This is a genomic window from Mycobacterium sp. E3339 (assembly GCF_001666915.1).
In the GTDB taxonomy this organism is placed as follows: domain Bacteria; phylum Actinomycetota; class Actinomycetes; order Mycobacteriales; family Mycobacteriaceae; genus Mycobacterium.
In genome coordinates this window covers 1-51,972 of the sequence record NZ_LZIZ01000038.1, presented here as the reverse complement: position 1 = coordinate 51,972, position 51,972 = coordinate 1, and the positions used below count along the sequence as shown (strand labels likewise).

Annotated in this window: 45 protein-coding genes and 1 pseudogene; 20 read left to right on the top strand and 26 right to left on the bottom strand. The window is 69.5% G+C overall.

The features are described from left to right. Positions 1 to 165: 165 nt before the first annotated feature. The 4 genes from A5702_RS03170 to A5702_RS03155 form a co-directional block, all read right to left on the bottom strand. Positions 166 to 1,611, bottom strand: a complete 1,446-nt coding sequence (locus tag A5702_RS03170) for a lipase maturation factor family protein (RefSeq protein WP_068218185.1) — start codon at positions 1,609 to 1,611, stop codon at positions 166 to 168. A 126-nt stretch (positions 1,612 to 1,737) separates the two neighbouring features. Further along, the gene (locus A5702_RS03165) at positions 1,738 to 5,961 is read right to left on the bottom strand and encodes an alpha-(1->3)-arabinofuranosyltransferase (protein WP_231964978.1); all 4,224 of its coding nucleotides are present in this window, start codon (positions 5,959 to 5,961) and stop codon (positions 1,738 to 1,740) included. 64 nt (positions 5,962 to 6,025) lie between these two features. Beyond that, positions 6,026 to 6,199 (bottom strand): DUF2613 domain-containing protein, encoded by a 174-nt coding sequence (locus A5702_RS03160; protein WP_065443914.1) that lies wholly within the window; start codon positions 6,197 to 6,199, stop codon positions 6,026 to 6,028. Between the two features lie 82 nt (positions 6,200 to 6,281). Then, positions 6,282 to 6,491 carry a DUF2613 family protein gene (locus tag A5702_RS03155; protein WP_068218182.1) on the bottom strand — a complete coding sequence of 70 codons (210 nt, stop codon included), beginning with the start codon at positions 6,489 to 6,491 and terminating at the stop codon, positions 6,282 to 6,284. A 125-nt stretch (positions 6,492 to 6,616) separates the two neighbouring features. Between A5702_RS03155 and A5702_RS03150 the strand changes: the two genes are divergently transcribed. The 3 genes from A5702_RS03150 (at position 6,617) to A5702_RS03140 (ending at position 9,761) form a co-directional block, all read left to right on the top strand. Further along, positions 6,617 to 7,753 (top strand): glycoside hydrolase family 3 N-terminal domain-containing protein, encoded by a 1,137-nt coding sequence (locus A5702_RS03150; protein WP_068218179.1) that lies wholly within the window; start codon positions 6,617 to 6,619, stop codon positions 7,751 to 7,753. Positions 7,754 to 7,840: 87 nt separating this feature from the next. After that, entirely contained in the window at positions 7,841 to 8,494 is a 654-nt protein-coding gene (locus tag A5702_RS03145) for a TetR/AcrR family transcriptional regulator (RefSeq protein ID WP_055402826.1), read from the top strand. A gap of 16 nt (positions 8,495 to 8,510) precedes the next feature. Beyond that, positions 8,511 to 9,761: a chloride channel protein gene (locus A5702_RS03140; RefSeq protein ID WP_068218176.1), complete on the top strand. Its 1,251-nt coding sequence runs from the start codon at positions 8,511 to 8,513 to the stop codon at positions 9,759 to 9,761. Between the two features lie 10 nt (positions 9,762 to 9,771). Here the strand turns inward: A5702_RS03140 and A5702_RS03135 are convergent, their stop codons facing one another. Both A5702_RS03135 and A5702_RS03130 read right to left on the bottom strand, forming a co-directional pair. Continuing rightward, entirely contained in the window at positions 9,772 to 10,614 is an 843-nt protein-coding gene (locus tag A5702_RS03135; RefSeq protein WP_068218173.1) for a MaoC/PaaZ C-terminal domain-containing protein, read from the bottom strand. A 15-nt stretch (positions 10,615 to 10,629) separates the two neighbouring features. Next, the gene (locus A5702_RS03130) at positions 10,630 to 11,994 is read right to left on the bottom strand and encodes a 3-oxoacyl-ACP reductase (protein WP_055402832.1); all 1,365 of its coding nucleotides are present in this window, start codon (positions 11,992 to 11,994) and stop codon (positions 10,630 to 10,632) included. Positions 11,995 to 12,138: 144 nt separating this feature from the next. Between A5702_RS03130 and A5702_RS03125 the strand changes: the two genes are divergently transcribed. After that, positions 12,139 to 13,485, top strand: a complete 1,347-nt coding sequence (locus A5702_RS03125; protein WP_055402834.1) for an acetyl-CoA C-acetyltransferase — start codon at positions 12,139 to 12,141, stop codon at positions 13,483 to 13,485. 266 nt (positions 13,486 to 13,751) lie between these two features. Here A5702_RS03125 and A5702_RS03120 read toward each other — a convergent pair whose 3' ends face one another. After that, a complete protein-coding gene (locus A5702_RS03120) occupies positions 13,752 to 15,587 on the bottom strand; it encodes an acyl-CoA dehydrogenase (RefSeq protein WP_055402836.1) in 1,836 nt (611 codons plus the stop codon). A gap of 202 nt (positions 15,588 to 15,789) precedes the next feature. Here A5702_RS03120 and A5702_RS03115 point away from each other — a divergent pair, with 202 nt between their 5' ends. Both A5702_RS03115 and A5702_RS03110 read left to right on the top strand, forming a co-directional pair. Further along, entirely contained in the window at positions 15,790 to 16,815 is a 1,026-nt protein-coding gene (locus A5702_RS03115; protein ID WP_067816983.1) for an isopenicillin N synthase family oxygenase, read from the top strand. Between the two features lie 6 nt (positions 16,816 to 16,821). Beyond that, positions 16,822 to 17,310: a flavin reductase family protein gene (locus A5702_RS03110; RefSeq protein ID WP_068218170.1), complete on the top strand. Its 489-nt coding sequence runs from the start codon at positions 16,822 to 16,824 to the stop codon at positions 17,308 to 17,310. A gap of 6 nt (positions 17,311 to 17,316) precedes the next feature. On the opposite strand, the gene A5702_RS26605 is transcribed toward A5702_RS03110, so the two are convergent. The 5 genes from A5702_RS26605 to A5702_RS03090 form a co-directional block, all read right to left on the bottom strand. After that, the gene (locus A5702_RS26605) at positions 17,317 to 17,472 is read right to left on the bottom strand and encodes a hypothetical protein (RefSeq protein ID WP_197281207.1); all 156 of its coding nucleotides are present in this window, start codon (positions 17,470 to 17,472) and stop codon (positions 17,317 to 17,319) included. A gap of 72 nt (positions 17,473 to 17,544) precedes the next feature. Continuing rightward, the gene (locus A5702_RS03105) at positions 17,545 to 18,291 is read right to left on the bottom strand and encodes a succinate dehydrogenase/fumarate reductase iron-sulfur subunit (RefSeq protein ID WP_068218167.1); all 747 of its coding nucleotides are present in this window, start codon (positions 18,289 to 18,291) and stop codon (positions 17,545 to 17,547) included. After that, positions 18,291 to 20,207, bottom strand: coding sequence for a fumarate reductase/succinate dehydrogenase flavoprotein subunit (locus tag A5702_RS03100; RefSeq protein WP_067816987.1), 1,917 nt, complete (start codon positions 20,205 to 20,207; stop codon positions 18,291 to 18,293). Before A5702_RS03100 ends, A5702_RS03105 begins: the two co-directional genes overlap by 1 nt. A 44-nt stretch (positions 20,208 to 20,251) precedes the next feature. Continuing rightward, positions 20,252 to 21,079 (bottom strand): hypothetical protein, encoded by an 828-nt coding sequence (locus A5702_RS03095; protein WP_055402846.1) that lies wholly within the window; start codon positions 21,077 to 21,079, stop codon positions 20,252 to 20,254. Positions 21,080 to 21,167: 88 nt separating this feature from the next. Next, positions 21,168 to 21,464 (bottom strand): hypothetical protein, encoded by a 297-nt coding sequence (locus A5702_RS03090; RefSeq protein ID WP_055402848.1) that lies wholly within the window; start codon positions 21,462 to 21,464, stop codon positions 21,168 to 21,170. Positions 21,465 to 21,556: 92 nt separating this feature from the next. Between A5702_RS03090 and A5702_RS03085 the strand changes: the two genes are divergently transcribed. Beyond that, entirely contained in the window at positions 21,557 to 22,315 is a 759-nt protein-coding gene (locus tag A5702_RS03085; RefSeq protein ID WP_068218163.1) for an isocitrate lyase/phosphoenolpyruvate mutase family protein, read from the top strand. A 71-nt stretch (positions 22,316 to 22,386) separates the two neighbouring features. Here the strand turns inward: A5702_RS03085 and A5702_RS03080 are convergent, their stop codons facing one another. Beyond that, complete coding sequence (locus A5702_RS03080) at positions 22,387 to 22,827, bottom strand: Hsp20 family protein (RefSeq protein ID WP_068218160.1); 441 nt, start codon at positions 22,825 to 22,827, stop codon at positions 22,387 to 22,389. Positions 22,828 to 23,054: 227 nt separating this feature from the next. Between A5702_RS03080 and nirB the strand changes: the two genes are divergently transcribed. After that, positions 23,055 to 25,634, top strand: a complete 2,580-nt coding sequence (gene nirB / locus A5702_RS03075; protein WP_082955924.1) for a nitrite reductase large subunit NirB — start codon at positions 23,055 to 23,057, stop codon at positions 25,632 to 25,634. Continuing rightward, the gene (gene nirD / locus A5702_RS03070) at positions 25,631 to 25,987 is read left to right on the top strand and encodes a nitrite reductase small subunit NirD (protein ID WP_068218153.1); all 357 of its coding nucleotides are present in this window, start codon (positions 25,631 to 25,633) and stop codon (positions 25,985 to 25,987) included. The genes nirB and nirD overlap by 4 nt, the downstream gene beginning before the upstream one ends. Here nirD and A5702_RS03065 read toward each other — a convergent pair. The 8 genes from A5702_RS03065 to A5702_RS03030 all read right to left on the bottom strand — a co-directional run bounded on the left by A5702_RS03065 (position 25,984) and on the right by A5702_RS03030 (position 33,549). Then, positions 25,984 to 26,436 (bottom strand): hypothetical protein, encoded by a 453-nt coding sequence (locus A5702_RS03065; RefSeq protein WP_055402859.1) that lies wholly within the window; start codon positions 26,434 to 26,436, stop codon positions 25,984 to 25,986. The two genes, nirD and A5702_RS03065, sit on opposite strands and share 4 nt — an antisense overlap. A 73-nt stretch (positions 26,437 to 26,509) precedes the next feature. Beyond that, entirely contained in the window at positions 26,510 to 27,286 is a 777-nt protein-coding gene (locus tag A5702_RS03060) for a sirohydrochlorin chelatase (protein WP_068218150.1), read from the bottom strand. Further along, positions 27,277 to 28,428 (bottom strand): uroporphyrinogen-III synthase, encoded by a 1,152-nt coding sequence (locus tag A5702_RS03055; RefSeq protein WP_068218148.1) that lies wholly within the window; start codon positions 28,426 to 28,428, stop codon positions 27,277 to 27,279. Before A5702_RS03055 ends, A5702_RS03060 begins: the two co-directional genes overlap by 10 nt. 77 nt (positions 28,429 to 28,505) lie before the next feature. Further along, positions 28,506 to 29,894: an MFS transporter gene (locus tag A5702_RS03050; RefSeq protein ID WP_068218145.1), complete on the bottom strand. Its 1,389-nt coding sequence runs from the start codon at positions 29,892 to 29,894 to the stop codon at positions 28,506 to 28,508. Positions 29,895 to 30,190: 296 nt separating this feature from the next. Next, a complete protein-coding gene (locus A5702_RS03045) occupies positions 30,191 to 31,108 on the bottom strand; it encodes a 5-oxoprolinase/urea amidolyase family protein (protein WP_068218197.1) in 918 nt (305 codons plus the stop codon). Between the two features lie 14 nt (positions 31,109 to 31,122). Further along, positions 31,123 to 31,797 (bottom strand): allophanate hydrolase subunit 1, encoded by a 675-nt coding sequence (locus A5702_RS03040; protein ID WP_055402868.1) that lies wholly within the window; start codon positions 31,795 to 31,797, stop codon positions 31,123 to 31,125. A 111-nt stretch (positions 31,798 to 31,908) separates the two neighbouring features. After that, entirely contained in the window at positions 31,909 to 32,907 is a 999-nt protein-coding gene (locus tag A5702_RS03035; protein ID WP_068218142.1) for an ABC transporter substrate-binding protein, read from the bottom strand. A 57-nt stretch (positions 32,908 to 32,964) separates the two neighbouring features. Continuing rightward, positions 32,965 to 33,549, bottom strand: coding sequence for a TetR family transcriptional regulator (locus tag A5702_RS03030; RefSeq protein WP_055402874.1), 585 nt, complete (start codon positions 33,547 to 33,549; stop codon positions 32,965 to 32,967). A 136-nt stretch (positions 33,550 to 33,685) separates the two neighbouring features. Here A5702_RS03030 and A5702_RS03025 point away from each other — a divergent pair, with 136 nt between their 5' ends. Next, positions 33,686 to 35,095, top strand: coding sequence for an MFS transporter (locus A5702_RS03025; protein WP_068218137.1), 1,410 nt, complete (start codon positions 33,686 to 33,688; stop codon positions 35,093 to 35,095). A 7-nt stretch (positions 35,096 to 35,102) separates the two neighbouring features. Here the strand turns inward: A5702_RS03025 and A5702_RS03020 are convergent, their stop codons facing one another. After that, the gene (locus tag A5702_RS03020) at positions 35,103 to 36,353 is read right to left on the bottom strand and encodes a DNA polymerase domain-containing protein (RefSeq protein ID WP_369817856.1); all 1,251 of its coding nucleotides are present in this window, start codon (positions 36,351 to 36,353) and stop codon (positions 35,103 to 35,105) included. 59 nt (positions 36,354 to 36,412) lie between these two features. Here A5702_RS03020 and fadD2 point away from each other — a divergent pair, with 59 nt between their 5' ends. Beyond that, positions 36,413 to 38,092: a long-chain-fatty-acid--CoA ligase FadD2 gene (gene fadD2 / locus A5702_RS03015; protein ID WP_068218191.1), complete on the top strand. Its 1,680-nt coding sequence runs from the start codon at positions 36,413 to 36,415 to the stop codon at positions 38,090 to 38,092. 9 nt (positions 38,093 to 38,101) lie between these two features. On the opposite strand, the gene A5702_RS03010 is transcribed toward fadD2, so the two are convergent. After that, the gene (locus A5702_RS03010) at positions 38,102 to 38,467 is read right to left on the bottom strand and encodes a hypothetical protein (protein WP_055402878.1); all 366 of its coding nucleotides are present in this window, start codon (positions 38,465 to 38,467) and stop codon (positions 38,102 to 38,104) included. Between the two features lie 487 nt (positions 38,468 to 38,954). On the opposite strand from A5702_RS03010, the gene A5702_RS26125 reads away from it, so the two are divergent. Then, complete coding sequence (locus A5702_RS26125; protein ID WP_156669465.1) at positions 38,955 to 39,242, top strand: hypothetical protein; 288 nt, start codon at positions 38,955 to 38,957, stop codon at positions 39,240 to 39,242. 142 nt (positions 39,243 to 39,384) lie between these two features. Here the strand turns inward: A5702_RS26125 and A5702_RS03005 are convergent, their stop codons facing one another. Both A5702_RS03005 and A5702_RS03000 read right to left on the bottom strand, forming a co-directional pair. After that, complete coding sequence (locus tag A5702_RS03005; protein ID WP_068218134.1) at positions 39,385 to 41,595, bottom strand: acyl-CoA dehydrogenase; 2,211 nt, start codon at positions 41,593 to 41,595, stop codon at positions 39,385 to 39,387. A gap of 101 nt (positions 41,596 to 41,696) precedes the next feature. Next, positions 41,697 to 42,830: an alpha/beta hydrolase gene (locus A5702_RS03000; protein WP_068218131.1), complete on the bottom strand. Its 1,134-nt coding sequence runs from the start codon at positions 42,828 to 42,830 to the stop codon at positions 41,697 to 41,699. A 112-nt stretch (positions 42,831 to 42,942) separates the two neighbouring features. On the opposite strand from A5702_RS03000, the gene A5702_RS02995 reads away from it, so the two are divergent. The 4 genes from A5702_RS02995 to A5702_RS02980 all read left to right on the top strand — a co-directional run bounded on the left by A5702_RS02995 (position 42,943) and on the right by A5702_RS02980 (position 47,159). Continuing rightward, positions 42,943 to 43,524, top strand: coding sequence for a VOC family protein (locus tag A5702_RS02995; protein ID WP_068218188.1), 582 nt, complete (start codon positions 42,943 to 42,945; stop codon positions 43,522 to 43,524). Continuing rightward, a complete protein-coding gene (locus A5702_RS02990; RefSeq protein WP_067817035.1) occupies positions 43,524 to 44,072 on the top strand; it encodes a hypothetical protein in 549 nt (182 codons plus the stop codon). Before A5702_RS02995 ends, A5702_RS02990 begins: the two co-directional genes overlap by 1 nt. A gap of 301 nt (positions 44,073 to 44,373) precedes the next feature. Then, positions 44,374 to 45,810, top strand: coding sequence for a condensation domain-containing protein (locus tag A5702_RS02985; RefSeq protein WP_068218129.1), 1,437 nt, complete (start codon positions 44,374 to 44,376; stop codon positions 45,808 to 45,810). A gap of 2 nt (positions 45,811 to 45,812) precedes the next feature. Further along, positions 45,813 to 47,159: a hypothetical protein gene (locus tag A5702_RS02980; RefSeq protein WP_068218126.1), complete on the top strand. Its 1,347-nt coding sequence runs from the start codon at positions 45,813 to 45,815 to the stop codon at positions 47,157 to 47,159. A gap of 9 nt (positions 47,160 to 47,168) precedes the next feature. Here A5702_RS02980 and A5702_RS02975 read toward each other — a convergent pair whose 3' ends face one another. Beyond that, positions 47,169 to 47,837 carry a TetR/AcrR family transcriptional regulator gene (locus tag A5702_RS02975; protein WP_055405565.1) on the bottom strand — a complete coding sequence of 223 codons (669 nt, stop codon included), beginning with the start codon at positions 47,835 to 47,837 and terminating at the stop codon, positions 47,169 to 47,171. Between the two features lie 82 nt (positions 47,838 to 47,919). On the opposite strand from A5702_RS02975, the gene A5702_RS02970 reads away from it, so the two are divergent. From A5702_RS02970 to A5702_RS02955, 4 genes and pseudogenes are all read left to right on the top strand, one after another. Then, the gene (locus A5702_RS02970) at positions 47,920 to 48,831 is read left to right on the top strand and encodes an oxygenase MpaB family protein (RefSeq protein WP_068218124.1); all 912 of its coding nucleotides are present in this window, start codon (positions 47,920 to 47,922) and stop codon (positions 48,829 to 48,831) included. A gap of 95 nt (positions 48,832 to 48,926) precedes the next feature. Then, a pseudogene (locus A5702_RS02965) lies at positions 48,927 to 50,523 on the top strand (PPE family protein). A 10-nt stretch (positions 50,524 to 50,533) separates the two neighbouring features. Then, positions 50,534 to 51,439 carry a class I SAM-dependent methyltransferase gene (locus tag A5702_RS02960; protein WP_068218123.1) on the top strand — a complete coding sequence of 302 codons (906 nt, stop codon included), beginning with the start codon at positions 50,534 to 50,536 and terminating at the stop codon, positions 51,437 to 51,439. Between the two features lie 180 nt (positions 51,440 to 51,619). Then, on the top strand, positions 51,620 to 51,972 hold a 353-nt coding region (locus A5702_RS02955; RefSeq protein ID WP_156669464.1), incomplete at its 3' end, for a PPE domain-containing protein.

Sequence of the window (51,972 nt, the reverse complement as noted above, 5' to 3'; positions counted from 1 at the left end):
TGGAACTTGACGACGACGACGCCACCGACGGCGACCAAGACCCCGTTGACCGAGACCCAAACGCCGACGACCGCGGCCGCCCCCGCACCAACACCTTCCACCACCCCGAAAGACTCCTCCACGACGGCGACGGCGGCGCCGACAATGACGACGACGCCGCATAGCTCAGCCTTGCCGTGACGTCGCCGCCGGCAACGCCATCGGCCGGACGTACCCGCCGATCAGCGTCCGATGCCACCAGGCCCGGTCACGGCGCAGCTCGGCGGGTGTGGTGAATCGATACTCGTAGAGCAGCGCACGCACGTACCGCGGCGGCGCATCGGGAAATGGGTTGCGCCGCAACAGGCGCAGCGTGGGCCGATCGTTGCGCAGCAGCCGCTGCAGGAACGGCGTCAACCACGGCTGCGCGTATCCCGGCGAGATGGCGGCGAACCACATCAGCCAGTCCAAGCGCAGGTGATAGGGCGCCCACTGTCGCGGGAGCCGGCGCACGGCGCCGGGCTTGCCCTTGAATTCGTATTCCTTCCACACCGTCTGGTTCGTCAGGTGGGCTTCGTCGGTGCCTTCGATCACCACCTCGCGGCGGACGCGACCGATGCTGCCGAACGCGCCATAGGTGTTCACCAGATGAAAAGAGTTGAACGACGCGTTCATTCGCTGCCGCGAGGACAACATGTTGCGCACCGGCCAGTAGCTCATGAACAGCACCGCAGCCGCGAACGCGACCACTAGGGCCGCGAACCACACCGGTGTAGCCGAAAACACCGGACGATCGAGCCGGCCGACCACCGCGGACGCCGAGGAATCGTCGATCGCGCTGCACGCCAACAGGATCGTGACCCAGTTGAGCCAGGCGAAGTTGCCCGACGCCACCAGCCATAGCTGGGTGATGACGATGATCGCCGCGGCGACGCTGGCCACCGGTTGCGGCGCGAACAACCCGAACGGCACGATCAACTGCGAGAAATGGTTGCCCGCCACCTCAATTCGATGCAGCGGCTTGGGCAAATGGTGGAAGAACCAGCTCAACGGGCCGGGCATCGGCTGCGTTTCGTGGTGGTAGTACAGGCAGGTCAGGTCGCGCCAGCACGGGTCGCCCCGCATCTTGATCAGCCCCGCACCGAACTCGACCCGGAACAACAGCAACCGGACCATCCACAACGTCAACAGCGGCGGCGCCACTTGGTGATTGCCCAGAAAGATCATCAGGAAGCCGGTCTCCAGCAGCAGCGACTCCCACCCGAACGCATACCAGCTCTGCCCGACGTTGACGATGGAAAGGTAGAGCACCCACAGCGTCAGCCAGAGCAGCATCGCCGCCCACAGCGGCACCGCGTCGGCCGCACCGCCGACGATGGCCGCCGACAGCGCCGCGCCGAACCAGGACAACCCGGAGAACAGCCGATCCGAGTAGCGCAGGTGAAACAGGCTGGGGGTCCGCCAGAACGACTGCCCGGCCAGGAACCGCGGGATGGGCTGCATCCCGTGTTCCCCGATGAGCGCCCGGAATTGGGCCGCGGCCGCGACGAACGCGAGCAGGTAGACCACCGCGACGCCCCGCTCGAGCACCTCTGTGCCGAGCCAATATTCGGGTGCGGAAAACCAGCCCATGGCCGTAACTCCTCGGACGGTGGCGGTCACACAGACCCGCATATCCAGTGAATCAGCCGGTAAACGGCTAGCCAAGCCCCCGAGGCTATTCGGCGCCCGACCGCTCGGGCATCGTCACCGCGGGAGTCAATGCCGCGGTTCCTCCTCCGTCCGCTCCGCGGACGGCATCGTCACCGCGGACGCGGCGAGCACCGCAAGCGAAATCAACGCCAGCAGCTGAACATTCGCCGAATGGCCCGCGTACCCGTCAACCGATCGCCACGGATGCCGCGACAGCACGGCCCCGGCGAGAATCAGCCCGCCCGCGCTGAGCACCATCGCGGCCCGGTCGGGGCCCCGGCGCCGCAGTGCATACCGCAGGCCCAGGGCGGCGCCGATCACCGCGACCCCGGCCACGCCCGCGATCACCGCCCCGCACGCCAGCACCGCGACCGCCGCCGACGGTCCGGGCCGCCACGGTGACGCGGGCACGCCGTCGACCCCCGTGCGACGCGTGCGCCACAGCGCGAGCATGGCCAACAGCGGCAGCAGGGCCAGCCCCACCGCCAGGCCCGCCCGGTACGGCGCGTTGGACGGGAACGTCAGCGTGATGGTGCCGGGGTCGCCCGGGGGCACCACCCAGCCCTGCTGCCAGCCGTTGACGGCCACCGGCGTCAGCCGCGCGCCGGTGCCGGTGCGCGCCACCCAACCGGGGTTGATGCTTTCGGGGATGACCAGCACCCGCGACGTGGGCGACGGGGGCGCCTGCACCTCGCGACGATCCGGGCCCCACGCCCGCCACACCGGGGCCGCGGCGACGGCGGGGGCGCCGGCGTCGGCGGCCGGCGAGGACAGGTCGGCGCCGTCGACGACGAACTGGGCGCCCGGGCTGATCAACAGCTCCTGCTGGCCCGCCGGCAGCGTGATCGGATCGCGGTCGCACGCCTGCGCGGCGACGGGTTCGTCGTCGAGCAGGGCGCCCACGGTGGTGCGAATCGATGTGTGCACGAAGCGGCCCGCGACCGCGATGACCGGGCCGTGGTCGCAGTCGACCGTGATCTCGCGGGCCCGATTGCGGGCGGCGTCGGCGGGCGCGATCGGGTTGCCGTCGGCGCCCAGGGCCGCCACCTCGGCCAGCCCCGGCGGCTTGAGCTGGTCGAAGCCCAACGCGTTGCGGTCGATGACGTCTTCCCAGTCCAGCAGGCTGACGGTGACGCTGTCGGTCACCCGCGGAGTGAGCGAAAGAACCTGCGCCGCACCGGGTTTCAACGCGCGCACCTGCGGGCCGTCGCCCAGGTTGACCGCCACCATCGTCGGGTGGGCGGGCAGCGCGGAGGCGCCGGGCACCAGGCGCAGCCCGGTGACCTGGGTCGGTCGCGGCAGGCTGAGCGTCAACGTGGGCGGCGTCTTGTGCTGCACCACGCGCTGCGGCGCCGTCCACGCGGTGGCCGGGTCGCCGTCGGTCGCCGCATACGCCGAGCCCAGCACGTCCACCAGGTCAACGTCGCCGCGCGCCCGGGTGGTGTTCGGCTCGGCGATCAGGTCGGCGAGCTTGGGCCCCTGCCGTGGCCGCACCCACACCAGCGGGGTCACCGACATCGGCGCGGGAACGGTCAGCGTCCGGCTGAGGTTGACCGGCTCCTCCGGGGCCAAGGCGATGGGGGCGCAGCGCACACCGTCGGGCGCCCGCGCGCAGCCCGGCCTGCCGAGCAGCTCGGAGCCCAGGTTCCAGCCCGCGATCGCCGAGCCGGGCGGCGGCCCGGGCACCCGCACGGTGTGCCGCAGTTCGACCGGGTGGGCGAATCCCGACGCGTCGTACTGGGTGATCGACAGGTCGGTGATCCCGAATTGCACGCCGGGGGAACCGTCGTCGGTGCCCGCGGCGGTGATCCGCACCCACGGCGTCTCGCCGTAGGGCAGCGCGGAGGCGAGCGGCTTGCCCGGCTCGTCGAACCGCAGGGTCGTGCTGCCGGTCGCGGTTTCGATCAGGATGCGGCGGACCTGCGCGCCGACGGCGGTCGCGCTTGGCGTGAGGGTGATCGCCGCGTTGGTCAGCGGGTGGTCGAAGTCGACCTGCAGCCACTGGCCGACGGCGGACTGCAGCGAGTTGGACACCCACGCGGTCGCCGGGTCGCCGTCGATGGCGGCGACGGACGAGGTGGCCGGCGCGACGTCGGGCATCGCGGTGGAGTCCGACGACGAGCTGGACACGGTGACCCGCCCGCCGCTCCAGGCGCCGACGACCGGGTCGGCCCCGGGGACCGGATAGTCGGGCACGCGGTTATAGGTATGCCGCGCGTCACCCGGGGCCCGGATGGCCGACGAGTGGTGGTCCACCCGGCCGTAGTCGGTTTCGCGGGCCACCGGGGTGTCGGTGACGGTCACCGCAGGCACCGGCAGGCCGGCGCCGCGCGCGTCGGCGCTCATCAGCACCGGCCCCAGCGGCGGCCGGCCCTCGAGCCGGCGCCGCTCGTCGAGGCGCAGCAGCACCTCCGGTCCGCCGTCGACGCGGGGCAGCCGGTCGACGTCGGCGAAGTACGGCGCGCCCGAACCGCCGGTGACCCGATACACCTCGACCGCCGGGTAGCGCGGGCGCAGCCCGCTGTCGGCGACGAACCCCGCCAGGGTCCCGGGGCCCACCGGCGCGCCGAACTGCGCCACCTTCTGCAGCCCCGGCGACCCGTCGATGGCGCGGTGCACCAGGATGGGGCGCGCCGACCGCGACGTATCCGGGTCCAGGTCGTTGCGCAGCACCACATACGAAATGCCTTGGCGCGCAAGGGTATCGGCGAGACCGGGCGAGGGGCGCCCGGCGGCGAACAGGCGTTGCACCGAATCGAGCGCCCGGATGGTTTGCGGCGGGGTCAACGGGATGGAGTCGCGCACCCCCCACGGGCTGCCGCCGAGCACCTGCAACGGCTCGTCGTGGCTGGTGCCCCACACCTGCGTCGCGAACGGCGCCCCCGGGACGACCAACACCCGGCCCGGGGCCGGCGTCCCGGTGTTGTGCCGGTCGAGCCAGTCGGCGGTCTCCTGCCAGTACCGGGGTATGGCGCTGAAAGTGCCCGGCGGGGTCAGCCGGCCGGTCCACGCCAGCGAGGTGCTCACCATCAGCGCCGTCAGCACCACGATCGCGACCGCCACCCGCCGGTCGCGCTCGGGGTGGGCGAACGCGCGCAACCACCCGGGCCGCCGCCCGGGCAGTGGCACCCGGCCCAGCAGCTGGGCCACCCCCAACGCGATCGGGATCCGCACCACCGAGCCCAGCTTGTGCACGTTGCGCAGCGGCGCGCCCCCGGCGTCCAGGAACACCTGCACGGCGTGCGCCACCGGCGAACCCAGCCCGCCGCTGTAGCCGGCGGCCATCAACACCACGCCGGCCAACAGCATCGTCACCAACCGCCCGCGGGCCGGCATCCTCGCGCCGGCCAGCCCCGCCAGCCCGGCCGCCGCGACCAGGCAGGTCGCCAGCACGGCCGCCGAACCGGTCACCAGCGGCGCGCCGGCGGTGGCGGTCGGCGCCACGTACGGGGTCCAGCTGTCGGTGCCGCGCAAGATCTCGGTGAGCGACGACCATTGCGTTGTCACACCGGAGGATTCGATGAAATCGAGGAAGGGCGGGCTGATGGCCCGCAGCATCAGCAGCGCCACCACCCACCACAGCGCCGCCAGCGCCAGCGCCAGCAGCCACCACCCGGTGTAGCGCCACCACAACCGGTTCGGCCGGTGGCAGGCCCACCAGATGACCGCGGGCAGGCAACCGGCCAGCGTGGCGATCGCGTTGACCGCGCCCATCAACGCCACGGCCAGGCCGGCCTGCGCCGCGAGCGCCCGCACCGACCGGTTGGCCGTGGCGCGCAGGGCCAGGATCGTGGGCAGCAACACCCAGGGCGCCAGCATCATCGGAAGCGTTTCCGACGAGATCGAGCCCAGCGTGGTCAGCACCCGCGGCGACAGCGCGAACGCGACGGCCCCGATCACCCGCGAGGCGGGGCTGCCGATGCCCAGCGCCTCGGCGACCCGCAACAGCCCCCAGAAGCCGACCGTGAGCAGCAGCGCCCACCACAGCCGCTGGGTCACCCAGCCCGGCACCGCGAGCAGATGGCCGACGGCGAAGAAGGTGCCGTGCGGGAACAGGTACCCGTAGGCCTGGTTCTGCGCCTGCCCGAACGGCAGCTCGCTGTTCCACAGGTTGGTGGCCCGGGCCAGGAAGCGCAGCGGGTTGGCGGTCAGGTCGAGTTTGGTGTCCGGGGAGACCCGGCCGGGGGATTGGGCGAACGTCAACGCGCAGGCGATCGCCCCGACCAACCACAGCCAGCGGCGCGACACGGGCGCGGCCGGCGACGACGAAGCCGGCGCGCCGGCCTCCAATTCCGCCGCTGAGTCTGACGGCGGCGACCCGCTACACCCGGCTGCGCCGCGCTTGCGATCGCCGCTAGCTACGGTTGCCGTACTCGACCCGGTTGAGCACTGACGACTGCGGATCGCCCCCGGGGAGTGGCGGTTTCGTGTCCTGCTGCACCATCAAGGTGATCCCGAAAATCGCTGCCGCGCCGAGCAACAGACCGACCACCACGCTCGCGGCGGCGGGCGCAATGATCCGGTTCATCAACGGCTCCTCTATGGCATCTGGGAAAACGGCGGCTTAGCGCCAACCTAGCAGAAGCGCCCTCGGCGTCCCGAGCCGCTCGTCAGGGCAGACAGTGCCCGTGAAAACACCGGTCGCCGTATTGCACCTGGTGTGGCCCGAGCGGGATCAGCGCGGCCGGACCGGCCCGCACCGGGACCGCACCGTGGTCGGCGACGGCCAGCGTGACGCCGACGGTCGTCGCGACGCCGACCGACAGACCCACCGCGATGCTGGCCGCCGCGGCCAGGGCGAAACCGGTCTTCGCTGGCATCTTGCCCCCTAGCCCCGCTGGCACCAGCCCAGGAGTGCCCCCGCACCCGAAGAAGAAAACCCCCGACGAAACCTCGTCGCTCCCCAGATCCAGAGGCCCGGATAGCGCCATGAAAGCATGGCCCGATGTCATTTTCGCGCACCCTGGCCGTGCTCGCCTTCGTGTCGGCTTTGGTGGCGGGCTGCGCTCACCACACCGGCCACCCGCCCGGCCCGTCGTCGACCTCGGTCAGCAAGCCGGCGGCCGCCCCACCGGCGTGCGGTGACGTCACGACGCTCCCTGTCCGCGACAAGCTGGCCCAACTGTTGATGGTGGGCGTGAAAAACGCCGACGACGCCCGGTCGGTGGTCGACGGCTACCACGTCGGTGGCCTTTTCATCGGCAGCTGGACGGACCTGTCGATCTTCAAGGGCCCGCTGGCCGACATCGCGGCGAAGGCCGGGCCGCTTCCGCTGGCGGTCAGCGTCGACGAGGAGGGCGGCCGGGTATCGCGGTTGCGGGCGTTGATCGGCTCGGCCCCCTCGCCCCGGGAGCTGGCGCAGACCCAGACCGTCGCCCAGGTCCACGACCTGGCGGCCGAGCGCGGCAAGAAGATGCACGACCTGGGCATCACCATCGACTTCGCCCCCGTCGTCGACGTCACCGATTCCAGCACCGGCGTCATCGGGGACCGCTCGTTCGGTGGCGATCCCAACACGGTCACCGCCTACGCCGGGGCGTACGCGCAGGGCCTGCGGGACGCCGGCCTGCTGCCGGTGCTCAAGCACTTCCCCGGCCACGGGCACGGCTCGGGCGACTCGCACACCGGCGGGGTGGTGACGCCGCCGCTGAGCGACCTGCAGAACGTCGACCTGGTGCCCTACCGGACGCTGGTGACCGCGGCCCCGGTCGCGGTGATGCTGGGTCACCTGCAGGTGCCCGGGCTGACCGGCGACGACCCGGCCAGCCTGAGCGCCGCCGCGGTGCGGTTGCTGCGCGACGGGGTCGGTTACGGCGCCCCGCCCTTCAACGGCCCGGTGTTCACCGACGACCTGTCCAGCATGGGCGCCATCTCGGACCGCTACGGCGTCGCCGAGGCGGTGCTGCGCACCCTGCAGGCCGGCACCGACGTCGCGCTCTGGGTCACCACCGACGAGGTGCCCGCGGTCCTGGACCGCCTGCAGAAGGCGGTCGCCGCCGGCGAGCTGCCCGCGCCGCGGGTCGACGAGGCGCTCGGGCGGGTGGCGGCGATGAAGGGCCGCAGCCCCGCCTGCGGCCACTAAGCGGGTCACCGCCATTGGCACTAGCCGTGTGCGGGACCCCGCCGTTGCTTACCCTGGAGTCAGATAGACGGGCTAGAGAGGCAAGCGATGGCCGGTGGCACCAAGCGGTTACCGCGCGCTGTCCGCGAACAGCAGATGCTCGACGCCGCGGTGCAGATGTTTTCGGTCAACGGCTACCACGAGACGTCGATGGACGCCATCGCCGCCGAGGCGCAGATCTCCAAGCCGATGCTGTACCTGTACTACGGCTCCAAGGAAGACCTGTTCGGCGCCTGCCTGAACCGGGAGATGGGCCGGTTCATCGATGCGGTCCGCGCCGACATCGACTTCACCCAAAGCCCGAAAGACCTGCTGCGCAACACCATCGTGGCGTTCATGCGCTACATCGACGCCAACCGGGCGTCGTGGATCGTGATGTACACGCAGGCCACCAGCTCGCAGGCGTTCGCCCACATGGTGCGTGAGGGACGCGAAAAGATCATCGAGCTGGTCGCGGGGCTGGTGCGGGCCGGCAGTCGCACCCCACGCACCGACCGCGAGCACGAGATGATGGCCGTGGCGCTGGTGGGCGCCGGCGAGGCCACCGCCAACCAGCTCAGCATCGGTGACATCGACGCCGACGAGGCAGCCGAGCTGATGATCAACCTGTTCTGGCATGGGCTCCGGGGCGCCCCGGAGGAGCGGGAGGCCGCCGTCGCGGCCCGGCCCGAGCAGGGCGGGCCCGGCGCCGCCGGCCGCTAGCCCCTACATTCGTCATGTGGCTCGACCGCCCGCGCGCCCAAACGTCGACTTCTTCTGCGCCGTAGTCATCGTCGGGTTGCTGGCCGGGGCCGCCGGGTTGGCGACGACGTACGTGCTGCGCTTCGTCCAGCACGTCACGTATCACTACACCTTCGGCGCGCTGCTCGCCGGCGTCGCCGCCAGCAGCCCGGTGCGCCGCGCCCTGGGGCCGATGATCGGCGGTGCGTTGGCCGCGATCGGGTGGTGGCTGTTGCGGAGCAGGACCGACGTGCCGCCGCTGGCGGAAACCATTGAACGCCGCGAGCGGATACCTCGGCTGGCCTGGAGCGTCGACGCCATGCTGCAGGTGCTGCTCGTCGGTTCCGGGGCGTCCCTCGGGCGGGAGGGCGCCCCGCGCCAATTCGCCGCGGCCCTGGGCGATTTCGGGACCGGTTGGCTCAAGCGGCTCTCGCCATCCGATCGCGAGGTGCTGCTGGCCTGCGCGGCAGGCGCCGGGCTGGGCGCCGTCTACGCCGTCCCGCTGGCCGGCGCGCTGTTCTCGGTGCGGATCCTGCTCAACACCTGGCGTCCGCGGGCGGTGGGCGCGGCGTTCATCACCTCGAGCCTGGCGGTCGCCGTCGGCTCGGCGGTCACCCGCGACGAGCCCAACCTGCAGTGGCCGGTGGGCGAGTCGACCTACCTGCTGACCGCGCACGGGCTGCTGCTGGCGCCGCTGACCCTCGCGGTGGGGCTGGCCTTCAGCCGGTTGATGGCGGCGGCCCGGCCGGCCACGCCGATGCGGAACTGGGTGCTGGTCCCCGCGCTCGCGGGCGCCGGCCTGGTGATGGGCATCTGCTCGCATTGGTGGCCCGAGTTGCCCGGCAACGGCCGAAGCATCCTGACGGTCAGCCTGGCCAGCGGCATGACGCTGGTATCGGCGCTGGCCATCTTGGCCCTCAAACCGTTGCTGACTGCGTTGTTCCTGCGTGCCGGCGGCGCCGGCGGCATGCTGACGCCCTCGCTGGCCACCGGCGCGGCCGCCGGTGCGGCGCTGGTGCTGACGATCAACTGGGCGGCCGGCACCCACTTGCACGTGCCGGCGGTGTCGTTGGCGGGGGCGGCCGGGGTGCTCGCGGTCACCCAGGGCTCACCGATCTGGGCGGCGATCTTCGTCTGGGAACTCGCCCGGCCGCCGGCGTGGTTGTTTCTGCTGTTCCTGCTGACGGCGACCAGCGCCCACGGCCTGAAAGTCCTGGCCAAGGGCCGCGGCCCGACACATTCCGGCTAGTGCCCCAGCACTAAACCGCCCGGACCGTGCCGGTCAGGTACGGGTAACCCTTGGCGATGTTGCGCAGCGAAATGTCCCAGCCGTCATGGCTTTCGTCGATGTAGAGCCCCGCGGTGCCGGGCAACACCAGCGGCTTGCCGAACTTCACCGAGTACTTCACGGCATCCGGCAACCGCGCCTCGATGTTGGCCAATACCGCTGCGGCGCTGAACATTCCGTGCGCGATGACGGTGGGGAAGCCGAACAGCTTGGCGGCGATCGGGTTGGTGTGGATCGGGTTGTGATCCCCGCCGACGGCGGCGTAACGCCGGATCAGGCCGGGGCTGACGCGCACGACGGTGCTCGGCGGGGGCAGCTTCGGTTGCTTCTGCGGCGGCGGCTTGGGCTCGTCGGACAGGCTGGTGCGTTGCTGGTGCAGGAAGGTGGTCACCTGGCGCCAGGCGGTGTCGTTGCCGACGCTCACCTCGGTCACCAGGTCGACCAGCAGGCCTTTGCGGTGCTCGCGCAGGTTCTCCGCGTGCACCTGCACGCCGACGGTGTCGGTGACCGCGATCGGCCGGTATTGCGTGATGTGGTTTTCGACGTGCACCGAACCCATTGCGGCGAAAGGAAAGTCGAACCCGGTCACCAGCGACATCATCGTCGGGAAGGTCAGCGCGAACGGGTACGTGAGCGGCACGTTGTTGCCGTACCGCAGGCCGGTTACGGCCGCGTACTCGGCCACGTTCGTCTGGTCGATGGGTAGTTCATCGATCTCCACGGTGCGCGTGGGCAGCTGGTTCCCGCGGGGCACCACCGGCAGTGCCCCGGCCGCCGCGCGCAGCATGTTCTTCAGGCCGCTTGGCTGGTTCATCGGGTTCTCCTCGACCTAGGCGCCCAGCATGGCCTGGCCGCAGACGCGAATGACGTTGCCCGTCACCGCGTTTGACGCCGGGCTGGCGAAGTAGGCGATGGCCTCCGCGACGTCCACGGGTTGCCCGCCCTGCAGCAGCGAGTTCATCCGGCGGCCCACCTCGCGGGTGGCCAACGGAATGGCGGCCGTCATCTGCGTCTCGATGAAACCGGGTGCGACCGCGTTGATCGTGATGCCCTTGCCGTACAGCTCCGGCGCCAGCGCCTGGGTGAGGCCGATCATCCCGGCCTTGGTGGTCGCGTAGTTGGTCTGCCCGCGGTTGCCCGCGATGCCGGCCATCGAGGACAACCCGATCACCCGGCCGCCTTCGCCGATGCTGCCGTTGCCCACCAGGCCTTCGGTAAGCCGCAGTGGCGCAAGCAGATTGACGGCCAGGACCGCGTCCCAGCGGGCGTCGTCCATGTTGGCCAGCAGCTTGTCGCGGGTGATGCCGGCGTTGTTGACCAGGACGTCGGCGCGTCCGCCGTGGTGCTCGCGCAGGTGCTCGGTGATCTTGTCGACGGCGTCGTCCGCGGTGACGTCGAGCCACAGCGCGGTGCCGCCGACGCGGCTGGCCGTCTCGGCCAGCGTCTCGGCGGCCGACTCGACGTCGATCGCGACCACGCGGGCGCCGTCGCGGGCGAACACCTCCGCGATGGTCGCGCCGATGCCGCGCGCCGCGCCGGTCACGATCGCGACCTTGCCGTCGAGCGGCCGGTCCCAGTCGGCCGGCGGGGTGGAGTCGGCCTCACCGACGTAGAAGACCTGGCCGTCGACGTAGGCGGACTTGGCCGACAGGATGAACCGCATGGTCGATTCCAGGCCCGTCGCGGCGGGCTTGGCGTCGGGCGACACGTACACCAGCGCCACCGTGGCGCCATTGCGCAGCTCCTTGCCCAGCGAGCGGGTGAATCCCTCCAGCGCGCGCTGAGCGATCCGCTCGTACGGGCTGGCGGCGGCGTCGGGCGTGGTGCCGACCACCGCGACCCGCGCGGAATGGCCCAGGTTGCGCAGCAGGGGCGTGAAGAACTCGTAGAGCCCCCGCAGCCCCTCCGGGGTGGTGATGCCGGTGGCGTCGAAGACCAGGCCGCCGAACTGGTCGGCCCAGCGGCCACCGAGGTTGTCGCCCACCAGGTCGTAGTCCTTGGCCAGGGCGGCGCGCAGCGGTTCGACCACCCGGCCCTCACCGCCGATCAGCAGCGCCCCGGCCAGGGGCGGATCGCCGGGGGAGTAGCGGCGCAGCGTCTCGGGTTGCGGGACCCCGAGCTGCTTGGCGAGAAACGATCCAGGACCGGAATTGACGATCTGAGAGAACAGATCGGAGGACACCTTGGGAGCCACCGGAGCTACCTTCCATATTCTTTCGAAGTCGGGGTATGCCTACCGCACAACCGTATCGAGGACGAACTTACTTCAGAGTAAGAACAGTGGGTAGTATGGCCCAGACGGGCGACCCCAAACCGATAGACCCCAGATAACACGGAGATGACAGTGGCCCCTGCAAGTTCCGAGGCAAGCAACCAGCGCAGTTCGCAGCGGCGGCGAGTCGCCGTCCTGGGCGGCAACCGGATCCCGTTCGCCCGGTCCGACGGCGCCTACGCCGAGGCGTCTAATCAGGACATGCTCACCGCGGCGCTCGGCGGGCTGGTTGACCGCTTCGGGCTGGCGGGCGAGCGGCTGGGCGCGGTGGTCGGCGGCGCCGTGCTCAAGCACAGCCGGGACTTCAACCTCACGCGCGAATGTGTGCTGGGCTCCGAGCTGTCGTCGTACACCCCGGCGTTCGACCTGCAGCAGGCCTGCGGCACCGGCCTGCAGGCGGCCATCGCCGCGGCCGACGGCATCGCGGCCGGGCGCTACGAGGTGGCGGCCGCCGGCGGCGTGGACACCACCTCCGACCCGCCGATCGCCCTGGGCGACAACCTGCGCCGCACCCTGCTCAAGCTGCGCCGGTCCAAGTCCAACGTCGAGCGGCTGAGGCTGGTCGGCACGCTGCCCGCCAACGTCGGGATCCAGATCCCGGTCAACAGCGAGCCGCGCACCGGGCTGTCCATGGGCGAGCACCAGGCGATCACCGCCAAGGAGATGGGCATCAAGCGCGTCGACCAGGACGAGCTGGCCGCCGCCAGCCACCGCAACATGGCCGCCGCCTACGACCGGGGCTTCTTCGACGACCTGGTCACCCCGTTCCTCGGGCTGTACCGCGACGACAACCTGCGCCCGGACTCGTCGGCGGAGAAGCTGGCCAAGCTCAAGCCGGTGTTCGGCGTGAAGAACGGCGACGCGACGATGACGGCGGGCAACTCGACCCCGCTGACCGATGGCGCCTCGGTTGCGCTGCTGGCCAGCGAGGACTGGGCGAGCGCGCATTCGGTCACGCCGCTGGCCTTCCTGGTGGACGCGGAGACCGCGGCCGTCGACTACGTCAACGGCCGCGACGGCCTGCTGATGGCGCCCACCTACGCCGTACCGCGGTTGCTGGCCCGCAACGGGCTGAGCCTGCAGGACTTCGATTTTTACGAGATCCACGAGGCCTTCGCCTCGGTGGTCCTGGCGCACCTGCAGGCCTGGGAGTCGGAGGACTACTGCAAGGAGCGGCTGGGCCTCGACGCGGCGCTGGGGTCGATCGACCGGTCCAAGCTGAACGTCAACGGCTCCTCGCTGGCCGCCGGCCACCCCTTCGCCGCCACCGGCGGGCGGATCCTGGCCCAGGCGGCCAAGCAACTCGCCCAGAAGAAGGCGGAGCAGAAGGGTGGCGCCGGCAAGCCGTTGCGGGCCCTGGTCTCCATCTGCGCCGCCGGCGGCCAGGGTGTGGCCGCGCTTCTGGAGGCCTGACCGACCGCTTCATGAAATCCGTCACACCGGGTTAGCGATCGGGGCTGCGGGGTACCCGTAAGCGCGGATGACCCCGTGTTGTGGTCTGACCCCCCGACCCCGACGGCAATACGGGGCATCCCTGGAACGACCGCCGGTCAGCGCGGACGGGCGTACGAAAATGGCCGCCGCTGGAGTGAGGGGATCCAGCGGCGGCCTTTTTGTGTCGGTGTCGGGACAAGCGAAAGCCCCGCTTCCTTCGGGAAGCGGGGCTTTTGCTTTGCCGGTCAGAAGGCGGCTTCGTCGAGCTCCATGATGTCGTTGTCCAGCGTCTCGATCACCTCGCGGGTGCTGGCCAGCAACGGCAGGAAGTTCTTCGCGAAGAACGAGGCCACCGCGACCTTGCCCTCGTAGAAGGACCGCTCTTCGCCGCTGGCGCCGGCATCCAGCGCCTGCACGGCGACGGCCGCCTGGCGCTGCAGCAACCAGCCGATGACCAGGTCGCCGACGCTCATCAGGAAGCGCACCGAGCCCAGACCCACCTTGTAGAGGCTGGTCACGTCCTCCTGCGCGGCCATCAGGTAGCCGGTCAGCGTGGCCGCCATGGCCTGGACGTCGGCCAGGGCCTTGGCCAGCAGCTCGCGCTCGGACTTGAGCCGGCCGTTGCCGGACTCGCTGTCCACGAACTTCTGGATCTCGCCCGACACGTGGGCCAGCGCCACACCCTTGTCGCGGACGATCTTGCGGAAGAAGAAGTCCTGCGCCTGGATGGCCGTGGTGCCCTCGTAGAGGGAGTCGATCTTGGCGTCCCGGATGTACTGCTCGATCGGGTAGTCCTGCAGGAAGCCGGACCCACCGAAGGTCTGCAGGCTCTCGGTGAGCTTGGCGTAGGCCTGCTCGGAGCCGACGCCCTTGACCACCGGCAGCATCAGGTCGTTGACCTTGACGGCGAGCTCGGCGTCCACGCCGTGCACCGCCTGCGCCACCGCCGCGTCCTGGTAGGTCGCGGTGTAGAGGTACAGCGCGCGCAAACCCTCGGCGTAGGCCTTCTGGGTCATCAGCGACCGGCGCACGTCGGGGTGGTGCGTGATGGTCACCCGCGGCGCGGTCTTGTCGGTCATCTGCGTCATGTCGGCGCCCTGCACGCGGGACTTGGCGTACTCCAGCGCGTTCAGGTAGCCGGTCGACAGGGTCGCGATGGCCTTGGTGCCGACCATCATGCGGGCCTGCTCGATGACCTCGAACATCTGCGCGATGCCGTTGTGCACCTCGCCGACCAGCCAGCCCTTGGCGGGCACGTCGTGCTGGCCGAAGGACAGCTCACACGTGGCCGAAACCTTCAGGCCCATCTTGTGCTCGACGTTGGTCACGAAGACGCCGTTGCGCTCGCCCAGCTCGCCGGTCTCGAAGTCGAACAGGAACTTGGGCACGAAGAACAGCGACAGGCCCTTGGTGCCCGGGCCCGCGCCCTCGGGGCGCGCCAGCACCAGGTGGAAGATGTTCTCGAACAGGTCGCCGGAGTCGGCCGAGGTGATGAATCGCTTCACGCCCTCGATGTGCCACGAGCCGTCGTCCTGCTTGATCGCCTTGGTCCGCCCGGCGCCGACGTCGGAACCGGCGTCCGGCTCGGTGAGCACCATGGTGGAGCCCCATCCGCGCTCGGCGCAGATCACGGCCCACTTCTTCTGCTCCTCGGTGCCGAGGTGGTACAGGATGTTGGCGAAGCCGGCGCCGCCGCCGTACATCCACACGGCCGGGTTGGCGCCGAGCAGGTGCTCGTGCAGCGCCCACACCAGCGCGCGGGGCATCGGCATGCCGCCGAGGACCTCGTCGATACCGACCTTGTCCCAGCCGGCCTCGGTAACCGCGCGAACCGACTTCTTGAAGGCCTCCGGCAGCGTCACCGAGTGGGTCTTCGGGTCGAAGACCGGCGGGTTGCGGTCACCCTCCACGAACGACTCGGCGATGGGCCCCTCGGCCAGCCGGCTGATCTCGGTCAACATTTCGCGGGCGGTGTCGACATCCAGATCGCTGTAGTCGCCGGCGCCCAAAGCCTGCTCAACGCCCAAGACCTCGAACAGGTTGAATACCTGGTCACGGACGTTGCTCTTGTAGTGGCTCACTACGGTTTCCTCCTCGTTGAGAATGCCACTCGTGGTTGGGTACTACTTCTAAGTTACCCACCAGTAACACCGATAAAATAACGCTCTCGACAACTTCAACGCAAGTCAATGTGAGCTAAATTTCACTGTCTAAGTAACCAACCGGTTGGGAAGCCCGACCGGAGCCTCTGACCTGCGCCGATAACGAAACGGATCTCAAACTATGGGATGCATCACCACCCTGCCGGTGGTGGATCTGCGCACGTCGGAGGCCCAGCTGCGGCGGGGGTTGCGCGAGGCCGCGCACGAGGTGGGCTTCTTCTACCTGACCGGCCATGCCGTGCCCGACGAGCTGTCGGCCCGCGTGCTGGCGGCGGCCCGCCGGCTGTTCGAGCTGCCCGCGGCCGACAAGGAGGCGGTGGCCATGGTGCGCAGCCCGCACTTTCGTGGCTACACCCGGATGGGCGGCGAGCTGACCCGCGGCCGAGTGGACTGGCGCGAGCAGATCGACATCGGACCCGAGCGCGCCCCGATCGCGGCGCCCGGCAAGCCCGACTACCTGTGGCTGCAGGGGCCCAACCAGTGGCCGGACGCGTTGCCCGAGCTGCCGGGCATCATCGCCGAGTGGGACGCCGCGCTGTCCGCCGTCGCCCGCACCCTGCTTCGGCACTGGGCGGCCTCGCTGGGCAGCCCGGGCGACGTCTTCGACGCCGCCTTCGCCGAAACGCCCGCCACGCTGATCAAGATCGTGCGCTATCCGCGCAGCGCCGCCTCGTCGCAGGGCGTGGGCCCGCACAAGGACTCCGGGGTGCTGACACTGCTGCTGGCCGAGCCGGGCAGCCGCGGCCTGCAGGTGCGCAGGCCCGATACCGGGGAGTGGGTCGACGTGCCGCCCCTGGACGGCGCATTCGTCGTCAACATCGGCGAACTGCTCGAGGTGGCGACCGGCGGCTACCTGCGGGCCACCGAGCACCGGGTGAACCTGGACGGGCAGCCGGCCGACCGCATCTCGGTGCCGTATTTCTTCAACCCGCGGCTGGACGCCCAGATCCCCGTGCTGACGTTGCCGCCCGAGCTGCGGGCACGCGCCCGCCGGGTGACCGATCCCGCCGACCCGATCTTCTCCGTCTACGGACGCAACGCGTGGAAGAGCCGGTTGCGCGCGCACCCCGATGTGGCTTCGGCGCACGGACATTCGGCGGGTAGGGTCGGGGACGAGAATCCCGTTCTCGGCTCAAGGGGCGAATGAATTCCGGTGAACGCGCACACGAACCTGACACCGTCCACACTTCGTGAGGCCTTCGGCCACTTCCCGTCCGGGGTGGTCGCCATCGCCGCCGAAGTCCAGGGCACCCGGGAAGGCCTGGCGGCCAGCACCTTCGTTCCGGTCTCCCTGGAGCCGCCGCTCGTGTCGTTCTGCGTCCAGAACACGTCGATGACCTGGCCCAAGCTCAAAGACCTGCCCATGCTGGGCATCAGCGTGCTCGGCGAGGCACACGACGCGGCCGCGCGCGCCCTGGCCGCCAAGACCGGCGACAGGTTCGCGGGCCTGGAAACGGAATCCCGGGAGAGCGGCGCGGTGTTCATCAAGGGCACCGGCCTGTGGCTGGAAAGCGCTATCGAACAGTTGATTCCGGCCGGCGATCACACCATCGTGGTGCTTCGGGTCAAGGAAGTGACCATCGACGCCGACGTGGCGCCGATCGTGTTCCACCGCAGCACGTTCCGGCGCCTCGGCGCCTGACCGCGGCTACGGGCGCCGGCTGAGTTCCGCCCGGAAGCCCGCTATCCGTTGCTCGATTTCCGCGGCGTCGTCGTGACGGCCGTCCTTGTGCGCGAGATCGGCGCGGACGGACAGCTCGCGGATGGCGGTTCGAATTTCGTTGACGCTGGTGGTTTCTCGCATATCTCCCACGCTGCCTTTCGGAGTTTGGGTTGCTATGCGGGTACCCGGCGCACCGGAAGGGCTAACGCCAGGTCAGCGGCGGAACAGCTTGTCGCCCAGCCACACCACCGGGTCGTACTTGCGGTCGGCGACCCGCTCTTTCATCGGGATCAGCGCGTTGTCGGTGATCTTGATGTTCTCCGGGCAGACCTCGGTGCAGCACTTGGTGATGTTGCAGTAGCCCAGGCCGTGTTCCTCCTGAGCCTGGTTGCGCCGGTCCAGCGTGTCCAGCGGATGCATCTCGAGCTCGGCGATCCGCATCAAGAAGCGCGGGCCGGCGAACGCCTTCTTGTTCTCCTCGTGGTCGCGGACCACGTGGCACACGTTCTGGCACAGGAAGCACTCGATGCACTTGCGGAACTCCTGCGAGCGCTGCACGTCGGCCTGCGCCATCCGGTACTCGCCCGGCTGCAGGTCCTTCGGCGGCGCGAACGCGGGGATCTCGCGCGCCTTCTCGTAGTTGAACGAGACGTCGGTGACCAGGTCGCGGATCACCGGGAAGGTCCGCAGCGGCGTCACCGTCACCACCTCGTCCTCGGCGAACGTGGACATCCGGGTCATGCACAGCAACCGCGGCACCCCGTTGATCTCCGCCGAGCACGAGCCGCACTTGCCCGCCTTACAGTTCCACCGCACCGCCAGGTCGGGCGTCTGGGTCTGTTGCAGGCGGTGGATGATGTCGAGCACCACCTCGCCCTCGTTGACCTCAACCGTGAAGTCCTGCAGCGCGCCGCTGGCATCGTCACCGCGCCACACACGCATGGTCGCGTTGTAGGTCATTAGCCTCTCCGTCCTGGATGCTCGGCCAGCTCGTCGTCGGTGTAGTACTTCTCCAGCTCGGAGATCTCGAAGAGCTCCAGCAGATCCGGTCGCATCGGCACCTGGTCCTTGCGGGTGATGCTGATGTCGGGAATCACCTCGTCGCCCCCGGCGGCCTGGCACACCAGCAGCACCTTGCGCCAGCCCGAGTCCATCGCGGGGTGGTCGTCGCGGGTGTGCCCGCCGCGGCTTTCGGTGCGCTCCAGCGCGGCCTTGGCGACGCACTCGCTGACCAGCAGCATGTTGCGCAGATCGATGGCCAGGTTCCAGCCGGGGTTGTACTGGCGGCCGCCGTCGACGTGCATGTTCTTGAACCGCTCGCGAAGCTTGTCGAGCCGCGCGAGGGCCTCGGAGACCTCGTCGGCCTTGCGGATGATGCCCACCAGGTCGTTCATCGACTGCTGCAGCTCGAGCTGCAGCGTGTAGGGGTTCTCCGCCGGCGCGCCGTCGGCCGGTCCTTCGAAGGGGGACAGCGCCCTCTTCGCCGCGGTCTCGACGGCGTCGGCCGAGATGGTCGGACGGCTGCTCAGCGCCCGCACGTAGTCGGCCGCGCCCAGGCCGGCCCGCCGGCCGAAGACCAACAGGTCCGACAGCGAGTTGCCGCCCAGCCGGTTGGAGCCGTGCATGCCCCCGGAGCACTCGCCCGCGGCGAACAGGCCCGGGACCGTCGCGGCGCCGGTGTCGGCGTCCACCTCGACGCCGCCCATCACGTAGTGACAGGTGGGACCGACTTCCATCGGCTCCTTGGTGATGTCGACCCCGGCCAGCTCCTTGAACTGGTGGTACATCGACGGCAGCCGCCGCTTGATCTCTTCGGGCGTCAGCCGGGACGCGATGTCGAGGTACACCCCGCCGTGCGGGGTGCCCCGGCCGGCCTTGACCTCCGAGTTGATCGCGCGCGCGACCTCGTCGCGCGGCAGCAGGTCCGGGGTGCGACGGGCCGAGTCGTTGTCCTTGAGCCACTGGTCGGCCTCTTGCGCGGTTTCGGCGTACTGGCCCTTGAACACCGGCGGGATGTAGTCGAACATGAAGCGCTTGTCGTCGGAGTTCTTCAGCACCCCGCCGTCGCCGCGAACGCCCTCGGTGACGAGGATCCCCTTCACACTCGGCGGCCACACCATGCCGGTCGGGTGGAACTGCACGAACTCCATGTTGATCAGCGACGCGCCCGCCCGCAGGGCCAGCGCGTGCCCGTCGCCGGTGTACTCCCAGGAGTTCGAGGTGACCTTGAACGACTTGCCGATGCCGCCGGTGGCCAGCACCACGGCCGGCGCCTCGAACAGGACGAAGTTGCCGCTCTCGCGCCAGTAACCGAACGCCCCGGCGATCGCGTCGCCGTCCTTGATCAGCTCGGTGATGGTGCATTCCGCGAACACCCGGATGCGCGCCTCGTAGTCGCCGAGTTCGGCGTAGTCCTCCTGCTGCAGCGAAACGATCTTCTGCTGCATGGTGCGGATCAGCTCGAGGCCGGTGCGGTCACCGACGTGCGCCAGCCGCGGGTAGGTGTGCCCGCCGAAGTTGCGCTGGCTGATCTTGCCGTCCTTGAGGCGATCGAACAGTGCGCCATAGGTTTCCAGCTCCCAGACGCGGTCCGGGGCCTCCTTGGCGTGCAGCTCGGCCATCCGCCAGTTGTTCAGGAACTTCCCACCACGCATCGTGTCGCCGAAGTGGGTCTTCCAGTTGTCTTTCGGGTTGGTGTTGCCCATCGACGCCGCGCAGCCGCCCTCGGCCATGACCGTGTGGGCCTTGCCGAACAGCGACTTGCACACCACCGCGACCTTGAGGCCGCGTTCCCGCGCCTCGATGACCGCACGCAGCCCCGCGCCGCCGGCACCGATGACGACTACGTCGTAGGCATGCCGTTCGACCTCAACCATGGAAACCCTCGCTAGCTACGTCTGATTGTTCTTCGAATCGCTTTTCAGCCAACAAATCTCAGGTCAGGAATCGTGTTGCTGGCCACCAGCGCGATGTAGAAATCGGTGAGCATCAGGGTGCCCAGCGTGATCCAGGCGTACATCTTGTGCCGGGTGTTGATGTTGCTGACCTGGGTCCAGATCCAGTACCGCACAGGGTGCTTGGAGAAGTGCTTGAGCCGCCCGCCCGTCACGTGCCGGCAGGAATGGCACGACAGCGTGTAGATCCACAGCATGATGACGTTGCCCACCATGATCAGGTTGCCCAACCCGAACCCGAAGCCGTGCGGGCCGGAGTCGGAGTGGAAACCGATGATCGCGTCGTAGGTGTTGATCACCGAGATGATGCCGGCGATGTAGAAGAAGTACCGGTGGCTGTTCTGGATGATCAGCGGGAACCGGGTCTCGCCGGTGTAGTGGACCCGTGGTTCGGCGACGGCGCAGGCGCTGGGCGACTGCCACACCGTGCGGTAGTAGGCGCCGCGGTAGTAGTAGCAGGTGAGCCGGAACAGCAGCAGGAACGGCAGCGTCAGCGCCGCGTACGGCAACCACCACACGTCGGGCAGGATCTGGGGCCAGAAGTCGCCGGCCTCGCCGCAGGCCTTGCTCACGCAGGGCGAGTAGAAGGGCGTGAGGTAGTGGTACTTAGGAACGAAGAAGTAATCCTGCTGGAACGCGCGCGCGGTCGCGTAGATCAGGAACGCGGCGAAGCCCAAATCGATCCGCAGCGGCGACATCCACCACCGGTCGGTGCGTAGGGTCCGTTGCGGGATGCGGGCGCGCGTGGGTGAAAAGACACCTGACGCAGGACGGTTCGCCGTGGGTGCGCTCATCTAGTGTTCCTCTTCGAACGGGCTGTTGGTCGAAGGGTACACAGAGAGGACCCCCTCATTTCCGGGGGGCTTGGGTTATTCGAGGTTGTCAGGACCGGTTGTGACCCCCGACACCCTCGTCGTCGACATCGCGCCAGAATTCGCTGTCGTACTGGGTGTCGGGAATGACGATCTTCTCGCCGGACTGCTGCACGGTGGCGCGCGCCAGGTCCAACTCCGCTATGTCGGTGTCGAGCATTTCGACGTCGGAGATGATCCGGTCGGCGTCGATGACGATGCGCCGCATCGCCGGGCTGTCGCCGTAGCGACTCTTCAGGGAGCCCACGCACCGCCGCAGGCCGCCGATGAGGTCGTGAAGTTCGGCGAGTTCAGTCGCGGTGCTCAACGGATCTCCTACTTAGTTTTCAGGGGCAGACGGTGTTGCGGATCACAGTACGCCCCCGATAGTAGCCACCGCGGCGGCCTAATGTCGGACGCATGACAGGCCACACCGCCGCCGACCGCGCCACCGCGCTACTCGCCCTGCACCGCCCGGGCGACCCGGTGATCCTGCCGACGGTGTGGGATGCCTGGTCGGCCCGCCTCGCCACCGGCGCCGGCTTCGCCGCGCTCACCGTGGGCAGCCACCCGCTGGCCGATTCCATCGGCAAGCCGGACGGCGAGGGCATGTCGTTCGACGACGTGCTGGCCCGGGTCGCTCAGATCACCGCCGCGGTCGGCGTTCCGGTGTCGGTGGACATCGAATCCGGGTACGGGCTCGCGGCCGAGCGGCTGATCGAGGGATTGTTGAGCGTGGGCGCGGTGGGGCTCAACGTCGAGGACACCGTCCACTCGGAGGGGAAGCGCCTGCGATCCGCCGGCGAGCACGCCGAATTGGTCGGTGCGCTGCGGTCGGCCGCCGACGCGGCCGGGGTGCATGTCGTGATCAACGCACGGACCGATCTGTTCCTGCGCCAGGACGGCGACCCGGCGGATCGCGTCGAGCGCGCGGTGGACCGGTTGGCGCTGGCGGCGGCCGCGGGGGCCGACGTGCTGTACCCGGTGGGCCGCCACGACCCGGAGACGTTGCGGCGCTTGGCCGCAGAGCTGCCGCTTCCGGTCAACGCGATCGCGCTGCCCGACCAGGACGACCCGGCGTCGTTCGGGCCGCTGGGTGTCGCCAGGATCAGCTTCGCCCCGTTCTTGCAGGCGGCGCTGGCCTCCCGGGCCAACGAGTTGCTGGCCCGCTGGGCCTAGCCCTGCGGAAACCATTGTGGGACAGGCGAATCCGGCGGGGTCGGTGACCCCGCCGGTTCGTTGCCCACCTATTACTTGGTGATCGCGATCCGCTGCGGCTGGTTTCCGGCGTACGCGCCGGTGACCCGCACGGTCAGCACCCCGGCGTCGTAGGAGGCCGTGATGGCTTCCCCGGTGACGTGGGCGGGCAGGGCGAACGATCGGCGGAATGATCCGTACCGGACCTCACGCAGGGTGCGTCCGTCCTTCTCGTCGGCGTGCTCGTCCCGGCGTTCGCCGTGGATGACGAGTCGGCCGCGGTCGACCTCGACGTTGACGTCCTTGTCGACGTCAACACCCGGCAGTTCGACGCGTACGACCGCGTCCTCGCCGTCCTTGACGACCTCCGCGGCGGGGTTGAATCCGCTGGTCACCGGCTTGTTCCAGTCCGATGCGGCGGCGGGGCCGAAGAAGTCGCGCAGCCACCGGTCGGTGTCCCAGGCCGGTCGCGACCACAGTGCGAGGTTACTCATGGCGATCTCCTTGTACTTCCTTGAGCTTTGTTGTGGATCTGCTGTGTCCGGCGCCCTTCCGGCCGGCTATAGGTTCAAACATGAGTCGACCACGCTAAAGTTCCACCTAGGCGTTCGCCGTGGGCGAACGAATATTCACAGGGCTCCCTGTGAGTTGTGAGATCCTCGTCATAGGACCGTCACATTGGGCGAAATCGCGGTAATTTCCGGCCGCTAACCTCAAACCCATGGCTGCAGACGGGATTTCGCGTGCGCACTGTGCGGGCCGTCACATCGTCGTAGTCGGGCACGGCATGGTGGGGCACCGGTTTGTCGAGGCGCTCAGGGCGCGCGACACCGAGGGATCTTGGCGCATAACGGTTTTCGCCGAGGAGGCCGACGCGGCTTACGACCGGGTGGGGCTGACCTCGTACACCGAGAGCTGGGATCGCAAGCTGCTGGCGCTGCCGGGCAACGACTACGCGGGTGACGAGCGGGTGCGGTTGGTCTTGAACACCCGCGTCACCGAGATCGACCGGGAAGCGAAGTCGGTGCTGACGGCCGACGGGCAGCGGCACGGTTACGACGCGCTGGTGCTGGCCACCGGTTCCTACGCGTTCGTTCCGCCGGTGCCCGGCCACGAGCTGGCCGCGTGCCACGTCTATCGCACCCTCGACGACCTCGACGCCATCCGGGCCGACGCCCAGCGCACCGTGGCGGCCGGCCGTACCCCGGCGGGCGTGGTCATCGGCGGTGGGCTGCTGGGGCTGGAAGCCGCTAATGCATTGCGCCAGTTCGGTTTACAAACGCACGTCGTCGAGATGATGCCGCGGCTGATGGCCCAACAGATCGACGAGGGTGGCGGCGCGCTGCTGGCCAAGATGATCGGCGACCTGGGCATCGAGGTGCACGTGGGCACGGGCACCGAGTCGATCGAGGCGATCGACCACTCGGACGGGGTGTCGTCGGTGCGGGTGCGGCTGAGCGACGGCGAGGTCGTCGACGCCGGGCTGGTCATCTTCGCGGCCGGCATCCGCCCGCGCGACGAGCTGGCCCGTCAGGCCGGCCTGGCGCTCGCCGAGCGCGGCGGTGTGCTCACCGACTTAGCTTGCCGCACAAGCGATCCCGACATCTATGCGATCGGTGAGGTCGCCGCGATCGGTGGCCGCTGCTACGGCCTGGTGGGGCCCGGTTACACCTCTGCCGAGGTGGTGGCCGACCGGTTGTTGGACGGCGCCGCGGAATTCGGCGAGGCGGACCTGTCGACCAAGCTGAAGCTGCTCGGTGTCGACGTCGCCAGCTTCGGCGACGCGATGGGGGTGACCGAGAACTGCCTCGAGGTCGCCATCAACGACGCGGTCAAGCGAACCTACGCCAAGCTGGTGCTCTCCGACGACGCCAAGACCCTGCTGGGCGGCGTCCTGGTGGGCGATGCCTCGTCGTACGGGGTGTTGCGGCCGATGGTCGGCAGCGAGCTGCCGGAGGATCCGCTCGCGCTGATCGCCCCCGTTTCCGGCGACGCGCCGGCGCTGGGAATCGGGGCGCTGCCGGACAACGCGCAGATCTGTTCGTGCAACAACGTGACCAAGGGCGACCTGAAGTGCGCGATCGCCGACGGCTGCGCCGACGTCCCGTCGCTGAAGTCGTGCACGGCGGCCGGCACGTCGTGCGGTTCGTGCGTGCCCCTGCTCAAGCAGCTGCTGGAGGCCGAGGGCGTCGAACAGTCCAAGGCGCTGTGCGAGCACTTCAGCCAGTCGCGCGCGGAGCTGTTCGAGATCATCTCGGCCACCGAGATCCGCACCTTCTCCGGCCTGCTGGAGCGCTTCGGCCGCGGAAAGGGTTGCGACATCTGCAAACCCGTGGTCGCCTCCATCCTGGCCTCCACCGGTTCGGAGCACATTCTCTCCGGCGAGCAGGCCTCGCTGCAGGACTCCAACGACCACTTCCTGGCCAACATCCAGAAGAACGGCAGCTACTCCGTGGTGCCGCGGGTCCCCGGTGGTGACATCAAGCCGGAGCACCTGATCCTGATCGGGCAGATCGCCCAGGACTTCGGCCTCTACACCAAGATCACCGGCGGCCAGCGCATCGACATGTTCGGCGCCCGGGTGGACCAGCTGCCGGAGATCTGGCGTCGGCTGGTCGACGGCGGGATGGAATCCGGCCACGCCTACGGCAAGGCGCTGCGCACGGTCAAGAGCTGCGTCGGCACCGACTGGTGCCGCTACGGTCAGCAGGATTCGGTGCAGCTGGCCATCGACCTGGAGCTGCGCTACCGGGGCCTGCGGGCGCCGCACAAGATCAAGATGGGCGTTTCGGGTTGCGCCCGGGAGTGTGCGGAGGCGCGGTCCAAGGACGTCGGCGTCATCGCCACCGAAAAGGGTTGGAACCTCTACGTCGGCGGCAACGGCGGCATGACGCCCAAGCACGCGCAGTTGTTGGCCAGCGACCTGGACACCGAGACGCTGGTGCGCTACGTCGATCGGTTCGTCATGTACTACATCCGCACCGCGGACCGGCTGCAGCGCACGGCGCCGTGGGTCGATTCCCTCGAGGGCGGCCTCGACCACGTGCGGGAGGTCGTGTGCGAGGACTCGCTGGGGCTGGCCGCGGAATTCGAGGCCGCCATGGAGCGGCACGTGCAGAACTACAAGTGTGAATGGAAGGGCGTGCTCGACGACCCGGACAAGTTGTCGCGGTTCGTCTCGTTCGTCAACGCCCCGGACGAAATCGATTCCACCGTGGAATTCACCGAACACGCGGGGCGCAAAATCCCTGTGTCCATTGGCATGCCGAAGATCCGTACGGGAGCTGGAGATCAATCATGACACTTCTCAACGACATTGCGGTGTGGACGACGGCCTGCGAGTACGACCGTCTCATCCCGGGCCGGGGCGTCGGCGTGCTGCTCGACGACGGCTCCCAGGCGGCGTTGTTCCGGCTGGACGACGGCTCGGTGTGCGCGGTGGGCAACGTCGACCCGTTCTCCGGCGCGGCGGTGCTGTCGCGCGGGATCGTGGGCGACCGCGGGGGCCGGGTGGCGGTGCAATCGCCGATCCTCAAGCAGGCCTTCTCGTTGGAAGACGGTTCCTGCATGGACGATCCGAACTTCTCGGTGCCGGTGTACCCGGCGCGCGTCACCGCCGACGGATTCGTTCAGGTCGGCCGCTTCGCCGCCTAGCGGGTGATGTCGCCGACGAGATAGCGCTGCATCGTCGGGCCGATGGCGTCGACGATCGCGTCGACGGACATCGAGTGCAGCGGCTCGGAGCGGATGCCGTAGCGCATGATGCCGAGGCCGACCAGTTGCGAGGCGCACAGCGACGCCCGGGTGGCGGCCTTGTCGGCGCCGAGCACCTTGAGCAGCGGGCCGAAAACCGGTCCGATGAACATGGATTGCACGGTTTCGGCGGTCTTGGCCATCCCGGTGGAAGCGATCGCGCTCGCGGCGAAGGGGCCGCCGCCCGCGGCGTCCCAGGTGGTGATCAGCATGCGCAGCGTCTGCCGGCCCACCTGGTTGGCCCCGCCGGTGACGATCCGGTCGATGAATTCCGGTGTGCCGAACGGCAACCGCAGCATCTTGGCGACCGGGTCAAGGAGCCCACGCGACGGCTCTTCGCGACGGGGCATGCTGCCAGGATCGTCGGAATCCGACCAAAGATCAAGCGCCGCCGGTCGTCGGCGCGCCTTCGCGTCAACGCAGTCAGGCCGCCGAATTCGGCCGCAAGGCCCGGCCGTGGACCAAGCGCTGCGCGCTCGATCGGCGCGACGCGTGCCGCGCGGTGGGGGCCAGGACCGGCGGCATGGCCCGGCGGAAACGATTGGCGATCAGCCGCGCCAGGCCGGGATGGGTGCCCAGCGGACGGCTGACCAGATCGGCGCCGCAGGCGTGCAGCCGCTCCTGGAACAGGCCGTCGGCCAGCAGGTAGGAGGCCACCACCACGCGCGCGTCGCCGCGCGCCCGGTGCCTGGCCTGGTCCACCGCCTCGGGCAGCCGCGGGCCGCCGGTGGCGGCGAAAGCGAGGCTCACCCGTGACCCGGTGAGCGCGGACACCAGCGTCGCGGTGGTGTGCAGATCGGCGCGCGCCTGGGGGTCCGACGTGCCCGCCGCGGCGAGGATCACCGAATCACCCGGTCGCCAACCGCATTTGACCAACTGGTCGCCGACGATCCGGGCGATCTGACCGCTCGGGCCGAGCGCCGGCGTGACGATGACCTCGGGGTGCCCGCTCTGCTCGACGTGGGCCGGCAGGTCGGCGCGGACGTGGTAGCCGCGCGACAGAAACGCCGGCAGCACGATGGCGGGCCGGCCCGTCGCCCGCACCCGGGACAGCACCTCGCCGGGCGTGGGGCCCAACACGTCGACGAACGCGACTTCTACCGGTCGGCTGGTCAACGAACTCGCTTGCGCGGCAAGCTCTTCGAGTTGTCGCACACCCTCGGGCCGGCGGGTGCCGTGCGCGACCAGGATCAGCGCCATGCCGCGTCCACCCGTTGTTCGGTGGCCAGCCGGTAGCCCCGCTTGACCACGGTTGCGACGATGTTCTTGTCGCCCAATGCCGTTCGCAGCCGCAGCACGGCGGTGTCGACGGCGTGTGGGTCGTTGCTGTTGCCGGGCAGCGCCCGCAGCAGGTCACCGCGCGCCACAACGTCGCCCGGGCGTTTCGCCAACTCGCGCAATATCCCCATGCCGGACGGCGAGAGCACCTTGATCGAGCCGTCCACCAGCACGCACGTGCCTCGGATGTCGACCGTGTGACCGGCCGCCCGCACGGTGCACGAACCGAGCAGCGGCAGCTCCTCGGCGACGTGACGGGCCAAGGCGCCCAACCGCATTCGTTCGGGCGATGAGGTCGGCACACCCTTCCGGATCAGCGGCTTGGACGTCACGGGGCCGACGCACATCGCGTGCACGTCGCTGCGCAGCGCCCCCAGCAGCTGGTCTTCGACGTCGAGCTCACGGCTGCGCTCCAGCACCGCCGCGGCCGCGGGCGCCGAGGTGAAGGTGACGGCGTCGAACTGCCGCCCCGCGATCCCCATCACGAGCTGATCGAACGTGCCGCCCAACGGCGTTGGCTTCCACCGATACACCCGGACGGGCACCACTTCGGCGCCGGCCAGGCGCAATCCGCCCAGGAATTCGGGGAAGGGGTCCCACGCGTCGGCGGCGCCGTGCAGCTGGACGGCCACCCGCTGCCCGGCCACGCCCGAGCGGAGCAGGTATTCCAGCACCTCCTGCGAGGACTCCGATTCCGGCGACCACTCCTCGTGCAGGCCGGCGGCGCGCAGCGCGCCGGTCGCCTTGGGGCCGCGCGAGACGATCCGGGCGGACGACAGTGCGTTGAGCAGCGGGCTGACCAGCCCCCACCCCTCGGCCGCGGCCAGCCAGCCGCGAAACCCTATGCCGGTGTGCGCGACCAGGATGTCGGGGGGCTCGGCGATCAACGCCTCGGTGTTACGGTGCAGTTCGTCGTCGTCGGGCAGCGCGATCATGTTGATCGCGGGCGCGCTGCACACCTCGGCACCCTGGCGGCTGAGCAGCGCGCAGAGCTCCTCGGAGCGCCGACTCGAGGTCACCGCGATGCGGTAACCGGTCAGCGGCGGGGAGTCGGGCTGGCCCATATTTCCTGTGTATGCCTGTCAGATTTCGGTCTCGTTACCTGGCAATTGCTTGCGCATTGCCCACCGTGAGGCCACGCTCACACCCGGGCCAGCGCGGCGGCCGTGTCACCGTGAGCCACGGCGGGCAGCCGCGGGCGCCGCACGTACACCGCCCAGGTGACGATCGCGGAGACGACATAGGAGGCCAGGAACGCCCAGTACGCCGACGTCCCGGTCCCGGTGGCCAGGTAGGACTGGCGCAGCGCGAGGTTGATGCCCACGCCGCCGAGGGCGCCGACCGCGGAGCAGACACCGATCAACGACCCGGACCTCGCGCGCGCCCAGTGCCGCCGCTGCGCCTCGCTCATCTCCAGGGCGCGGCTGCGCACCTCGTAGACCGAGGGGATCAGCTTGAACACCGAACCGTTGCCCATCCCGGACAGGATGAACAGCACCATGAAGCCGGCGACGTAACCGGCCACGCTGGTCGAGTGCGCCGCGCGATCGTCGAAAGTGCTGATGCCGACCAGTAATCCGGCGCCCAGGGTCATGCCGGCGAGCACGGCGAGCGTGACCCGGCTGCCGCCCTTGCGGTCGGCCAGCCGGCCACCGTAGATCCGGGCCAGTGAGCCTAGCAGTGGGCCGAGGAAGGCCACCTGCGCGGCGTGCAGGGCGGCATGCCTGGCGCTTTCGCCGTGGGCGAGGAAGTTGACCTGCATCACCTGACCGAAGGCGAAGGAAAACCCGATCCAGGAGCCGAACGTGCAGATGTAGAGCAGGGAGATGACGTAGGTGTCGCGCTCGAACAGGATCGAGCGCATCGTGTTCAGCTCGGTGCCGTGGCCGACGTTGTCCATGAACAGCGCGGCCGCGACGCCCACCACGGCGAGCGCCAGCAGATACACCGCACACACCCAGTACGGCGCCTCGTGCCCGGCCGTGGCGAGCACCAACAACGCGACCAGTTGGATCACCGCCACCCCGAGGTTGCCCACGCCGGCGTTGACGGCCAGCGCCGAGCCCTTGAGCCGCTGCGGGTAGAAGACGTTCACGTTGGCGAGCGAGGCCGCGTAGTTGCCGCCGCCCAGGCCGGTCAGCGCGGCGCAGACCACGAAGGGCCACAGCGGCAGCCCGGGATTGGCCAACAACACGATGGTGCCCGCCGTCGGAATCAACAGCACGAAGGCCGAGAAGACGGTCCAGTTGCGGCCGCCGAAGGCGGCGATGCCCAGGGTGTAGGGGATCCGGGCCAGGCCACCGACCAGCGTGGCGACTGCGCCCAGCAGCAGCTTGTCGCCGGCGGACAAACCGTAGACGTGCGCCGGCATGAACAGCGCCATGACCGGCCACAGCGTCCAGACCGAAAAGGCGACGTGGTCGCCGGCGATGGTGCACAGCAGGTTGCGGCGGGCGATCTTCTTGTCACCGGCCTCCCAAGCCCCCGTGTCCTCCGGATTCCAGTCCGCGATGCTGTGATTGCGGGCCATCCGATAGTCACCTTTCGTCGACCGCGCTGGGGTGCATGAATTCGACTGCGCGCGTTGGGAACTGGTCTGCATGCGGGCGCGCCGAACGAAGAGGCATGCCCCGCGGTGTATTTCGATGCTCACATTCGGACCGGGGACGGGTCAACTCAAACGGGCGAAAATCGGCTGTTAGTTGATTACCAGTTATCTGGTAAGTCCCTGTAGACCGAACATGGTGAAATCACGTCCCGATCAACGTGATTCGACCCCGGATCCGCAACTGCGTGTGAGCTGGACTACATGCCCTCGGGCGAGGCCTACGAGAACGGCCAGTCCGCGGCGCCGGACTGCGCATGGGCGCCCACCAAAATCCTCGGGCGGGACCAGTGCAGGCGCACCGACTGCCCGGGACGCACCTGGGCGATTTTGTCGATGTCCTCGTCGATCACCACACCCACCACGGGGTAGCCGCCGGTGACGGGATGGTCGGGTCCCAGGATGACCGGTAAGCCGTTGGGCGGCACCTGAATTGCGCCGCGGGTGGCACCCTCGCTGGGCAGCTGCCGGTCCGGGTAGCAGTACTGCAGCGGGCGGCCGAGCAGTCGCATCCCCACCCGGTCGCTGCGATCGGACGCCACCCAATCGTTGTGCACCAACAGATCGGGGTCGACGAACCAATCGTCACGCGGGCCGGGCACCACCGCCAGCTCGACCACGCTGCCGGTGATCGCGGCCACCGGGGCCTGGTCCAGTTCGGGGTAGTCCGGGGTGTGCTCCCCGACGGGGAGCCGATCTCCGGCCCGCAGCGGCGCCGGGCCGATGGCGGACATCACGTCGTAGCTGCGCGAGCCCAGCACCGGCTGCACGCCGATACCGCCCCGCACCGCCAGGTAGGTTCGCAGCCCGGCGCGGGGCGTGCCCAGGGTGATCACCTGGCCGTCGCGGACATGCTGAATGCTGTTGGTGCCGAACTTGATTCCGTCGACGGTCGGGTCGGTGTCGGCCCCGGTGACCGCGACGTCGATGCCCCCGCCGCGGACCCGGGCCGCGAAACCGCCGAAGGTCACCTCGACGGTGGCGCGGTCGGTGGGGTTGGCCACCAGCCGGTTGGCCAGTTGATGGGCGCGGCGGTCGGCGGCCCCGGACCGGCTCACGCCGAGGTGGGCGAGCCCGGGCCGGCCCAGGTCCTGGACGAGGGCGAGCGGTCCGGTGCGAAGGATCTCGAGGGTTATCACGGCGATCTCCTTGCTCAGACGGCCCGGAATTGAACCCACATGCCCTGCGTCAGCAGCGCGGGGTCGGGCCGCTCGATGTCCCACAGGACGGCGTCGGTGCGGCCGATCAGTTGCCAGCCGCCGGGCGACCTACGCGGGTAGACCGCGCTGAATTCGCCGGCCAGTCCCACCGAGCCGGCGGGCACCGCGGTGCGCGGCTCCGAACGGCGCGGCACCCGCAGGCGCGCGTCACCGTCGACCAGATACGCGAAACCCGGGGCGAACCCGCTGAATCCGACCCGCCACAACGAACCGGTGTGGGCGTCGATCACCTGCGCGGTGGTCAGCCCGGTGACCTCGGCGACCTCGGCGAGATCCGGGCCGTCGTAGACCACGTCGATGACGACGTCGGCGCGCCGATCCGGCTGGGGGGCGTCCCCGGCGGCCACCCGCATCTTGCGCAGCCGCTGACGGATCACGCCTTGGCGCCGCGGGGAGTCCAGCTTCACCAGAACCGTCCGGGCGGCCGGGACGATGTCGACGACGCCCGGCAACGCCGCCTCGCGCAACTGCGCCGCCCACGCCAATACCTCGGCGGTGCTGCCGCATTGCAGCAGCAGCGCGCTGTCGCCGAAGTCCAGAACCGTGTTGCCGACCAGTTCCGTCGGCAGTCCCTTGGACACGTTGTCGGTAAGGTCGGTCACGCTCATACTCGACGGTAACCTCCCCATCGCGGGGCGGGCGAGGGGCGAGCGAGGGATTTTCGAACACTGCCAGAGGTGCCTTAGCAAACGTTCAAACGCCACTGGCGCTCAGGCGATCTAACCGAGGATTTTGTAGATCAGCGGCGGCAGTTGATCGGCGACCAGTTGGTAGCTCAGGGGCGAGGAAAAGGCGATCGCGCCGGCCTGCTCCTTGGTGGTGAAGATGTGCCGGTACTGCGCGGTGGCCTGTGCCGCCGCCACGTCGGGGTCGGCGAGCAACGCCTTCTGGTCGTCCGGGCTCTCGGTCGTCCAGATGATCACATCGGCGGAATCGAGCACCGCCTTGACGTGATCGCGCGGGATGACGGCGCGGTGGTCGGTGCCGAAAGGCCTGATGCTGTCGGCGATCACGAGACCCATCTGGTTGAGGAAGTCCGTGCGCCAGCCGGCCATGGTCGCGACGACGGTGCCCTGCCACAGCGTGCCCTCCATCAGCAACGCCTTCTTGCCCGTCCAGACCGGGTGTTCCTTGCCGACCGCGGTGAACTTCTGGTCGACGGCGGCGATCTGCGACTTCATCTGGTCGGCCTGGAATACCGCCTGGCCGATGGTGGTGGCCTGCTCCTTCCAGGGTTCGAAGAAGGCGTCGCCGTCCGACTGCGGCACGGTCGGGGCGATCGCGGACAGCTTCTTGTAGGTGTCGGCGTCCACCCCCGCGTTGACGGCGACGATCAGGTCCGGTTTGAGGCCGGCGATCTGGTCGACCGGGATCCCGTTGTCGAGGTTGAGCACCACCGGCTGCGCGCCGCCGAGCTTGGGCTGGGCCCACGGCCACACCGCGAACGGTTGATCGCCGAACCAGTTGGTCACCGCGATCGGCACCACCCCGACCGCGAGCAGGTCGTCCTGCTCGGTATAGCCGGCGCTGACCACGCGCTTGGGCGGTTCCTTGATGACGGTCTGGCCGAAGAGGTGGTTGATCGTCACGGCTTTGCCACCGGAGGTGTCCGAGGGCGGTTTGCCCGACGAGCACGCGGCCGTCGCGCCGGTGACCCCGGCGACCGCCGCAGCCCCCGCGAGCTGCAAGAATCCCCGTCGATTCCAACCGTGGCGCATCGCGTGAGATTAGCGCGTCACGCGCCCGCAGCGCCCGTCGCCGCGCGGTTGCGCCGCTCAATCCAGCGGCATGCCGGCATCCAGGAAGTCCAGGGCCCGATAGATGGTGTCGGCCGTTTTCGGCGCGCTGTCGAAGGCCGCCATCATGGCGCCGACCATCGCGCCGACGAACACCCGAACCTCGAAATCGGTTGCGCTACGGCCTATTCGGCGACCGATCGCCTCCGCCATGACGTTGACGGTGCGGTAGTACTCGTCGTAGAGGGCGGCCTTGAGTTCGGGTATCGAGAAGATCAGCCGCTGGCGGGTGTTCTCGAACTCGAGTTGCTCGGGGGACAGGCCGGCCATGGTGGTGGCGTAGGCCCGCCGGATGGCCTGGCTCGGTGACAGCTCGGGCGGCTGGGCGTCGAACGCCGCCAGGATCAGCGGATCGAGGTCGTCGGCGAGCAGCAGCGATTCCTTGGACCCGAAGTACCGGAAGAACGTGCTGGGTGACACCTCGGCGGCCTCGGCGATCTGCTCGACCGTGGTGGCGGCGTAACCGTTCGCGTCGAACAGGCGGAACGCCTCGCGCCGCAGGGCGTGGCGGGTCTTGATTTTCTTGCGTTCCCGCAGCCCGAGCCGCTGGTCAGTCGCCTGCATGCGGCAATTCTCCCGCATCGCGGGGCCAAAAAGTTCTGACAACGGGCGAATGGCCGCTGCGAGATCCACGTATCTCCGGCGTAACTGCGCCCACGCAGACCGGTAACAGTCCTTTCCTAGCGTCGGGACCGTGACCATGACGACCTCCGCAGAGCCGACCACGCCGGTCCTTGCCCCCGCGCCCGAGCGCCCACCGCACCGCGGCGGGCACTGGATCGACGACTGGCGCCCCGACGACCCCGAGTTCTGGGCGACCACCGGCAAGCCGATCGCCCGCCGCAACCTGATCTTCTCGATCTTCGCCGAGCACGTCGGGTTCAGCGTGTGGATGCTGTGGAGCATCGTCGTCGTCCACATGACCGCCGGCGCCCACGGGCACCCGTCGGCGTCCGGCTGGGCGCTGTCCGCGAGCCAGGCGCTGTGCCTGGTCGCCGTGCCCAGCGGGGTGGGCGCCTTCCTGCGCCTGCCCTACACGTTCGCGGTCCCGCTGTTCGGTGGCCGCAACTGGACCACCATCTCGGCGGCCCTGCTGTTGATCCCGTGCGCGCTGCTGGCCTGGGCGGTCGGCCATCCCGGGCTGTCGTTCGGCGTGCTGGTCGCGATCGCCGCGACCGCGGGCTTCGGCGGCGGCAACTTCGCCTCGTCGATGGCCAACATCTCCTTCTTCTACCCGGAGAAGGAGAAGGGCTGGGCGCTGGGCCTCAACGCGGCCGGCGGCAACATCGGGGTGGCCGTGGTGCAGAAGATCATCCCGCCGATCGTCGTCGCGGGGGGCGGGGTGGCGCTCTCGCGCGCCGGCCTGTTCTACGTGCCGCTGGCCGTGGTGGCCGCGGTGTGCGCCTTCCTGTTCATGAACAACCTGTCCGAGGCCAAGGCCGACGTGAAGCCGGTCTGGCAGTCGCTGCGCCACCCCGACACCTGGGTGATGTCGCTGCTCTACATCGGCACGTTCGGCTCGTTCATCGGCTACTCGGCGGCCTTCCCGACCCTGCTCAAGACGGTGTTCGGCCGCGGCGACATCGCCCTGACCTGGGCCTTCCTAGGCGCCTGCATCGGGTCGGTGATCCGGCCCGTGGGTGGGAGGCTGGCCGACCGGATCGGCGGGGCGCGCATCACCGCGGCCAGCTTCGTCATGCTGGCCGCGGGCGCCTCGGCGGCGCTGTGGTCGGTGCACGCCAGGAACCTGCCGTTGTTCTTCGCCAGCTTCATGTTCTTGTTCGTCGCGACCGGCATCGGCAACGGCTCGACCTACCGGATGATCTCCCGGATCTTCATGATCAAGGGCGAGCTCGCCGGCGGCGATGCCGACACCATGGTGCACATGCGCCGCCAGGCCGCGGGCGCGCTGGGCGTGATCTCGTCGATCGGCGCCTTCGGCGGGTTCGTCGTGCCGCTGGCCTACGCCTGGTCGAAGGCCCAATTCGGCAGCATCGAACCTGCGCTGCGGTTCTACGTGGCCTTCTTCCTCGGCCTGCTGGTGGTGACCTGGTACTGCTACCTGCGCAAGAAGAGCGGCTCCAACGCTCTGGCGCGGGCCGGGGTGTAGCGCGGCCTCACGGGCGCTGCCGGCCGCCGTAACCCTCCCAAGGGCTGTAGTCGGCGATCAGGTCTTCCTGCGGAGGCCGCCGGTCGGCCGGCACGTGCTGCAGGTTGATCCGGATCCGGTACCAGATCGAACTAGGCCCGCGCATGCCGTCGACCAGGACGTCGGCCGGCTGCAGCAGGCCCGACGCCTCCGGGTAGCGGCCGCGCCAGGTGTCCAGCGCGGCCAGCGCCTCGTCCTTGGTCTTGGTGCGGGCGATCTCGATAAGCGGCATCACCGACCGGCGCCGCCCGGCGCTGCTGCCGCCGGATCCCCTGGGCGCGCGCTCCGGGGGGCCCATCTCCTCGGCCAGCACCAGCAGCCGGTTCAGGTCACCGACGGCGTCGTCCATGCCCTCCCACGGGTCGCCCAGAGCGGCGAACCGCTCAGGCACCGTGTCGATGGTGAACTCCTCGGGGCGGCGCTCGGTGACTTCGTCCCACCGCAGCGGCGTCGACACCCGGGCGTCCGGCGTCGCCCGCACCGAGTACGCGGACGCGACCGTGCGGTCCTTGGCGTTCTGGTTGAAGTCGACGAACACTTCTTCGCCGCGCTCCTCCTTCCACCAGCGGCTGGTTGCCGCGCCGGGGATCCGCCGCTCGACCTCGCGGGCCACGGTCTGGGCGGCCAGCCGCACCTGCCGGAACTCCCACCGCGGGGCGATCCGGGCGTAGATGTGAAAGCCGCGCGAACCCGACGTCTTCGGCCAGGCGACCAGGCCGTAGTCCTCGAGCACCTCGCGCGCCACCAGGGCGACGTCGACGATGCGTTCCCAGGAGACCCCGGGCATCGGATCCAGGTCGACCCGCAGTTCGTCGGGGTGGTCGAGGTCCTCGGCCAGCACCGGATGCGGGTTGAGGTCGACGCAGCCCAGGTTGATCGCCCAGGCCAGGCCGGCGGCGTCGTGGATGACGGCCTCCGCGGCGGACGTTCCCCGGGCGTAGCGCAGTTCGGCGACGTCCACGAAGTCGGGCCGGTTCTGCGGCGCGCGCTTCTGGAACACGGCCTCTTGCGCGATGCCCTTGACGAAGCGTTTGAGGATCATCGGCCGCCCGGCGACGCCGCGCAGGGCCCCGTCGGCGACGGACAGGTAGTAGCGGACCAGGTCAAGCTTGGTCCGCGGCCCGGCGTCCCCGTGCGTCTCGAACACCACCTTGTCGGGATGGGTGATGGTCACGCGATGCCCGGCCACATCCAGCGAAACCGGGCCCATGTTCATCATCGTAAGTCGATGGGTACATACCCCTGGTATTGCGACGGACGTCACATAGGGTGGGATTCATGCCTAATCTGATCGGCCTGCCGGGGCAGGCAGTTGCCAAGGTTCAGCAGTACTTGGAGCGCGGCTCGGCCGAACTGCACTACGTGCGGAAGATCTTCGAGGCGGGCGCGTTCCGGCTGGAGCCGCCGCAGAACTACGCGGCCATGGCCAACGACATCTACAAGTGGGGCGAGTTCGGCATGCTGCCGTCGCTCAACGCCCGACGCCATCCCGACCGGGCCGCCTGCATCGACGAGGACGGCGAGTTCAGCTTCAAAGAGCTCGACGAGGCCGCCCACGCGGTGGCGAACGGCCTCATCGAGATGGGCGTCAAGGGCGGTGACGGTATCGCGATCCTCGCCCGCAACACCCGCTGGTTCCTGATCGCCTACTTCGGGGCGGCCCGGGTCGGCGCCCGCATCATCCTGCTCAACAGCGAGTTCTCCGGGCCGCAGATCAAGGAGGTGTCCGAGCGCGAGGGCGCCAAGCTGATCATCTATGACGACGAGTACACCAAGGCCGTCAGCAAGGCCGAGCCGGAACTGGGCTTCCTGCGCGCGCTGGGCACCAACCCCGACGCCGACGAGCCGTCGGGCAGCAAGGACGAGACGCTGGCCGACCTGATCGAGCGCAGCAGCTCCGACCCCGCCCCGAAGGCCAGCAAGCACTCGTCGATCATCATCCTGACCAGCGGCACCACCGGCACGCCGAAGGGGGCCAACCGCAGCACCCCGCCGACGCTGGCGCCGATCGGGGGGATCCTGTCCCACGTGCCGTTCAAGGCCAACGAGGTGACCTCGCTGCCCGCGCCGATGTTCCACGCCCTGGGTTTCCTGCACGGCACCATCGCGATGTTCCTCGGTTCGACCCTGGTGTTGCGGCGTAAGTTCAAGCCGCCGCTGGTGCTCGAGGACATCGAGAAGTACAAGGTGACGGCGATGGTCGTGGTGCCGGTGATGCTGTCCCGGATCGTCGACGCGATCGAGAAGATGGACAAAAAGCCGGACTTGTCGAGCCTGAAGATCGTGTTCATTTCGGGATCGCAGTTGGGCGCCGAGCTGGCCACCCGCGCGCTCAAGGACCTGGGTCCGGTGATCTACAACATGTACGGCTCGACCGAGATCGCGTTCGCGACCATCGCCGGGCCGAAGGACCTGGAGAAGAACGCGGCGACGGTCGGGCCGGTGGTCAAGGGCGTGAAGGTGAAGATCCTCGACGACAACGGCAAGGAGAAGCCGCAGGGTGAAGTCGGGCGGATCTTCGTCGGCAACGCGTTCCCGTTCGAGGGCTACACCGGCGGCGGTCACAAGGAGATCGTCGACGGCCTGATGTCCTCGGGCGACGTGGGTTATTTCGACGAGGACGGGCTGTTGTACGTCAGCGGCCGCGACGACGAGATGATCGTCTCCGGCGGCGAGAACGTCTTCCCCGCCGAGGTCGAGGACTGTCTCAGCGGGCATCCCGATGTCGTCGAGGCCACCGCGATCGGCGTCGAGGACAAGGAATGGGGCCACCGGCTGCGCGCCTTCGTGGTCAAGAAGGACGGTTCCGACGTCGACGAGGACACCCTCAAAAAGCACGTGCGGGAGGAGCTGGCCAGGTACAAGGTGCCGCGCGAAGTCATCTTCCTCGACGAGCTGCCGCGCAACCCGACGGGCAAGGTCCTCAAACGCGAGCTGCGTGAGATGGAAATCGACTAGTCGGGCGACTTAGCGCCGGTCCTTGATGGCGCGGGTGATCTGCGCCGAGAGCTTGGGGTCGACCAGCAGCTGGTCGATGAGCGCGGTGAGGACCTCTTGTCCGGTCACCCGGGCGACGCCCAGGCGGTCGGCCGCCTCCCGCTGCCAGATGTCCAGCGCGCGATGGGTGGCCGCCGACAGGTCGACGGTGCGCCGCGTCCGCTGGCCCCGTCCGGCCTGGCCGGCCGCGGGCTGGCCGGCCATCCGCTGGGGGCTCTGCTGGCCGAGCCCGGTGAGGCGCTCGGTGGGCGCGGCGTCTCCCGCCGGGCCGGCCGACGGCGAAGGGCCTCGGAACGTGCCTGCGCCGGGTCCGATGTGGCTGGGGTTGAAGTTCACTGCGGCGGTCGTCCTCCGGTGAGTGGCCAATCAGTAAATCAGCCCGCGAGTGTGTCAATACTGATTCTTCCACCGACGGCGTCGTAAGTCGCGCCCCCTTGCCAAACGTCCCGCGCGCGCGTTCGCGGCGACCGGCCCACCAGCGGCGTTCTCCAGCAAATGTAAAGAGATAGCTGGCCGGCGCGCTTCTTCGCCGCTGCCGTCGGGGTCTCAAGTGGTTCGGTTATCCGTAATTCAGTCGATCCGCCGATACGTAAGAACGGAAATCCGTATATCAGTATATGGCTCTCTAACAGCTGTTATCGAAACATTACCGGATTCAGTATCGGGCAATATCCTGATATATGGAACTCAGGAAAATAAACACTTTTGCCATTTGTTACATAATTCACAGCTTTATTCGGGTGTGGCCGCATTGTTTGCCGGGAAACTTCTGGCTAACGTTGGTTTCAACGTCGATTTCAAAGGGTCCTGGAAAGGGTTGGCGATGATGATCTCGTCACGACCGCTGCGCTACGCGGTCGGGGCCTCCGCGATGGCCGGGGCGCTGCTGTGCGCTGCCGGCCCCGCGGCCCACGCCGCTCCCGTGCCAGGAACCCACACCAGCTTCACCACCACCGGTCCGCACGGCGCGCCCGGTGGACCCGGAATCATTCCGGACCGGCCAGGCGGGGGTTATGGCGGCCACGGATGGGGCGGGGGAGGCCACCGTGGTTGGGTATCGGGCGACCGCGGATTCTGGGCACCCGGGCGCTGGTGGAACTGGTGGTGGTGAACCACCTCCCGTGGTAACCGGCCAGCCTTGGCGTGCCGATCCACAATAGGCTGACCGGCCCACGGGATTTGGGGGACCCATGCCGGCCTGACCACCCCTCAGGTCGGCATGGCCCTCTCCACGGCCAAAGCGCAAGCGCGCGTTAGGGATCGCGGGGCAGTCCGAGCAGCCGCTCGGCGATGATGTTCAACTGCACCTCGGAGGTGCCGCCGTAGATAGTGGTCGCGCGGCTGGCCAACAGGTATTCGCCCCACATGCCGGCCGGTTCGTCCGTGCCGCCGATCGCGGCGTCGGTGCCGAACGAGGACACCGCGAACTCGGCGTAGCCCTGCCCGGTGCGCATCGACAGCAGCTTGGAGATCGCCGCCGACGGCATGGCATCGCCGCCGGCCAAGGTCAGCAGGGTCGAGCGCAGGTTCAGCACCTTGGCGGCGTGGCCCTCGGCGATCAACTGGCCCGCCCGGTGCTGCGCGACCGGGTCGAACTGCCCCTCGCGAACGAAGTCGACGAACTGGCCCAGCGTGGCCAGGAAGTTCGCCTCACTGCTGCCGATCGAAACCCGTTCCGCGGTAAGGGTATTGCGGCTGACCTCCCAGCCCCGGTTCACTTCGCCGAGCACGCATTCGTCGGGCACGAACACGTCGTCGATGTAGACGGTGTTGAACATCGCGTTGCCGGTGAGCTCGCGCAGCGGCTTCACCTCGACGCCCTCGCTGTGCATGTCGAGCAGGAAGTAGGTGATTCCGTTGTGCTTGGGCGCCGACGGGTCCGTCCTGGCCAGCAGCGCGCCCCACTGGGACAGCTGCGCCGCCGTGGTCCAGATCTTCTGGCCGGTGATGCGCCAGCCGCCGTCGGTCCGCGTCGCCTTCGTGCTCAGCCCCGCGAGGTCCGAGCCGGCGCCCGGCTCGGAGAACAGCTGGCACCAGATCATCTCGCCGCGGAAGGTCGGCGGCAGGAATCGCTGCTTTTGCTCCTCGGTGCCGAAGGCCACTATCGACGGGATGATCCACGTCGCGATGCCCATCTGCGGCCGCTTGACCCGCCCGGCGGTGAATTCCTGGGCGATGATGATCTGTTCGACCGGGCCGGCGGCGCGGCCCCATGGTTTCGGCAGGTAGGGCAGCGCCCAGCCGCCCTCGGCGATGGCGACCTTGCGCTGGTCGCGCTCCATCGCCTTGAGCGCGCCGACCTCGGCTCGGATCTCCTCCCGCAGTTTCTCGGTGTCGGGGTCGAGGTCGATGTCGACGGTCCGCATGCCGGTGCCGGTGGCGGTGTGCACCACCTTCTGCGGGTACTCCGAACCGCGGCCGAAAGAGGCGGCCAGCATCAGCGCCCTTCGGTAGTACACGTTCGTGTCGTGCTCCCAGGTGAAGCCGATCCCGCCGTGCACCTGGATGCAATCCTGCGCGCACCGCTGAGCGGCCGCGGGCGCCAGCGTCGCCGCGACGGCGGCGGCGAACTCGACGTGGGAACCGGCTGTGTCCCAATCGTTTTCCCGCGCCTCGTCGATGGCGCGGGCGGCGTCCCACACCGCGGCGGTGGCCCGCTCGGTGTCGGCGATCATCTCCGCGCACTTGTGCTTGATGGCCTGGAACTGGCCGATCGGCCGGCCGAACTGCTCGCGGATCTTGGCGTACTGCGACGCGGTGTCCGTCGCCCAGCACGCCACCCCGATCGCCTCGGCGGACAGCAGCGTCGTCATCAGCGCGTGCGCGGTCGCCATGCTCAGGTTGCACAGGGCGGCGTCGGCGGCGACCTCGACGGCGTTGGCCCGCACGTGGGCGACGGGGCGCAGCGGGTCAATGCTTTTCACGGGCTCGATCTCGAGCTCCTCGGCGCGCAGCACCACCCATTCCTCGCCGCTGTCGATCGCGACCGGGAGCACCAGCACCGACGCCTGCGCCGCCGCGGGAACCGCGCGCACCTCGCCGCGCAGCACCAGCGTTTCGTCGTTGGGACCGTGCCGGGTGGCGGTCAGCCCGCAGCAGTCCAGCGCGTAGGCGGCGATGGCCGCGCCGGACGCCAGCTCGGAGAGCACCTTCGCGTTCGGGTCGTTGGCGGAGATCAGGGCGCTCGCGATCGCCGAGGGCACGAAGGGCCCGGGCACCGCTCCGTAGCCGAATTCGGCCAGCACGATGGCCAACTCGAGGATGCCGAAGCCCTGCCCGCCCACCGACTCGGCCAGATGCAGGCCCTGCAGGCCCTGCTCGGCCGCCGCCTGCCAGTACGGCGGGGGATTGTCGATCGGGGTTTCCATTGCCGCGTGCAACGCCTCGGACGGCGCGATGCGCGCGACCAGGGACCGCACCGAATCGGCCAGGTCTTGATGCTCAGGAGTGATAGCGATCGGCATTGGTCGCCTTCCCATGCTTTCGAGTTCCGTCTCGGCCAAGCACCTTCCAAACTAACAACCGGTCGGTTGGTTGACCACAGGGGTCAGCTGGTGACGGGGCCTCAGCGGAACCGCTTGGCGATCCACTTCGCGATGATGTCGGCCTGCTCGCTGCGGGCGCCCGGGGTGGTGAAGTAGTGGTCGGAGTCGATCGATGCCTGCGTCTTGTCGGTGGCGGCCAGCGCGGTGAAAATCCGTTGGGCGTCCGACGGAAAGACGCCGGTGTCGGCGTCGGCGTTGATCACCAGGGCGGGGCAGGTGATCCGGGCCAGGTGCGGTTCGGCCCGGGTCTGCGCCACCCGCAGGCTCCACATCCCCAGCCAGCTGCGCAGCGTGCAGGCCGCGGCGATCCCGTGCGCCGACCGGTTCGCCTTCGCGGGCGGGCCGGCGTAGCACATGTTCGGTTGCCGCTTGGTCGGCTCGATGGTGGCGTCGACCATTCGGGGGTCCGCCCAGGTGCGCATGACGCTGAACGGGCGGTCGGAAAACCCCGCAGCGCGAACGCGTTTGAACTCCTTCTCGGCCCAATCGGTGATGGCGTGGTTGCGCGCGGTCTGCGCGCGGCGGTAGCGGGTGAGGAACTCCGGCGAATAGGGCGGCCCGTTGCGCTCGTTGAACAAATCGAGGTCGGCGTCGGTGGCGACCGGGTCGTTCTCGTCGACGACGGCCGCGTCCATCCAGGCCGTCAGCACGTCGGGCCGCCCCGGATGCGCGGCGGTGGCCACGTAACCGTCCGCGGCCGGCAATTCCGTGACGCCCGCCGCCGGCCGCATCCCGTCCAGCGGGGTGACGTTCGGCTCCACGGCCTGCGACTGATATGCGGCCATCAACGAGCCGCCACCCGAGTTGCCAAGCAAGACAACGGTTTCCACGCCCTGCACGTCCCGCAGCCAACGCACGCCGACGCCGATGTCGACCAGCGCGTGGTCGAGTAGGAAGCTGCTTTCGAAGCCCCGGAACCTGGTGTTCCAGCCCAGGAAGCCGACGCCGCGGGTGGCCATGTAGTCGGCGAGGTAGTGCTCGGAGAAGTCGATCTGGTAGTGCGTGGCGATCATCGCCACCTTGGGCTTGCGACCCACCCCGCGGTGGTACAGCCCCTGGCAGGGATGCCCCCCGGCGCCGGCGCGCGCGGCGGTGCGCGACGGTAGCCCGACGAACTCGCGGACCACCCCTGCGGCACCGGTGTGAAGAGTCATTTCAGCGGCCCTGCTGGCGATGGACTTTTCGAAAGAAAACTCGAAGCTGATGTTAGATTCAGAAATACATCTTGGCCAGGACTCCAAGCCGGAGACCGAGGGGAGCCGCCCGATGATCAAACCGCACAACACCAACGCCGAATTCGAACTCGGCGGGATCAACCACGTCGCGCTGGTCTGCTCGGACATGGCTCGCACCGTGGACTTTTACACCAACATCCTCGGCATGCCGCTGATCAAGTCGCTCGACCTGCCCGGTGGCCAGGGGCAGCACTTCTTCTTCGACGCCGGCAACGGTGACTGCGTCGCCTTCTTCTGGTTCGCCGACGCCCCGGACCGGGTGCCGGGCATCTCGTCGCCGGGCGCCATCCCCGGCATCGGCGACATCACCAGCGCGGTGAGCACGATGAACCACCTGGCGTTCCACGTGCCGGCCGAGAAGTTCGACGCCTACCGCCAGCGGCTCAAGGACAAAGGGGTGCGGGTCGGCCCGGTGCTCAACCACGACGAGAGCCCGATGCAGGTGTCCGCGACGGTGCACCCCGGGGTGTACGTGCGGTCGTTCTACTTCCAGGACCCCGACGGCATCACGCTCGAATTCGCCTGCTGGGTCAAGGAATTCGATACCAGCGACGCGCAGGCCGTGCCGAAGACGGCGGCGGACCGCCGACCACCGGTGGCCGCCGGTCACTGATGACCGACGGCATCCTCACCGACGCACAGATCGCGGCCCTCACGCCCGAGCAGCGACGGCTGCTCATCAAGCGGCTCGAGCAACCGGTGAGCGACCTGATCGATCCGGCGCTGCTGGCCCGGGTGCGGCGCATCCGGCTGAGCCTGATGGTCGGCGGCTCGATGGCGATGGTGCCCTGGCTGGGGTACCTGTCGGTGACGCTGCCGGAGAATTACGTCGCGCACAATTGGCCACTCACCTGGGTCGGCTTTGACATTCTGCTGGTGTCGTTCATGGTGGCGACGGCGACGCTGGGGTACCTGCGCCGTCAACTGCTGGTCCCCGCCGCGTTCACCACCGGGGTGTTGCTGATCTGCGACGCGTGGTTCGACCTGATGACCGCCGGGCCCAAGGACGTGTGGCTGTCGATCGCCACGGCGCTGCTGATCGAGGTGCCGCTGGCGGCCTTCATGATCTTCAGCGCGCAGCGGCTGATACGGCTCACCATGATGCGGCTGTGGTTGCTGGACCCCGAGATGCACCTCTGGCAGCTGCCGCTGTTCCCCTGAGGCCGTGCGGGTTTGGCCCGGCGCCCTGGCGCGAGTGGAGCACACTACTGCCACGACGGCGGCGACACACGAAATTGCGAATCTTGGAAAAACCGGGTAAACGCTCCCTTCCTCGACTACCGTCCAATAGCAGCGACACAGGGGGGTGCAAGCGACGCCGTAAGTTCAGCCCAACGCACGCGTCGAAGAATCCCAACACATAACTGGATTCATGCTGCGCGGAATGTCCTTCGCCGCACGGCTTCTCGGCTCCTCCCACGCCGCGCCAGAACGTCCGCAGCACGGAATGAGGACTGAGTAAATGGTCGCACTCGGTAACATCTACGAATGGCAGCCGGCCTGCGGTCCGCTCACCATGTGGACGGCCACGCCGTCGTCGCATGAGGCGGCCCGCGCCGCGCAACCAAGTGATCTGGCACCGAGTTACCAACAGGCTCAACACCTCTGGGCGGCCTTCCATGGCAGGGCGATGAACCGGGAGCTACCACGCCTGATGATCGTCTCCTGGGACATTCCCGGCACGTGCGACATCCCGGCGATGACCGCGGCGGTCAACGCGCATGTCCGCCGGCACGACACCTACCACAGTTGGTATGAATTCAATAACGGCGTCATCGTGCGTCACGCGATCGACGACCCCGCCCTGATCGACTTCGTTCCCGTCTCGTTCGGGCACAAGACCGTCGACGAGGTGCGCACCCACGTCCTGACGACGACCCCCGGAACGCTCGAATGGGGTTCCTTCACCTACGGCGTCGTCCAGCACGCCGACTACTTCACGTTCTATGCGAGCGTCGACCACCTGCACATCGATGGCCTGTCCGCCGGCGTCATCTTCGTCGACATCCACCTGGCCTATCAGGAACTCGCGCGGGGGCGGCAGCCGAGCGCGCTGCCGGAGGCCACGAGCTACCGGGACTACACCGCCCGTCAGCGCGAACGGGTCGCCGGGCTGACGCTGTCGTCTTCGGAGATCAAGGACTGGATCGCGTTCGCTCGCGACACCGACGGCGACTGGCCCAGCTTCCCCTTGCCCCTTGGGGACACCTGGGCCAGCAGCAGGGGCGACCTGGTGACCGTCGATCTGTTGGACGCCGCACAGACCGAGGCTTTCGACGCCGCCTGCGGCGCGGCCGGTGCCCGGTTCATCGGCGGGGTGCTGGCCTGCACGGCGCTGGCCGAGCGGGAATTGACCGGCGGGGCCGTCTATCACGGGTTCACGGCCCGGGACACCCGCACGCCGGGCGTCGACACCATGACCGTGGGCTGGTTCGCCAGCCTGGTCCCGGTCACGGTGCCGACCGGCGGCACCACCTTCGCCGAGGCGGCCCGGGCCGCGCAGAAGTCCTTCGACGCGGCCAAGGACCTCGCCGGTGTCCCGGTCGAGCGGCTGATCGAGTTGGCGACGCCCGACGAGCTGGGCATCAAGTTGCCCACGCAGCTGCCGATGATGTTGTCTTTCCTCGACTTTCGCAAGATCCCGCTCGCCGGGCTGTGGGCGGAGACCAACTTCGGCACCTACGGCGACAGCCTGTCCCACGGCGGGATCAACATGTGGATCAACCGGCACGCGGAAAAGACCACGGTCACGATGTCCTTCCCGGACAACGCGATCGCGCGCGAGTCGGTGGACCGCTACATCGCGACGCTGGGCGAGACCTTCGCCCGCGCCATCGATGCGGCCACCGGCGAGCCGCGCGCGGACGCGCCCACCCGCAACGACGACGAGGCGGCCTAGGCGTGAGCAACCTGCTGGATCTGGCCGACCAGACCCTTTTCCTCGGTGAGCGGGCGACGGCCACCACCAGTGTGGTGCAGACGATCTGGGTGTACGACCGCGCCGTGGACCTCGACGGCCTGCGCGCCTTCCACCACCACCTCGGTCGAGGCCGATTGCGCCGCCGCATCGAACGGTCCCCCTTGCCGTTCGGCCGGCACCGCTGGGTCGCCCCAACCCACCAGTCGGACCTGGAGATCGTCGCGACGCCCCGGCCGCGCGACGACATCGACGCCTGGCTGGACGAGCAGGCGGGTAGGCGGCCGGACGCCGAGCGCGGGCCCGGCTGGCACCTTGCGGTGCTCCCGCTGACCGACGGGGGCGCGGCGGTGAGCCTGGTGGTCACCCACACGCTCACCGACGGCGTCGGGCTGTGCGAGGCGTTGGCGGACGCGGCGTGCGGCCGCGACGACGCGATCGACTGGCCCCCGGCGGGATCGCGGCCGCGGTGGCGGGCGCTGCGCGAGGATGCGCGCCAAACCGCCCGCGACACAACGGATGTGGGCCGCGCCGTGCTCGCGGCGGCACGCATGGCCCGGGCCGGCCGGGGCGCCGCCCCCGGCGCGGCCAAGAAGCGGCCGGCGCCGCCCACCGGACCCGACGAGCCCATCACGCTCCCCATGGCGACGGTCTTCGTCGACGCCGACGAGTGGGACGCCCGCGCGAGCGCCCTGGGCGGCACCAGCAACGCGCTGCTCGCGGGGTTGGCGGCCCACCTGGCCCGGCGGGTGGGCCGGGTCGCCGCCGACGGCACGGTCAACGTGGGCATGCCGGTCAACGAGCGCACGCCGGGCGACACCCGGGCCAACGCCGTCGTCAACGTCGATATCGCGGTGGACCCCGCGCCCGCGACGACCGACCTGAGGGGGATCCGCACCGGTATCAAGGGCGCGCTGTCCCGGCACCAGGACGAGCCCGACGAGCGCTGGGCGTTGCTGCCACTGGTTCCGCTGATCCCCAAACGGGTAATGCGGCGACTGATCGGCGTGGTCACCGGGAGCGCGGTCACCGTGGTGTCGTCCAACCTCGGGTCGCTCGACCCGGCCGTCAACACCCCGGACGGCACGGACGCCGACCACTTCGCGATGAAGACGGTGTACCCGGGGGTGACCACCGCGACGATGTACAGCACCAACGGTGCGCTGGCCTTGCTGTCGGGGCGGGTGCACGGCCGGGTGTTCGTCTCCTTCCTGGCCTACGAGCTGGGCCGCCCGAACTCGAACGACCAATTGCGGCAACACATTTCGCGGGCGTTGTGCGACTTCTCGCTGACCGCCACCACCGGGTGGCCCGCCGTCAGTCCCGTCTGAGACCGCGCCTCAGGAGTCCGCTCGCGACTCGGCCGCCGTCTGCAGCCGGTACAGGTCGGGCTCGGCGAGTTCGTCGAGCAGCGCGGCCAAGTGGTCGACGAGCTGGTCCGGTTCGAGCCGGACGTCACCCGCGAGCCAGGCGCTGATGGTCTGGCCGACGCCGCCGACCACGAAGTGCGCCGCGGCCTTGATCCGGTCGTTCGCCGGCATCCGCAGCGCGGCTCCGACGTGCTGGCCCGACAGCATGGCGAACAGCGCGCTGGATTCGGCGCGCTTGCGCACGATCACGGGATCGGCCAGCTGCGTGCTGAACAGCAGGCGCCCCACCCGGGCGTCGTCGGCGATGGTGCGCACGATGTTGGCCATGCCCGCGCGGGTCTGCTCGTCCGGCGGCACGGCCGCCACTGCGGCCTGGGTGGTGGCGGCCAGCTCGGCGACCACCGAGTCGAACACGGAGGCGACGAATTCGTCTTTGTCGGCGAAACTTTCGTAGAAGTACCGGGCCGCCAGCCCGGCCCGCCCGCACACGCCGCGAACGGTGACCGCCGCGACGCTCTGCTCCTCGGCGCCCAGTAACTCCAGGCCCGCGGCCAGCAGCCGGTTGCGGCGGGCGGCCAGCCGCTGGGTGGCCTCGACGCCGCGGTAGGGCCGTGCGCCCGACGGGTTCATGCGAACCATCTTGACACCAAGGCGGCGCCGCGACAATATCAGGAAACACGCGTTCGCAGATTAGCGACGGCGCCGCTGGAGGGATCTCACCATGGCAATACCCGAGGCTGTTCGCGAACCGGCCCGTCACGTCGAGCGCGCGATCGCCGATCCGCCGCGGCGGTCCCCCGCGCGCCGGCGCCGGCGGGGGCTCGGCATCGACGAGGGATTGATGGGGGTGGCGCTGCTGGCCGGCCCCGCCAACGTGATCATGCAATTGGCGCGCCCCGGTGTCGGATACGGCGTCATGGAGAGCCGCGTCGAAAGCGGCCGCGTCGACCTGCACCCGATCAAGCGCGCGCGCACCACCTTCACCTACCTGGCGGTGGCGACCACCGGCACCGACGCGCAGAAGGACGCCTTCCGCCGGGCGGTGAACCGGGCCCACGCGCAGGTCTACTCCACCCCGGACAGCCCGGTGTCCTACAACGCCTTCGACCCCGACCTGCAGCTCTGGGTGGGGGCTTGCCTGTACAAGGGCGGGGTCGACATCTACCGCATGTTCATCGGCGAGCTCGACGGCGAGGACGCGGATCGGCACTACCGCGAGGGCATGGCGCTGGCCACCACCCTGCAGGTGCCGCCGGAAATGTGGCCCGCGGACCGGGCGGCGTTCGACCGGTACTGGCAGGAGTCGCTGGCCAAGGTGCACATCGACGACGCCGTGCGCGAGTACCTCTATCCCATTGCCGCCAACCGCGTCCGGGGGCTGACGCTGCCGCGCCGGCTGCAGCGCGCGTCGGACAACCTCGCGTTGCTGATCACCACGGGCTTTCTGCCGCAACGGTTTCGCGACGAGATGCGGCTGCCCTGGGACGCCACCAGGCAACGGCGCTTCGACAGGCTCATCGCGGCGCTGGCCCTGGTGAACCGCCGCCTGCCGCGGTTCGTCCGGCGTTTCCCCTTCAACGTCCTGCTCCTCGACCTCGACCGCCGGATCAGGACGGGGCGCCCGCTGGTGTAGCGCGGGGGCGCAACGGCCGCCTCCGAGTTGATAACGAAAATCATATTCATTAAGATCTCCTCTGCCTGGTAAGCCTTCCAGTCCGAGGAGTACCTATGACGGCGCCGATCTGGATGGCCTCGCCACCGGAGGTGCACTCCGCCCTGCTCAGTAGCGGCCCCGGTCCGGCGTCGCTGCTGGCGGCGGCGGGGGCATGGTCCGAGCTGAGCACCGAATACGCCTCGGCCGCAGCGCAACTCAGCGGCGTCGTGGCCGCGACGCAGGCCGGGGCCTGGGAGGGGCCCACCGCGGAGTCCTACGCGGCCGCGCACGCGCCCTACCTGGCGTGGTTGACGCGGGCCAGCGCGCACAGCGCGGCGGCGGCCGCCCAACACGAGACCGCGGCCACGGCCTACACCGCGGCCCTGGCCGCGATGCCGACGCTGCCGGAACTGGCCGCCAACCACACCGTGCACGGGGTGTTGGTGGCCACCAACTTCTTTGGCATCAACACGATTCCGATCGCGCTCAACGAGGCCGATTACGCACGGATGTGGGTGCAGGCCGCCACCACCATGTCCACCTATCAGGCGGTCTCCACCGCGGCGGTGGCCGCGAACCCGCCGACCGACCCCGCGCCGCCGATCGTGAAATCCGATGCCACCGCCCAAGACTCGGGCGGTGACATCCACGACCCCACGATCGATAACCCGCTCGACGATTTCATCGCCAACATCCTGAGGAATCTCGGCATCAACTGGGACCCCGCGCAGGGCACCGTCAACGGGCTGCCCTACGACGCGTACACCAATGCGGGAGAACCGATCTTCTGGGTGGTTCGAGCGCTGGAACTGCTCGAGGACTTCCAGCAGTTCGGCTACTACCTGGTGCACAACCCGGCGCTGGCCTTCCAGTACATCGTCCAGCTCATCCTGTTCGACTGGCCGACGCACATCCTCGAAATCTTCACCAGCCAGCCCGAACTGCTGGCGCCGGCGGTGCTGCTGGCGGCGGCCCCGTTCGGCGCCGTGGCCGGGTTCACGGGGCTGGCCGGGCTGGCCGCCGTGCCCCAACCCGCGGTCGCGCCGGCGCCGGTCCCGGCGCCCGCCCCGATGCCCGCCCCGATGCCGGCCGTCGCGATGTCGCCGCCCACCATCGCCCCGGCCGCGGTGGGCGCCCCGCGCCGGCCCCGCGCCCGCCCCGACCGCGAGCACCGTGGCCAGCCCCGCGCCGCCCTCCCCGCCGCCACCGCAGGCGGCGGGTTTCGCGCCCCCCTACGTGATAGCCCCGCCCGGCATCGGGTCCGGCTCCGGGATGGGCGCGGGTGCCAGCGCGAGCGCCAAAAGGAAAGCGCCGGAGCCGGATAGCGCCGCGGCCGGCGCGGCCGCGGCGGCTCGGGAACAGGCCAGGAAGCGCCGGCGCCGGCGCGCGGCGCAACGCGGCCACGGCGACGAGTTCGCCGACATGAACGTCGACGTCGACCCGGACTGGGGCGCCCCGGATGGCGAGCCGTCCACGGTCGCGTCGGATCGCGGCGCCGCCGCGCTGGGGTTCGCCGGAACCGCGCGCCGGGAGGCCGGCGCCCCGGCGACGGGACTGACAGCGCTGTCGGCCGACGAGTTCGGGGCCGGGCCGCGGGTACCGATGCTGCCGGGCGGCTGGAGCCCCGGGTCGACCACCGCGCCGGATCGGCCCGACACCGGACGCCGGTAATGTCGACTCTGTGCGTAGCGAAGGTGATACCTGGGACATCACAACAAGTGTCGGTTCGACGGCGTTATTCGTGGCGACCGCCCGAGCGTTGGAGGCGCGCAAGCCCGACCCGTTGGCGGTCGACCCGTACGCGGAGGTGTTCTGCCGCGCCGTGGGTGGGTGGGCCGCCGACGTGCTGGACGGCAATGCCCCTGGCCACGAGCTGACAACGCCCGAGTTCGGCGAGCACTTCGTCAACTTCCAGGGCGCCCGCACCAAGTACTTCGACGAGTACTTCCGCCGCGCCGCCGCCGCGGGCGTGCGGCAGGTGGTCATCCTGGCGGCGGGGCTGGACTCGCGCGCCTACCGGCTGGACTGGCCCGCCGCCACCACCATCTTCGAGCTGGACCAGCCGCAGGTCCTCGACTTCAAGCGTGAGGTGCTCGCCGGCCAGGGCGCCCAGCCGAACGCCGAACGGCGCGAGATCGCGGTGGACCTGCGCGAGGACTGGCCGCAGGCGCTGCGTGACAACGGCTTTGACGCCGCCCGGCCGTCGGCCTGGATAGCCGAGGGCCTGCTCATCTACCTCCCGGCCGCCGCCGAGGAGCAGCTGTTCACCGGCATCGATAACCTGGCCGCCCCGGGCAGCCACGTCGCCGTCGAGGACGGCGCCCCGCTCGACCAGGCGGACTTCGAGGCGAAACGCGAGGAGGAGCGCGCCGCGATGGCCGACGGTGCCGAGCGGCCCTTCTATCAGTTGGTGTACAACGAGCGGATCGCGCCGGCGACCGAGTGGTTCGGCGAGCGCGGCTGGACCGCCGTCGGCACCCCGCTGGCCGATTTCCTGCGCCAGAACGGCAGGCCGGTCCCCGGGCCGGACGTCGACGCCGGCCCGATGGTCGCCCGCAACACCCTGATGAGCGCCGTCAAAGACTGAGCTCTTCAAGAGTTCCCGATGAGTTGATCCCGCGATGGAACTTTTCCGCGCCGCGCCCCGACTACTACCGGGCTGATCGGTGCGCCGCCCAACAGCCCGGGCGGCGCCGGTCTCGGTCCGGCGAGGAGTTCGGCGCATGGCGTTACGAGGTTTCTCCGACGGTTGGGCCGGTGGCGGGCGATGACCGCGCCGGTATGGATGGCACTGCCCCCCGAGGTGCACTCGGCGGAGCTGAGCAGCGGTCCCGGGCCGGGCGGCCTGTTGGCCGCCGCGGCGGCCTGGAGCTCGCTGAGCGCGACCTACGCGTCGGCGGCCGACGAGCTGTCCGCGACCCTGGCCGCGACGCAGGGCGGGGCGTGGGAGGGGCCCACCGCCGCGCAGTACGCGGCCGCGCACGCGCCCTACCTGGCGTGGCTGACGCGGGCCAGCGCCAACAGCGCGGCGGCGGCCGCCCGGCACGAGACCGCGGCCACGGCCTACACCGCGGCCCTGGCCGCGATGCCGACGCTGCCGGAACTGGCCGCCAACCACAC

Coding starts and splice junctions, on each gene's coding strand:
- A5702_RS03170 (WP_068218185.1), bottom strand. CDS start 1,611: ATGGGCTGGTTTTCCGCACCCGAATATTGGCTCGGCACAGAGGTGCTC.
- A5702_RS03160 (WP_065443914.1), bottom strand. CDS start 6,199: ATGAACCGGATCATTGCGCCCGCCGCCGCGAGCGTGGTGGTCGGTCTG.
- A5702_RS03155 (WP_068218182.1), bottom strand. CDS start 6,491: ATGCCAGCGAAGACCGGTTTCGCCCTGGCCGCGGCGGCCAGCATCGCG.
- A5702_RS03150 (WP_068218179.1), top strand. CDS start 6,617: ATGTCATTTTCGCGCACCCTGGCCGTGCTCGCCTTCGTGTCGGCTTTG.
- A5702_RS03145 (WP_055402826.1), top strand. CDS start 7,841: ATGGCCGGTGGCACCAAGCGGTTACCGCGCGCTGTCCGCGAACAGCAG.
- A5702_RS03135 (WP_068218173.1), bottom strand. CDS start 10,614: ATGAACCAGCCAAGCGGCCTGAAGAACATGCTGCGCGCGGCGGCCGGG.
- A5702_RS03125 (WP_055402834.1), top strand. CDS start 12,139: ATGACAGTGGCCCCTGCAAGTTCCGAGGCAAGCAACCAGCGCAGTTCG.
- A5702_RS03115 (WP_067816983.1), top strand. CDS start 15,790: ATGGGATGCATCACCACCCTGCCGGTGGTGGATCTGCGCACGTCGGAG.
- A5702_RS26605 (WP_197281207.1), bottom strand. CDS start 17,472: ATGCGAGAAACCACCAGCGTCAACGAAATTCGAACCGCCATCCGCGAG.
- A5702_RS03105 (WP_068218167.1), bottom strand. CDS start 18,291: ATGACCTACAACGCGACCATGCGTGTGTGGCGCGGTGACGATGCCAGC.
- A5702_RS03100 (WP_067816987.1), bottom strand. CDS start 20,207: ATGGTTGAGGTCGAACGGCATGCCTACGACGTAGTCGTCATCGGTGCC.
- A5702_RS03095 (WP_055402846.1), bottom strand. CDS start 21,079: ATGAGCGCACCCACGGCGAACCGTCCTGCGTCAGGTGTCTTTTCACCC.
- A5702_RS03085 (WP_068218163.1), top strand. CDS start 21,557: ATGACAGGCCACACCGCCGCCGACCGCGCCACCGCGCTACTCGCCCTG.
- A5702_RS03080 (WP_068218160.1), bottom strand. CDS start 22,827: ATGAGTAACCTCGCACTGTGGTCGCGACCGGCCTGGGACACCGACCGG.
- nirB (WP_082955924.1), top strand. CDS start 23,055: ATGGCTGCAGACGGGATTTCGCGTGCGCACTGTGCGGGCCGTCACATC.
- nirD (WP_068218153.1), top strand. CDS start 25,631: ATGACACTTCTCAACGACATTGCGGTGTGGACGACGGCCTGCGAGTAC.
- A5702_RS03065 (WP_055402859.1), bottom strand. CDS start 26,436: ATGCCCCGTCGCGAAGAGCCGTCGCGTGGGCTCCTTGACCCGGTCGCC.
- A5702_RS03060 (WP_068218150.1), bottom strand. CDS start 27,286: ATGGCGCTGATCCTGGTCGCGCACGGCACCCGCCGGCCCGAGGGTGTG.
- A5702_RS03055 (WP_068218148.1), bottom strand. CDS start 28,428: ATGGGCCAGCCCGACTCCCCGCCGCTGACCGGTTACCGCATCGCGGTG.
- A5702_RS03050 (WP_068218145.1), bottom strand. CDS start 29,894: ATGGCCCGCAATCACAGCATCGCGGACTGGAATCCGGAGGACACGGGG.
- A5702_RS03040 (WP_055402868.1), bottom strand. CDS start 31,797: ATGAGCGTGACCGACCTTACCGACAACGTGTCCAAGGGACTGCCGACG.
- A5702_RS03035 (WP_068218142.1), bottom strand. CDS start 32,907: ATGCGCCACGGTTGGAATCGACGGGGATTCTTGCAGCTCGCGGGGGCT.
- A5702_RS03030 (WP_055402874.1), bottom strand. CDS start 33,549: ATGCAGGCGACTGACCAGCGGCTCGGGCTGCGGGAACGCAAGAAAATC.
- A5702_RS03025 (WP_068218137.1), top strand. CDS start 33,686: ATGACGACCTCCGCAGAGCCGACCACGCCGGTCCTTGCCCCCGCGCCC.
- A5702_RS03020 (WP_369817856.1), bottom strand. CDS start 36,353: ATGATGAACATGGGCCCGGTTTCGCTGGATGTGGCCGGGCATCGCGTG.
- fadD2 (WP_068218191.1), top strand. CDS start 36,413: ATGCCTAATCTGATCGGCCTGCCGGGGCAGGCAGTTGCCAAGGTTCAG.
- A5702_RS26125 (WP_156669465.1), top strand. CDS start 38,955: ATGATGATCTCGTCACGACCGCTGCGCTACGCGGTCGGGGCCTCCGCG.
- A5702_RS03005 (WP_068218134.1), bottom strand. CDS start 41,595: ATGCCGATCGCTATCACTCCTGAGCATCAAGACCTGGCCGATTCGGTG.
- A5702_RS03000 (WP_068218131.1), bottom strand. CDS start 42,830: ATGACTCTTCACACCGGTGCCGCAGGGGTGGTCCGCGAGTTCGTCGGG.
- A5702_RS02995 (WP_068218188.1), top strand. CDS start 42,943: ATGATCAAACCGCACAACACCAACGCCGAATTCGAACTCGGCGGGATC.
- A5702_RS02990 (WP_067817035.1), top strand. CDS start 43,524: ATGACCGACGGCATCCTCACCGACGCACAGATCGCGGCCCTCACGCCC.
- A5702_RS02985 (WP_068218129.1), top strand. CDS start 44,374: ATGGTCGCACTCGGTAACATCTACGAATGGCAGCCGGCCTGCGGTCCG.
- A5702_RS02975 (WP_055405565.1), bottom strand. CDS start 47,837: ATGGTTCGCATGAACCCGTCGGGCGCACGGCCCTACCGCGGCGTCGAG.
- A5702_RS02970 (WP_068218124.1), top strand. CDS start 47,920: ATGGCAATACCCGAGGCTGTTCGCGAACCGGCCCGTCACGTCGAGCGC.